Genomic DNA, 53,438 nt, shown 5'->3' with positions numbered 1-53,438 from the left:
TGAAACTGGGCTTCCGGGTCGATGCCGGTGCGGTGCTGGCCGCCGCCGACGGGAAACCGCCGACGGGCGAACTGATCGCCGAGGTGATGCTCTCCGACGCGAACTGCCATACGCCCCCGCTGCGGCCCTATATGGAGGGCGGCGAGCGGAGCGACATGCCTTACATCAACTTCTACCTCGATTATTTCGCACAGGGCCGTCCGGCGTTCGTGCCCGTGGAGTATATGGATTACCGCGATGCGGTGGAGCTGGTCCGCGACAACGGGGGCGTGCCCGTCGTGGCGCATCCGGGGCTGAATTTCCGGGGCCGGGAGGAGACCGCCGGGCGGCTGCTCGACCGCGGGGCCGCGGGACTGGAAGTCTTCAACAACTACCACACCCCCGAACAGGCTGTCTATTTCACCTCGCTGGCCCTCTCCAAAGGCGCTTCCATGACCTGCGGAAGCGATTTCCACGGCAAGACCAAGCCCCGGATCGCCGTCGGGCGATTCCCGTCGGACAGCCGTTTCGACGGCCGCCTGTCAGACTTTGTAAACCACATACATGTGATCGGCCGGCAGGGCGTATAGTCTGCGCTCGGCCTCGGTGAAGGTCGCGGCGTAGTCGATGTCCGCGACCTGGAAACCCGCCTGGCGCAGGCGGTCGGCATAGTCGGCGCCGTAGATGCGCCGGTGGTCGTACTGTCCGAAGATGCGCGTGCGCTCGTCGGGATCGGTGATCGAGTCGTCCTCGTAGGTCTGCTCGTAGTCCCTGTCCACCGGGGAGAGGACGATGCCCCAGCCGCCGGGTTTGAGGACCCGGTGCAGTTCGCGCATCGCCCGCCGGTCGTCGGCGACGTGCTCCATGATGTGGTTGCAGATCACCACGTCCACCGAGCCGTCGGCCAGCGGGATCTGCTGCACGTCGAAATGCAGGTCGGCCAGCGGGCTTTCGAGATCGGCCGTGACATACTGCCCCGGATGCGACTTGAAGTGGGGCTTGAGGTGACGCATGATACAGACCTCGGGAGCAATGTGCAGCGTGCGCGGAAAGGCCGTCAGGAGATCGGTTTCGCGCGTCAGGTAGAGCCATAGCAGGCGGTGCCGCTCCAGCGACAGACACTTGGGACACAGCGCGTTGGGCCGCGGCTGCACGTAGCCGTAGGGCAGGAACTTCCGGTATTTCGCGCCGCACACGGGGCATTCGACCCCCCCCCGGCGCCTATACTTGTAGAACAGTCCCGCCACGGGTACGGCCCATCCCGCGATGCGTTGCAGCACGGGGCGCGGGATGTGGTTGAGCGAGAATTTGATCAGTTGTTTTATCATTGCGCGACTATCTGTTTTTTGTGCCGACCCTCCGGAGCGTACGCCATCTTCCTCCCCGGGGGAGGGTCGGGGTGGGGTCGGATTTGTCAATGACGCCGCAGGCGGCAACGGCCGCATTCAGGAGCGGCTGGCGGAGGATTTTACGCATGCAGCGGGATTACTCTAAAATCTTGTTCACGTCGGCTTCGGCCTTGCGCAGCCGCGCCTTGCACGAGGCGATCAGCTCCGTGGCGCGCTTCACCTCGGCGGCGAGGCTGTCCACGTCCATCTCTTCGTTGCGCAGGCGTGCGAGAATCTTCTCGATCTCACCCATCGCCTCGGCGTAGGTCACTTCTTTTTTTGCCATATTTTTCCGGAATTTACGGTTGCGTCTATCTTGCCGTCGGAGACCTCGATTTCGACCTGCTCGCCCTCCGCGACGCTTCCGGCCGAGGTCACGGCACGGCCTCCGGCGCGCAGGACGGCGAATCCCAGCCGGAGGATGCGTTCGGGCGAGCGTCCGGCGATCAGTTCCGCGGCGTTGCCGAGCCGCACGCCCTGCCGCGCGAGGAAGTCGCGCGCCGCGTCGGGCAGCAGCCCTGTGAAATGTTCCAGACGCAGCGTCTGCCGCGTGAGGAGTTCGCCGCTCAGCCGCCTCACTTCGCCCGAGAGGCGTTCGAGACGCACCTCCGAGGCGTGCATCGCGGCCTTCGTCATGTCGTTCAGTTGCAGGGCGGCGCAGTCGAGCCACCCGTCGGTTTCGGCCATCCGTTCGACCAGCCATCCGGCCACCGCCGTCGGGGTTTTGAGCGCCGTGTGGGCCACCATGTCGGCCACGCTGGTGTCCTTGTCGTGCCCGATGCCCGTCACCACCGGCAGCGGGAACTGCGCCACGTGGGTGCAGAGGCGGTAGGCGTTGAAGCAGTTGAGGTCGCTCCTCGACCCGCCTCCGCGGATCAGCACCACGGCGTCGAATTTTTCCGGCCGGGCCGCGACGTTGCACAGGGCTTCGATGATGGATTCCTCGGCCGCTTCGCCCTGCATGAAGGCGTCGAACAGGGTCAGTTCGAAACGGTAGGCGCTTCGGGCCAGCTCCTTGCAGAAGTCCTGATAGCCGGCGGCGTTGGCGCTCGACACGATGGCCACGCGCTGCACGACGGCCGGCATCGGCGCCTCGCGGTTCATGTCCCAGACGCCCTCCTGCTGCAACTGCGCGATGGTCTGCTGCCGCTGCCGCTCCATGTCGCCCAGCGTGTAGGAGGGGTCGATGTCGGTGATCTGGAGCGAGAAGCCGTAAAGTTCGTGGTAGGTGACCAGCGCCTTGGCCAGTATTTTGATGCCCGCGGCGAGCCGCTGGCCCGTTTCGGCCTCGAAATAGCCCGCGATGCGGGGGTAGTTCGAACGCCACACGACGGCCCGGGCCTGCGCTGTCGGCACGCCGTTGTCGCCGCCCTTCTCCACAAGCTCCAGGTAGCAGTGGCCCGAGTAGTTGACCTTGATTTCCGAAATCTCGGCGCTCACCCAGAGGGGCAGCGCGAACTGCCCTTCGAGCGCCGACTTCACGCGGCGCTGCAACTCGCGCAGGGTAATGTGTTGTGATTCAGTCATCGGCCCAGCAGAATTCCGAGGGTGAACAAGGCTCCGAACAGCAGGATGTTGCGGGCAGTTTCACCCAGACAGACGTTCAGGGCGTCGCCGTGGTCGATGCGCACCATCTTGCGCCATGTGGAGATATGTGCGGCGAGGTAGGGAAGGGGAAGCAGGGCGGCCCACGTGCGGCCTGCGAAGAGCAGCGTGAGACACAGCGCGACGGCCGCGGTTCCCAGGGCGAGATAACCCCAGCGGCCGACGCCTGCGCCGAGGCAGACGACGATCGTGCGTTTGTTGCAGCGGGCGTCCTCCTCGCGGTCGCGGAAGTTGTTGATCATCAGCATCGTGTCGATCACGAGGCCGCAGGCCAGCGCGGCGACGAGAACCTCCGGGGTCCACGCGCCGGTCTGGATGTAATAGGTGAATCCCACGGGGACCAGTCCGAAAAAGAGGATGACCGCGGCGTCGCCCAGCCCGTGGTAGGCCAGCGGGTAAGGGCCTGCGGTGTAGAACCAGGCGAAGACGATGCAGGCGGCGCCTGCGGCGACGAGTTCCCAGCCTCCGTAGCGGAGCGCGCCGGCGTGGAGCGCCCAGACGAGCAGCGCGACGCCCGCGGCGCAGGCCGCAAGTGTGAATCCCGCAATGCCCGCCTTCATGGCCCCGAGGGTGATGTAGCCTTTGGCGAAGGCGCGGTCGGGACCCAGCCGGTCGGGCTGGTCGGCCCCCTTCAGGAAGTCCCAGAGATCGTTCACCAGGTTGGCCGTGCACTGCATCAGCAGGGCGAATGCGAGGCACAGCACGGCCGGAAGCCAATGGAATCCGCGGTCGGTCCAGGCCAGTGCGGAGCCGATCAGGACGAGGATGACGGAGTTGCCGAGGCTGTACGGCCTGACGGCCAGAATCCATGCGGAGAGGGAGTTGGTTTTCACGTTTCGGAGTTTTTCAGGGGCTTTTGCAGATGAGGTTTGCGGGTTTCGGGAGCGGAGTTGTCAGCGGATGACCAGCTCCGCCTGCCGCGGCATACGCCGGCCCTCGGGAAGCTGGATGCTCAATACGCCTTCGCTTTCGACCGGCGCGCCGTTCTTCTGCGCCGGATGCCAGCGCGGAGCTTCCGCCACGGCTTTCAGCACGCGCCGCTTGAGGCGGTTGTCGGTCGATTCGAGCTCCTGCTGGACGACGGTCTCGCCGTCGGGCGTGATCTTGTAGCGCAGCACCACGCGCGCCGTGGGTTCGCTCTCGTCCCAGCGCACCTGCCGGGCGATGTAGCTGCCGAAGGCGGAGTCCGCGGGAAAGGAGGCCGGCCGGTCGTAGCGCAGCGTAATGAGCATCACACCGTGTGCGGCCCGCTGGCCGTAGCGGGCGATGGTCTCCTCGTCGGCGGGGAGCATCTCGACGTTCTCGATGTCCTCGGGCGGAATCGAGCGTATCTCGGACGTCTCCTTGCCGTTGACGATGTACAGGGGCTGCGGCCTGGGCGTCGCGGCACGGACGGCTGCGGCGAGAAACAGGATGTAGAGAAGCAGTGCGTATCTTTTCATACCGTAATCTTTTTTTGCAAAACGGCCGGCAGGGCCGGGATATTGCCTGCGGACTATCCGATCTCCTCCCAGCCCGAAGCCGAAAGGTCCACGCAGCCGTTGGCCCGGAAACGGACGCCTTCGGCTGCGAGCAGCTCCCGCTGTCCGGTCCATCCGGGCGCTGTCCGGCCCTGGCTGTTGACGACCCGGTGGCAGGGCAGACCCTCCGGAGCCATCGCCAGCGCCCGTCCCGCGCGGCGCGCATGGCCGGGCATGCCGATCAGCCGGGCCAGCTGCCCGTAGGTCGCGACCCGTCCTGCGGGAATCTCTGCGACGACGCTCCAGATCTCGGCGTCGAAATCGGCGGGAATCTTCATCGCTTGTTTCGTTTATCTGAAACGGCCGGAGCCGAATCCGGGGCGCAAGTCCGGCCCCCCCCCTCCTGAAAGCCGTTTTTTAGACGGCCCGGGGCAACGGGTTTCGGCAGCGGCTCATCCCGCCCCTGCTGCCCCTGAAAAGGGTTTTTTAAGCGGCTAAAGTTCGCTCTCTTTCAGACGCTCGGCGTTCTCGGCCACGATCAGGTGGTCGATGCAATCCTGGATGTCGCCGTCCATGAAGGCCGCGAGGTTGTAGATCGTATAGTTGATGCGGTGGTCGGTGATGCGCCCCTGCGGGTAGTTGTAGGTGCGGATCTTGGCCGAACGGTCGCCCGTCGAGACCATCGTTTTGCGCTTCGAGGCGATTTCGTCGAGGTATTTCGAGTATTCGAGGTTGAAGACGCGCGTGCGCAGCTCCTCGAAAGCCTTGTCGAAGTTTTTCAGCTGCGATTTCTGGTCCTGGCACTGCACGACGATGCCCGTGGGGATGTGCGTCAGGCGGATGGCCGAATAGGTCGTGTTGACCGACTGGCCGCCGGGACCGCTCGCACAGAAGATGTCCTTGCGGATGTCGTTCATCGAGATTTCGATGTCGAACTCCTCGGCTTCGGGGAGCACGGCCACCGATGCGGCCGAGGTGTGCACGCGGCCCTGCGTCTCGGTCTGGGGCACGCGCTGCACGCGGTGCACGCCCGACTCGTATTTGAGCGTCCCGTAGACGTTCTGTCCCGATACCTTCAGCACCACCTCCTTGAAACCGCCTGCGGCGCCGTCCGACGAGGAGGTGATTTCGTAGCGCCAGCCTTTCGACTCGATGTATTTGGTGTACATGCGCAGCAGGTCGCCGGCGAAGATCGCCGCCTCGTCGCCGCCCGTTCCGCCGCGGATCTCCACGATGGCGTTTTTCGAGTCCTGCGGGTCCTTGGGGATCAGCAGCAGCTTGATCTCCTCCTCCATCTGTGCGAGCTGCGGCTCCAGCTCGGCGATCATCTCGCGGGCCATTTCGCGCATCTCCTCGTCCTTGTCCGTGGCCAGCGTGTCCTTGGCTTCGGCGAGGTTGGCGATGGCCGTGCGGTAGCGTTCCGAAGTCTCGATGATCGGCTCCAGCTCCTTGTATTCCTTGGTCAGTTGGATGAACTGCTTGACGTCGGCGATCACTTCGGGGTCGGTGAGTTTCTGCCCCGTCTCCTCGTATTTGAGTTTCAAACCGTCGAGGCGGTTCAGGATGGTGTTGTCTGCCATAAAAATGTGTCGTGTCTTTGTTTTGGGGACAAAGATACGACACATTTAATTAAGAATTGAAAATTAAGAATTAAAAAATTAAGCGAAGGCCGCAGCGGCTCTCTCTCGGGACCGGCGTTCTTTCGCAAGGAAAGATGGGAAATAACCGGCAGACGGCAATGCGCGGGCCGGAGAAACCGACGGAGGGAACCCCTCGTGCGGGATTCCCTCCGGGATGTAGTCGCCGGGCGGCCGTTCCGGTTCGTGCCGGGGTGCGGCTGCCGGGGCGCGGTTCGTGCCCGGCCTGTTTATTCGTTGATCCGGCGGAGCCAGTCCAGCACGGCGTCCTGCCACTGGGCCTTGTAGCGGAACGAGTCGCGGATGCCCCAGCCGTGGCCGCCCGAGGGGTAAATGTGCATCGAGGCTTCGATGCCGTGCGCCTTCAGGGCGTTGTAGTAGAGCGTGCTGTTGACGGGCGGAACGGTCTTGTCGTCGTCCGAGAGCAGCAGGATGGCGGGCGGGGTGTCGGCCGTCACGCGGCTCTCCAGCGAGTAGGCTGCGTCCTGCTCGGGGGTGCGCTGCTCGCTCAGCAGGTTGATGAACGATCCCTGGTGGCGTTTGCCCTGCACGGCCGTGATGACCGGGTAGAAGAGGACCGAGAAGGCCGGTTTGAAACTGCCGATCGTCGAGGCCATCGCCGCGAGGTGTCCGCCGGCCGAGAAGCCTACGATGCCCACTTTGTCCGCCGTGTAGCCCGTGGCGCCCGCTTCGAGTCCCGCCATGATGCGCAGGGCCTGTACGGCGTCCTCCAGCGGCACTTCGGGATGGTGGTTGGGCATCCGGTATTTCAGCACGGCACCCGTGATGCCGTTGGCGGCGAACCATTTCGCCATTTCGTAGCCCTCGTGGTCCATGGCCAGCATGCCGTAGCCGCCGCCCGGGCAGATGACGACGGCCTGGCCGGTGGCCTTGGCCTTGTCGGCCGGGAAGATGTAGAGAGTCGCTTCGGAGGTGTTCCGTACGCGGTTGGGTTCCTTTTCCGTTTCCGGCGTCGTGATGCCGTTGCTGTGGGGCGCGGTCGTGTTGTCCCAGATTTTGAGGGTCGCGGTCTGTCCGTAATCCTGTGCCGATGCTGTTGCGGTCATAAGCAGGAGTGTTGCGATAAGCGGTAGTGTGCGTTTCATAAATCGGTATTTTAGGCGTGACGGGGTGTCAGATCACGATGTTTATGATCTTGCCCGGCACGACGATGATCTTTTTCGGGGTTTTGCCTTCGAGCCATTTCTGCGCCTCGGGGGCCGTGACGACGTCGGCCTGAATCTCGGCGGGCGTCATCGAAGCGGCATACTCCTTCCGGAAGCGGAGCTTGCCGTTGACCGACACGGGGTATTCGAACGAGTTCCGCAGGAGGTGCGTCTCGTCGCAGACCGGATAGGAGGCCGTGCAGACCGATTCGGTGTGTCCGAGCGCGGCCCACAGCTCCTCGGCGATGTGCGGGGCGAAGGGGGCGAGCAGCACGGTCAGCGGTTCGAGCACTTCGCGCTTCGAACACTCGCCCAGCTCGTTGAGGCAGATCATAAAGGCCGCCACGGAGGTGTTGAACGAGAAGTTCTCGATGTCCTCCGAGACCTTCTTGATGGTCTTGTGGAGGGTGCGCAGCTCCTGCTCGGTCGCCTTTTCATCCGTGACGCACAGCTGCCCGTCGCGGTCGAAGAACAGGCGCCAGAAGCGGCGCAGGAATTTGTGCACGCCGTCGATGCCGTTCGTGTCCCAGGGTTTCGACTGCTCCAGCGGTCCGAGGAACATCTCGTACATGCGCAGCGTGTCGGCGCCGTAGTTGTCGACGATGTAGTCGGGGTTCACGACGTTGTAGAACGACTTCGACATTTTCTCGATGGCCCAGCCGCAGACGTACTTGCCGTCCTCGAGGATGAATTCGGCGTCCTTGTATTCGGGCATCCATGCGCGGAAGGCGTCGAGGTCGAGGATGTCGTTGCGGACGATGTTCACGTCGACGTAGAGCGCCTGCGTCTCGTACTGGTCCTTGAGGCCCAGCGACACGAACCTGTTGGTTCCCACGATGCGGTAGACGAAGTTCGAGCGCCCCTGGATCATGCCCTGGTTGACGAGTTTGCGGAACGGCTCCTCCTCGCAGACGCAGCCCAGGTCGTAGAGGAACATGTTCCAGAAGCGCGAGTACATCAGGTGGCCCGTGGCGTGCTCGATGCCGCCCACGTAGAGGTCGACGTTGCGCCAGTACTCGTCCGCCTCTTTCCCGACGAGCGCCTTGTCGTTGTGCGGGTCCATGTAGCGGAGGTAGTAGGCCGACGATCCGGCGAATCCGGGCATCGTCGACAGTTCGTAGGGGCAGCCCTCGGGCGTCGCCCATCCCTTGACGCGGGCCAGCGGCGGTTCGCCCTCGGCCGTGGGGCCGAAATTCTCGATGGGCGGCAGCTCCAGCGGCAGTTTGTCCTCCGCCAGCGGGTAGGCCGTGTCGTTCTTATAGTAGATCGGGAACGGCTCGCCCCAGTAGCGCTGGCGCGAGAAAATGGCGTCGCGCAGGCGGTAGTTGACGAGCTTTTTGCCCAGTCCGCGCTTCTCGACTTCGGCGAACATCACCTGAATCGCCTCCTTTACATCCATGCCGTTGAGGAAATCCGAGTTGATTACTTTCCCCGTTTTGGCGTCGTACGACTCTTTCTCGATGTCGCCGCCCTCGACCACCGGGACGATCTCCAGTCCGAAGTGGCGGGCGAAGGCCCAGTCGCGCGAGTCGTGCGCCGGAACGGCCATGATGGCGCCCGTTCCGTAGCCCGAGAGCACGTAGTCGGAAATGTAGATCGGAATGGCTTTGTTCGTGAAGGGGTTGATGGCGTAGGAGCCTGTCGCAACGCCGCTTACGCGCTTCGTGTCGGCGATGCGGTCGCGCTCCGAACGCTTTTTGGTCTGGCGGATGTACTCCTCGACGGCGGCCTTGTTCTCGGGCGTCGTCAGTTCGCCGACCCACTCGTGCTCGGGGGCGATGACCATGAACGTCACGCCGAAGATCGTGTCGGGACGGGTGGTGAAGATCTCCAGTTTCCGGTCGCTGTTCTCGATGTCGAAGAAGACCTGGGCGCCCTCCGAGCGGCCGATCCAGTTGCGCTGGATCTCCTTCAGCGAGTCGCTCCATTCGAGTTTGTCCAGTCCGTCGAGCATGCGCTGGGCGTAGGCCGTCACGCGCAGAAGCCATTGTTTCATGCGCTTCTGCTCGACCGGATAGCCGCCGCGGACCGAAAGTCCGTCGTGCACTTCGTCGTTGGCCAGCACGGTCCCCAGCTTCGGACACCAGTTGACCTGGGTGTCGGCGCGGAAGGCGAGGCGGTAGTTCTGAAGGATCTGTTCCTTCTCCCGCTCGCTTTTGGCGTTCCATTCGGCGGCCGTGAAGTGCATCTCGGTCGTGCAGGCGGCGTCCAGCCCCTCGGTGCCGCTCGTTTCGAAGGCGGCGGTCAGTTCCGCGACGGGGCGCGCCTGCTGTTTCGAACGGTCGTACCAATGGGAGAACATCTCGAGGAACGCCCACTGCGTCCACTTGTAGTATCCGGGGTCGCACGTGCGCACCTCGCGGTCCCAGTCGAACGAGAATCCGATCTTGTCCAGCTGTTCGCGGTAGCGGGCGATGTTCTGCTCGGTCGTGACGGCGGGATGCTGCCCCGTCTGGATCGCATACTGCTCGGCGGGAAGGCCGAAGGCGTCGTAACCCATCGGGTGGAGGACGTTGAATCCCTTGAGCCGCTTGTAGCGCGAGTAGATGTCCGAGGCGATGTAGCCCAGCGGATGGCCGACGTGCAGGCCCGCTCCCGAAGGGTAGGGGAACATGTCCAGCACGTAGAATTTGGGCCGCGAGGGGTCCGTCTCCACCTTGTAGGTTTTGTCCGCCCTCCAGCGGCTTTGCCATTTGGCCTCGATCTCCTTGAAATTGTACTCCATATGTCGTGTAATTTTGTTGCGGATTTTCCCGCAAAGATAGAAAAAAAAACGTATCTTTATCCGGGAGTGGCGCATGTCGGATTTAAATTGCGAGCTTATGGGTAAATTTAAAGTTTTTTTGCTGGGCGTTCCGCTGGCGCTGGGTGTGCTTGCCGGCTGTTCGGAGGAGGTGGAATACGAGATGCCGATCTATGATTTCGTGAATCCTTCGGTCTGCTTTTTCGTTTCCGACGCCGCGACGGGCGTGAATCTGCTCGATCCCGATGAGCCTGATGCGATTCTCGGCCGGCCCATCGCCGTGACATACGGCGGAAAACGCTACGAAGTGGCGGCGGACGCCGTTGCGGCCCCGGCGACGCGGGCCAATCTGCCGCGGCCGCTGGCGCTGCGGCTCGAAGGGGCGAATGAGTACGACAGGATCAAGGGCTATCACCTCGCTTTCGGAGAATTCGATCCGACGGATGGTCTGAAAGGGCAGTCGTTCGTGGTCGACTGGGGCGACGGGACCTCCACGAAGGTGGAGTTCGACCTCTACGTGGTCTGGAAGAAAAACCGCAAAGAGCGCATTTACGAGGCGGAGGTGCACAGCCCGATCCGTGTCGACGGCGCGGCGCGCGGCGAGGGTTATTACGACGCGTGGATCATTCGGATCACCCGGTGACGGGCGGTCTGCGTGCCGCAGTGCGGCTGCATGGGAAAAAAGGGGGCGCGGCCATTCGGGCGCGCCCCCTTTTTTTCGTTTGCGGGATGCGTCAGTCGTAGAGCGGGACGACGTACATCGAGTAGGCTTCGCTGTGACCCGTGCCGTCGGAGAGCGTGTATCGGATTTCGTCACCGTGCCATACGACGGCGGTCCGCGTCGTGCCGAAAATCGTTCCGGCGGTGAATATGTCGTCGTAGCAGACGGCGACCGAATAGGGCATCGAGCCGCTGCCCGGGCCGTCGGAGAGGTCGAACAGCTCCTGTCCCTCCTTCCAGACGACGCCCTCCTCCTCGAAGCCGTCGGTGTGGTAACCCGCCGTGTAGAGCGTGTGTCCGAACCGGCAGACGGCGGTGGCTTCGGCATAGGAACTGCCATCGGTCAGGGTGTAGAGCAGCTCCTTGTCCTTCCAGACCGCTGCGGCGCCGCCCGAGTGGCCTGCGGCGTAGAGCGTCCTGCCCGAAAGGCAGAGCGCGTTCACTCCGGCGGGGGTCTCCCCGTCGGAGAGCGTGTAGTGCGCCTTGTCGTTTTTCCAGACCACGGCGAGCGGCTTCGTGAGCCCGCTTTGCAGACTGCCTGCGGCGTAGACGTCGCCGCCCGAGACGCAGACCGACCGGGCCTGCGAGACGGCCGGGCTGACCGAATAGGCGTAGAGCGCATCGCCGTCTTTCCAGATTTTCGCCGTCAAGGCTCCGCCGCTCTCCTCGCTCCCGGCCGTGTAGAGGCTGCCGTTTGCGGCGAAGACCGAGTAGGCGTACGAGTCGGCGCCGGGAGCGCCCGGGGTGTATTTCAGCGTGCCGTTTTCCCAGACCTTCGCCACGATCCGGTCGCCCTGCCGTTCGTAGCCGGCGGCATAGACCGTGCCGTCCGAAACGCAGACCGCGTAGGCCCAGGCGTCGTTCGTGCCGTCGGTCAGGGTGTAGAGCAGCTGCCCGTTTTTCCAGACCGTTGCGACGGCCTTCGATGCGGGCGTGGTGTAGCCCGCCGTGTAGATGTCGTAGCCGGAGGGTTTCGGCGGTTCGGGGGCGTCGTCGTCCGAACTGCACGCCGCGAAGCCGGCGAATGCGGCGAGAAGCGCCGGTAAAAGCGTGTGTGTGAATCGTTTTCTGGTGATTGTCATGGTTTTGCGGTGCAGTTTGTTTTCGGGCCGTTCCTGTCGGGAAGGGCTGTCTGCACGCCGTTTGCGGGGCAAAGTCCGTGCCGGGGATCAAGGCCCGGAACATTCGGTTTATGGCGTTGATAATAAATCCGTTGTCGGTTTATATATAACCGGAATTTATTTTGCAGGAAATTCTATAAGTAAAAAGTATTACAAACGGCGTAAAATCCTGGGAAATGGCGAAAAAAGACGTGCATATATATTGTATTTCCGAAAAAATGCGTACCTTTGCAGTCCATTTTGGACAATGGAGATAGATTTTTTAACAATTAAAGGACAGTTTTAGAAATGCCAACTATTCAACAGTTAGTGAGAAACGGCCGTGTGAAGATGGAGGACAAGTCGAAGTCTCCCGCACTGGCTGCGTGTCCCCAGCGCCGAGGCGTATGTACGCGTGTGTACACGACGACCCCGAAGAAGCCGAACTCGGCAATGCGTAAGGTAGCGCGTGTAAGATTGACCAACGGCAAGGAGGTCAACGCCTACATCCCCGGAGAAGGCCACAACTTGCAGGAGCACTCCATCGTGCTCGTCCGCGGCGGTCGTGTGAAGGACCTCCCCGGTGTACGTTATCACCTGGTGCGCGGTGCGCTCGACTCGGCAGGCGTGGACGGACGTCGTCAGCGTCGTTCGAAGTACGGAGCCAAACGTCCCAAGGCAGGCAAGTAGTCAACAACAAGAGAGTTTTTAACAGATCATTTTTAAATAGCAATGAGAAAAGCTAAGCCAAAAAAGCGAATTCTACTTCCGGATCCGAAGTTCGGAGACGTGGCTGTGACCCGTTTCGTGAACAACCTTATGCTGGATGGTAAGAAGAGTATTGCCTACACGATTTTCTACGACTCGCTCGAAATCGTCGGCAAGAAGATGAAGGATGCTGATAAATCTCCGCTGGAAGTCTGGAAACAGGCTCTGGAGAACATCACACCCCAAGTCGAAGTGAAATCGAAGCGTATCGGAGGTGCGACGTTCCAGGTTCCTATGGAGGTTCGTCCGGAGCGCAAGATTTCTATTTCCATGAAAAACCTTGTCCTCTATTCCCGCAAGCGCGCCGGCAAGACGATGGCAGACAAGCTTTCAGCAGAGATACTGGATGCCTACAACCAGCAGGGCGCAGCCTTCAAGCGTAAGGAGGAGATGCACCGCATGGCCGAGGCCAACAAGGCATTCGCACACTTTAGATTCTAATAAGGAGACCGAACAGATGGCAACCAGAGATTTAAAATATACTCGCAATATCGGTATCATGGCTCACATCGATGCCGGTAAAACCACCACGTCGGAGCGAATCCTTTTCTACACGGGCAAAACCCACAAGATCGGTGAAACGCACGAAGGCGCTGCCGTCATGGACTGGATGGTTCAGGAGCAGGAGCGCGGCATCACGATCACCTCGGCTGCAACGACCGCTTTCTGGAACTACATGGGCAACCAGTACCAGATCAATCTGATCGACACCCCGGGACACGTCGACTTCACGGTCGAGGTGGAGCGTTCGCTGCGCGTGCTGGACGGCGCTATCGCCACGTTCTGCGCCGTAGGCGGCGTGGAGCCGCAGTCGGAGACCGTATGGCGTCAGGCCGACAAGTACAACGTGCCCCGTCTGGGTTACGTCAACAAGATGGACCGCACGGGCGCCGACTTCCTGTCGGTGTGCGCACAGATCAAGGAGCACTTCGGAGCTACGGCCCTTCCGGTCGTTCTGCCTATCGGCGCCGAGGACAAGTTCGAAGGTCTGGTAGACCTTATATATAATAACGCTATCTATTATTACGACGACAAGACCGTCCGCGACAACTTCGAGCTGAAGGAGATTCCCGAGTCGATGAAGGCCGAGGCCGCCGAGTGGCGCGGCAAGCTCATCGAGGAGGTGGCTTCCACCGACGATGCGCTGATGGAGAAGTTCTTCGAGGACCCCGATTCGATCACCGCCGACGAGCTGCTCGCAGCGATCCGCAAGGCGACGATCTCGATGCAGATCGTCCCGATGCTCTGCGGTTCGTCGTTCCACAACAAGGGCGTGCAGAAACTGCTCGACTACGTGATGGCTTTCCTGCCCTCGCCGCTCGACCTGCCCCCCGTTACGGGCATGAACCCCAAAACCGAGCAGGAAGAGGTTCGCCACGCTTCGGAGAGCGATCCGTTCTGCGGTCTGGCGTTCAAGATCGCTACCGACCCGTTCGTAGGCCGTCTGGCTTTCGTGCGCGTATACTCGGGTAAGCTCGATGCCGGTTCCTACATCCTGGACACCCGCAGCGGCAAGCGCGAGCGTATCAGCCGCATCTACCAGATGCACGCCAACAAGCAGAACCCGATGGAGACCGTCGGCGCCGGCGACATCTGCGCGGCCGTAGGTTTCAAGGAGATCCGCACGGGCGACACGCTCTGCGCCGAGAACGCACCCATCGTGCTGGAGCAGATGACCTTCCCCGAGCCGGTGATCGGTCTGGCCGTGGAGCCGAAGACCCAGAAGGACCTCGACAAGCTCGGCATCGCCCTGGGCAAGCTGGCTGAAGAGGACCCCACCTTCACGGTGCACACCGACGAGGATTCGGGTCAGACGGTGATCAGCGGCATGGGCGAGCTTCACCTCGACATCATCGTGGACCGTCTGCGCCGCGAGTTCGGTGTGGAGATCAACCAGGGCGCTCCCCAGGTGAACTACAAGGAGTCGCTCACCAAGACGGTTCAGCACCGCGAGGTCTTCAAGAAGCAGACCGGCGGTCGCGGTAAGTTTGCCGACATCATCTTCGAGATCGGTCCCGCCGACGACGGCGCCATGGGCCTTACGTTCGTAGACCAGGTCAAGGGCGGTAACATTCCCAAGGAGTTTATCCCCGCAGTGCAGAAGGGCTTCGCTTCGGCGATGGCGAACGGTGCGCTGGCCGGCTACAAGATGGACTCGATGAAGATCACGCTGCTCGACGGTTCGTTCCACCCCGTGGACTCCGACCAGCTGTCGTTCGAGATCGCAGCCCGCAACGGTTACCGCGCAGCGGCTCCCAAGGCCGGTTCGGTGATTATGGAGCCTATTATGAACGTGGAGGTCGTGACCCCCGAGGAGAACATGGGCGACATCATCGGCGACCTGAACAAGCGTCGCGGACAGGTTACCGGCATGGAGTCGAAAGGCACCGCCCGCGTGGTGAAGGCCAAGGTTCCCCTGTCGGAGATGTTCGGCTATGTGACCGTACTGCGTACGATTTCGTCGGGCCGCGCAACCTCGTCCATGGAGTTCTCGCACTTCGAGGAGGTCCCTGCCAACCTGGCCAAGGAGATCATCGAGAAAGCGAGTGGTAAACGTAAGGATATAGAATAAGCAAACAATATGAACCAGAAGATTAGAATCAAGTTAAAGTCATTCGATCACAATCTCGTGGACAAGTCGGCCGAGAAGATTGTGAAGACTGTGAAGAGCACGGGCGCCGTCGTGAGCGGCCCGGTGCCCCTTCCCACGCACAAGCAGATTTTTACGGTCAACCGCTCGACTTTCGTCAACAAGAAAGCCCGCGAGCAGTTCCAGCTCTGCACCTTCAAGCGTATCCTCGACATCTACTCGTCGACGCCCAAAACGATCGACGCGCTGATGAAACTGGAGCTTCCCTCGGGTGTGGAGGTAGAGATCAAGGTGTGATCGGACAGGATGTCTGCCGGTTTTCCGAGCTGTAACCCGGGTTTCTTCGAAAGAAGGAACCGGGGGCGGGTCGGCTCGGCGAGCGTTGCCCCGGGCAGGGGAACGGGAGCGGGGCAGGACGACGGGAACCGGAGGTGATTGATTATATATAGTGTACCAACCGTGCGGAGCGCACGCCATCTCCCTCCCCGAGGGAAGACCGGGATGGAGCCGGATTTGTCAATGGCGCCGCAGGCGGCAATGGCGGCTGAAAGCGACCGGTACATCGAAATATATGATAACCAGACGGCAAGACAAAAAACGTTACATCACTTTATTACTATTTATAACAAACAATTGACAACAAATGTCAGGACTTATTGGAAAGAAAATCGGAATGACTTCCGTTTACAGTGCCGAGGGTAAGAACATACCATGCACTGTCATTGAGGCTGGACCGTGCGTTGTTACGCAAATCAAGACCGTCGAGAAGGATACCTACGAGGCGGTTCAGATTGCCTATGACGAGACGAGTGAAAAGCACGCCACCAGCAGTTTGTTAGGTCACTTCAAGAAAGCCGGCACGACTCCGAAACGCAAACTTGCGGAATTCAAGGACATGCCTGAAGTGAATCTCGGCGACACGCTGACCGTAGAACTCTTCTCGGAAGAGGACTGGGTGGACGTGACCGGGATCTCGAAAGGAAAAGGCTTCCAGGGCGTAGTGAAGCGTCACGGCTTCGGCGGCGTCGGCGGCCAGACCCACGGCCAGCACAACCGTGCGCGCAAGCCGGGTTCGCTGGGCGCGTCGTCCTATCCCTCGCGCGTCTTCAAGGGCAAACGTCTGCCCGGCCAGATGGGCGGCGAGCAGGTCAAGGTTTTGAACCTGCGTGTATTGAAAGTAATCCCCGAGAGCAACCTCATCCTCGTGAAAGGTTCGATTCCGGGAGCAAAAGGTGCTTATTTAACGATTGAAAAATAGTATGGAATTAGCTGTATTAAACACACAAGGAAAAGAGACGGGTCGTAAGGTAGTCCTTTCGGACGCCGTCTTCGGCGTGGAGGCTAATGACCACGCTATTTACCTCGACGTGAAGCAGTATCTCGCTGACCAGCGTCAGGGTACGCACAAGTCGAAGCAGCGCAACGAAGTTGCCGGCTCGACGCGCAAACTCAAGCGTCAGAAAGGCACCGGCGGCGCCCGTGCGGGCAGCATCAAGTCGCCCCTGTTCCCGGGAGGCGGCCGCATCTTCGGTCCCCAGCCCCGCGATTACAGCTTCAAGCTCAACAAGAAGCTCAAGCAGCTGGCCCGCCGCAGCGCGCTGACCTACAAGGCTCAGGCCGGCGCCATCAGCATCGTCGAGACGATGTCGCTGGAGGCTCCCAAGACCAAGTCGGTCGTGGCTCTGGCCGAGGCGCTCAAGGTCGACGACAAGAAGGTGCTGCTGGTTCTCCCCGAATCGAACGTCAACCTGCAGCTGTCGTGCCGCAACCTTCCCTATGTGAAGCCCGTGCTGGCTCAGAACGTCTGCACCTACGACGTGATGAACGCATCGGCCATCGTGATGGTGGAAGGCGCCGAGAATGTATTGAATACGATGTTAGCTTAAAAACGCAAGTTACAATGGACATTATTATTAAGCCGGTTTTGACCGAGAAAATGACGATTCAGGGCGAAAAGTTGAATCGCTACGGTTTTATCGTTGACGTGAGGGCTAACAAGCTGCAGATTCGCAATGCCGTAGAGCAGATGTACAACGTCGTCGTTACGGACGTGAACACCGTGAACTACATGGGCAAACTCAAGAGCCGCTACACCAAGGCGGGCCTCTTGGAGGGTCGCGCCAATAACTTCAAGAAGGCGATCGTCACCTTGAAGGATGGAGACAAGATCGATTTTTACAGTAATATCTAACGAAGATGGCAGTAAGAAAATTTAAACCTGTAACCGCAGGTACGAGACATAAGATTATCGGCACGTTCGACGAGATCACGACGTCGAAACCGGAGAAATCGCTGCTCAGCCCCAAGAAGAGCTCGGGTGGACGTAACAACGACGGCAAGATGACGGTCCGCTACATCGGCGGCGGTCACAAGCAGATGTATCGTAACGTCGACTTCAAACGCTCGAAGGACGGCATCGCCGCAACTGTAAAAACGATCGAGTACGACCCCAATCGTACCGCGCGCATCGCACTCCTGGTATACGCCGACGGTGAGAAGAGCTACATCATCGCACCCAACGGACTCCAGGTGGGCCAGACCGTCATGAGCGGCGCAGGCGTCGCTCCCGAGGTCGGAAACACGCTCTTCCTGAGCGAGATTCCCCTGGGTACGGTCGTCCACAACATTGAACTCTACCCCGGTCAGGGGGCCGCTATGGCCCGTTCGGCCGGTTCCTACGCCCAGCTGCTGGCTCGTGAAGGCAAATTCGCCGTCATCAAGCTGCCTTCGGGCGAGACTCGTATGGTACTCGTAACTTGCCGCGCTACGGTGGGTGTCGTGTCGAACGTCGACCACAGCCTCGAAAGCTCGGGCAAGGCAGGACGCGAGCGTTGGCTCGGCCGCCGTCCGCGCAACCGCGGTGTCGTCATGAACCCGGTGGATCACCCGATGGGTGGTGGCGAAGGCCGTGCGTCGGGTGGTCACCCGCGTTCGCGCAAGGGTCTGCTTGCCAAGGGTTATAAGACTCGTAACCCGAAGAAGACGACCTCGAAGTTTATTATTTCCAAGAAGAAAAAATAATTAAATAAGAGTACATAATGAGCCGTTCATTAAAAAAAGGACCGTTTATCGACCCCAAGCTCGAAGCGAAGATCGTCGCCCAGGCGGAAGGAAATAAAAAGTCGGTAATCAAGACATGGTCGCGAGCAAGTATGATCTCGCCTGACTTCGTAGGTCAGACGGTAGCTGTCCACAACGGAAACAAATTCATTCCGGTGTATGTAACAGAGAACATGGTAGGACACAAACTCGGCGAGTTTGCTCCCACCCGCAACTTCCGCGGTCACGCAGGTAACAAGAAAAAATAGGTAGAAAATGGGTGCAAGAAAAGCAAATAAAGCCGCACAGTTAAAGGCTGAAAAGAAGCAGAAGGCTATCGCCATTATGCGTGATTGCCCGACCTCTCCCCGCAAGATGCGCCTGGTGGCCGACATCATCCGCGGCGTGGAGATCAACAAGGCTCTGGGCATCCTTCGTTACTCGAAGAAGGAGGCGTCGATCCGTATGGAGAAGCTCCTCAAGTCGGCGATCGCCAACTGGGAGGCCAAGAACGAGTCGGAGCGTCTGGAGGATGTGAAACTCTGCGTGAAAGAGGTATTCGTCGACGGCGGTCGCATGCTGAAGCGTATTCAGGCTGCGCCCCAGGGTCGCGCACACCGGATCCGCAAGCGTTCGAACCACGTAACGATCGTAGTTGACAAAATGGTAACCGTAGAAAACAAGTAATCAGATGGGACAGAAAGTTAATCCGATAGCAAATCGTCTTGGTATCATCCGGGGTTGGGATTCCAACTGGTTCGGAGGCAAGGATTTCTCCGACAAACTCGTCGAGGACGCCAAGATCCGCAAGTATCTGAATGTCCGTCTGGCGAAGGCGTCGATCTCGAAGATCATCATCGAGCGCACGCTCAAACTGGTGACGGTTACGATTTCGACCGCCCGTCCGGGCATCATCATCGGCAAGGGCGGCCAGGAGGTCGACAAGCTGAAGGAGGAGCTGAAGAAGCTCACCGGCAAGGAGATCCAGATCAACATCTTCGAGGTGAAACGCCCCGAGGTGGACGCTGTCATCGTCGGCCAGAACATCGCCCGCCAGCTGGAGGGCCGCGTATCGTTCCGCCGCGCCGTGAAGACGGCCGTGGCTTCGACCATGCGCATGGGCGCCGAGGGTATCAAGATCCAGGTTGCCGGCCGTGTCGGCGGCGCCGAGATGGCCCGTACGGAGACGATCAAGGAGGGACGCATTCCGCTGCACACGTTCCGCGCAGACATCGACTACTGCCTCACGGAGGCCCTCACGAAAGTGGGTATCCTGGGCGTGAAGGTGTGGATCTGCCAGGGCATCGTATACGGCCAGCGCGACCTGTTCGAAATCGCAGGCGCTTCGGCGCAGGCACCTTCGGGCGACCGCGGTGAGCGCGGCGACCGTCGTGGCGGACGCGGTGACCGCGGAGACCGTCGCGGTGGAGACCGTCGCGGCGGACGTCGGGGCGGAGACCGTCGCAATAACAATCAGTAAGTAGGACCTTTTTAAAGCAGAACTAACATGTTACAGCCGAAAAAGACCAAATTTAGAAGAATGCAGAAAGGCCGTATGAAGGGTATCGCTCAAAGAGGTAACCAGCTTGCATACGGATCGTTCGCAATCAAGGCACTTGAATCGACCTGGATCACGGGTCGTCAGATAGAGGCGGCACGTCAGGCCATTACGCGTTACATGAAGCGTGAGGGACAGCTGTGGATCCGCATCTTCCCCGATAAACCCATCACGAAGAAGCCCGCCGAGGTACGTATGGGTAAGGGTAAGGGTAATCCCGAAGGCTTCGTGGCGCCTGTTACGCCCGGACGCATTCTCTTCGAGGCAGAGGGTGTGCCCCTGGCGGTTGCGCAGGAAGCGCTGCGTCTGGGCGCCCAGAAACTGCCCATCACCACCAAGTTTATCGTAAGACGTGACTACGTCGAAACCACAATTTAAGGGACACAGAACATGAAAAGTGCAGAAATCAAGGATATTTCGACAAAGGACCTGCAGGAGCGCATCGAGACCGAAAAGGCCCAGCTCGCGAAGCTGAAGGTGCAGCACGCGGTGTCCCCCGTCGAGAACCCGTCGATCATTAAGAAGAACCGCAGAGATATAGCTCGCATGCTGACCGTTCTGCGTCAAAAAAACGCTAAATAACGAGAACAACTATGGAAAGAAATCTTAGAAAAGAGCGTATCGGTGTGGTTGTCAGCAACAAGATGGAGAAAACCATTGTGGTTGCAGTAGCACGTAAGGTGAAGCATCCTATCTACGGTAAGTTCGTGAACAAGACGACCAAGTTCGTGGCCGAGTCGCTCGACGAGACCTGCAGGGAGGGCGATACCGTACGCATCATGGAAACCCGCCCGCTGAGCAAAACGAAGCGTTGGAGATTAGTACAAATCATTGAAAGAGCTAAGTAGTTATGATACAACAGGAAAGTAGACTCATTGTAGCTGATAACAGCGGTGCGAAGGAGGTCCTCTGCATCCGGGTGCTCGGCGGCACGAAGCGTCGCTATGCATCCATCGGCGATAAGATCGTCGTGGCTGTCAAGAGCGCGGCTCCCTCGGGCGATGTCAAGAAGGGCGCCGTGTCGAAAGCCGTAGTCGTGAGAACCACGAAGGAAATCAGACGTGCCAACGGTTCGTACATTCGTTTCGACGACAACGCCGTGGTGCTGCTTAACAACCAGGGTGAAATGCGCGGTACTCGTATATTCGGCCCCGTAGCTCGCGAGCTGCGCGACCAGTATATGAAGATTATCTCCCTCGCACCCGAAGTATTGTAATCATAAAAACTATTTCGGATATGTCAAAATTACATATTAAGAAAGGGGATCAGGTTCAGGTTATCGCCGGTGACAGCAAAGGCCAGACGGGCAAAGTCCTGAAGGTCGAGGTTTCGAAGCAGCGCGCCATCGTCGAAGGTGTGAACCTCTGCAAGAAGGCCACGAAGCCCAATGCGCAGAACCCCCAGGGAGGCATCGTCGAGAAAGAGGCTCCGATTCACATTTCGAACCTCATGCTCATCGACCCCAAGTCGGGCAAACCCTCCAAGGTCGGCCGCAAGACGGATGCAAAAGGTAAATTAGTTCGTTTCGCTAAAAAGTCAGGGGAGGAGATCAAATAATGGCATACGTACCTACACTCAAGACAAAATATAAGGAGCAGATCAAATCTGTCCTTATGAAGGAGTTCGGTTACACGAGCATTATGCAGTGCCCGAAGCTCACGAAGATCGTAATCAACCAGGGTATGGGCCAGGCTGTCGCCGATAAGAAACTCATCGACGTGGCCGAAGCCGAACTGACGCAGATCACCGGTCAGAAGGCCGTTCAGACCCGCTCGCGCAAGGACATTTCGAACTTCAAGCTGCGTAAGGGCATGCCGATCGGCGTGCGCGTGACGCTGCGCGACACGAAGATGTACGAGTTTCTGGAGCGTCTGATCGCTGTCGCTCTTCCCCGAATCCGGGATTTCAAGGGTATCAACGAGAAGTTCGACGGCCAGGGCAACTACACCCTGGGCATCACCGAGCAGATCATCTTCCCGGAGATCGACATCGACAAGATCACCAAGATCTTCGGCATGGAGATCACGTTCGTAACGACGGCCAAAACTGACGAGGAGGCTTACGCCCTGCTCCGCGAGTTCGGTCTTCCTTTCAAAAACGCTAAAAAGAATCAATAAGCTATGGCAAAAGAATCTATGAAGGCCCGCGAGGTGAAGCGTGCGAAACTCGCAAACCGCTATGCTCACAAGCGCGAGGAGATCGCTGCCAAGGTGAAGAGCGGTGAGATGGATCACGAAGAGGCATGGCAGGCGCTTGCGAAGCTGCCCCGCAACTCGAATCCCATCCGCCAGCACAATCGCTGCAAGATCACGGGGCGTCCCAAGGGCTACATTCGCCTGTTCGGCATCAGCCGTATCCAGTTCCGCGAAATGGCCTCGAAGGGGCTGATCCCGGGCGTTACGAAAGCCAGCTGGTAGCAGCCGCAGGTGCGGGGAGGGGCGAGCGTGCGACCGCCTGAAACCCGCAGATCCTGCGATTCTGAATAAAAGTTCCGTTTTCCGGAAGGTGAGGAGCCTGTGGAGAGCGAGTCTCTCGGAAGGAAACGGGGCCGATAGGGGTGTTCAGCCCGTGTAGATACGTCACAGTGTCGGGGAAAGTGCCGCCGCAAGCGGTAACTTCCCGATATGTGGGGCGTAACGAGGGGTTGGGCGCTTGGTTACAAATTTCTCGGACCAGGGGCCGGAAGGTTGATGCCGTGGCTGCGTGAGCGGAGGGCGGATGCCGGAAGGTTTAGCCGAAGGGACAATGCGGAAGTTGTGCAACGCGGCGGAAGCGAAGACTTTCAGGCTGCCGGAACGGAGGGACGAAACGGGGCTGCGTGGCGGTCCGTGTGGCGTTCCGAAGGGCGGGAATCGGGACCAGGGTGCGGCGAATGCCGTGCCGGAGGAACCGAAAGACTGTCGCCGAAAGGGAATTTTGTGCGGATACATGTTAGCAACATCGGGTGCTAACATTGTCTGCGTTCCGGAGGCAGGGCTAAAATCGCTAAAAATCAGGCGATAACTTGGCTGTTTGGGAAATAATGCGTATATTTGCGCGCTTTAGGCCCTCGCGTGCGTAGGCGAACGAGGGGGCAAAACAAGGGCCGGAAGGGTTTGGTGAATAGCTATATCTCTGAAAGCCAAAGAAATAAACAAAAAAGGGTTGTTTGAAGATAGGTATTGCAGTTAGGTAAAAAACACGTTGAATTTATTCGACGTATTCGGAAACCTCGGGACCTTGCTATAAAGTCCCCTCCGAGGAGGGGATTTAGGGGAGGGTCAGATTTGTAAACGCCGCCAGCGGCGGCGATAACGACGATTCGGAATGCGGAAACTGCAAAAACTATTAGAGCGCCCGAAAACAAACATTCATTACTAATTTTTAACTTCTATTCGTTATGACTGATCCTATTGCGGACTTTCTGACCAGAATTAGAAACGCGGTGAAAGCCAACCACAAAGTGGTTGAAGCTCCCGGTTCAAAAATTAAGCAGGAGATGACCAAGATCCTCTATGAGCAGGGTTATATTCTCGCTTACAAATTCGACAAGGACGAGAAAGGTCATCCGTCGATCAAAATCGCTCTGAAGTGGGACCCCGCCACCAAGACCAACGCCATCAAGGACCTCAAGCGCGTAAGCCGCCCGGGTCTGCGCCGCTATGCGTCGGTTTCGGACATGCCCCGCGTTTTGAACGGCCTGGGCATCGCCATCGTTTCCACGTCGAAAGGCATCATGACCGACGCCAAGGCCCGTCAGGAGAACGTGGGCGGCGAGGTGCTGTGCTATATCTACTAATCGCAAATCATTAAAGAACAACACAATGTCAAGAATTGGTAAATTACCTGTAAACCTGCCGGCCGGCGTTACCGTGGAGGTAGCTGCCGACAACACGGTAAGCGTGAAAGGGCCACTCGGGACGCTGAGCCAGAAAGTTGACTCGGACATTAAGGTAGAGGTCGGCACGCACACGGACGTTCATACGGGCAAGGAAGTTCCCGCCGTTCTGGTGACCCGTCCCACCAACCAGCCCCGCCACCGTTCGCTGCACGGGCTGTACCGCGCGCTGATCAACAACATGGTTGTCGGCGTGTCGAAAGGCTATGAAATCAAACAGGAACTCGTCGGCGTCGGCTTCAAGGCCGAGGTCAAGGGCCAGGTGCTCGAAATGAGCCTCGGCTACTCGCACGACACGCATTTCCTGCTGCCCAAGGAGGTGACCGCCACGGCCGTTACCGAGAAAAAGGGCAACCCGATCGTAACCTTCAAGTCGATCGACAAGCAGCTCATCGGCCAGGTTGCCGCGAAGCTCCGTTCGCTGCGCAAGCCGGAGCCGTACAAGGGCAAGGGTATCAAGTTCGTCGGCGAGCAGATCCGTCGCAAGGCCGGTAAATCAGCAGGTGCTAAATAGTAAATAGTCTGAAGTTATGTCATTGAACAAGATAGAAAGAAGAGAGAGGATCAAGATGCGTATCCGCAAGATCGTGAGCGGAACGCCTTCACAGCCTCGCATGACTGTATATCGTAGCAACAAGCAGATCTACGTACAGTTTATCGACGACCTCGCAGGTGTTACCCTGGCTACGGCTTCCTCGCTGGACAAGGAGGTTGCGGAAGCAGCCGCCGGCAAGAACAAGTGCGAAGTCGCCGCCCTGGTAGGCAAGCTGGCCGCCGAGCGCGCCGTTGCCAAAGGCATCAGCGAAGTAGCCTTCGACCGCAACGGCTACCTGTATCACGGAAGAGTTAAACAGCTGGCCGAAGCAGCACGCGAAGGCGGACTTAAATTCTAAGCGATTATGTCAAATACCAACATAAAGAAAGTACGCACGAGCGATCTCGAACTCAAGGACCGTCTCGTCAGCATCCAGCGCGTTACCAAGGTTACGAAGGGTGGCCGCACGTTCAGTTTCTCGGCCATCGTCGTCGTCGGCAACGAAGACGGCGTCGTGGGCTACGGCCTGGGTAAGGCTTCGGAGGTTCAGTCGGCCATCGCCAAGGGCGTGGAGGACGCAAAGAAGAACCTGGTGAAGATTCCGGTTATCAACGGTACGATCCCCCACAAGCAGGAGTCGCGTTACAGCGGTTCGCTCGTGATGATTCGTCCGGCCGCTCCCGGTACGGGTGTCATCGCCGGCGGTGCCATGCGTGCCGTTCTGGAGTCGGTAGGCATCAAGAACGTGCTTGCCAAGAGCAAGGGCTCTTCGAATCCCCACAACCTGGTGAAAGCGACCATCGGCGCACTGTGCGAGCTGCGCGATGCCCACAGCATCGCCCGCGTGCGCGGTATCTCGATGGACAAGGTGTTTAACGGTTAATTCTCAAGAAGAACATGGCAAGATTGAAAATCACCCAGGTCAAAAGCCGCATCGGCTCCACGGAGCGTCAGTGCAAGAACCTTGACGCGCTGGGTCTGAAAAGGATCAACGCGAGCGTCGAGCACGACGACTCGGTGATCATAAAAGGTATGATTGCGCGCGTGAAGCACCTCGTGAAGGTCGAGGAAGTAGCCCCCGCCAAGAAGGCTGCCCCCAAGGCCAAGAAAGCCGAGGTCAAGGAGGAGGCTGCACAGGCCGCAGAATAAGTTTAACAGCTAACGGACTATAACAATGGAACTCAATAATCTCAAACCCGCAAAGGGTTCAACGCATCACGATAAACGGATCGGCCGCGGTGCAGGTTCGGGCCACGGCGGCACGGCCACCCGTGGACACAAGGGTGCACAGTCGCGTTCGGGTTACTCGCGCAAGCTCGGCTTCGAGGGTGGCCAGATGCCGCTGCAGCGTCGCCTCCCCAAGTTCGGTTTCACGAATCTGAAACGAGTTGAATTCAAGGCCATCAACCTCTCGACGCTCGAGGAGCTGGCAGCCAAGAAATCGCTCACGGAGGTTACGGTCGACACGCTCATCGCCGCAGGTTTCATCTCGTCGAACGACAAGGTGAAGATCCTGGGCAACGGCACGATTTCGAAGGCGCTCGCCGTCAAGGCGCATGCGTTCTCGAAGAGCGCCGAGGCGGCCATCACGGCAGCCGGGGGCAGCGTCGAAAAACTGTAAGCAACCTTAGAACCCAAAAATTATGAATCAGTATCTCGTTGTTGGTGTCGTCTTTTTGGTGGTAATCGCTCTTTTGGCGACCAACAAGAAATTGGTAGAAACGCTCAAGAATATCTACAAGATCGAGGAGCTTCGCAAGCGTGTCATTTACACGATCGGGCTTCTGCTGGTCTACCGCTTGGGTAGTTTCGTCGTGATTCCGGGCATCAACCCCAACGCCCTGGGCGAGGGTTCGGCGTATGCCAGCCAGCTGGAAGGCAACGGACTTCTGGGTCTGTTGGACGTCTTCTCCGGCGGTGCGTTCGGCAACGCCGCTATTTTCGCGCTCGGAGTCATGCCGTACATCACCGCCTCGATCATCATCCAGCTCATGGGTATGATGGTTCCGTATTTCCAGAAAATGCAGAAGGAGGGTGAGAGCGGCCGCCGCAAGATGAACCAGTGGACACGCTTCCTGACGATCGGCGTGCTGATCCTGCAAGGTCCGGCGTACATCGCCAACCTGTACCATCAGATGCCCACTGCGTTCGTTTACGGCAATTCGTTCGGCTTCGTTGCCTATGCGACGACGATCCTGATCGCCGGAACCATGTTCATCATGTGGCTGGGCGAGAAGATCACCGACAAGGGTATCGGTAACGGTATCTCGCTGATCATTATGATCGGTATCGTGGCACGTCTCCCGCACGCGCTGTTGGCCGAGGTCAACGCCCGCTTCCAGACTGCCTCGGGTAGCGCCATCATGCTGATCCTCGAGCTGGTGCTGCTGTTCCTTGTCTTCATGGCAACGATCGCTCTGGTACAGGCGGTCCGCAAGGTCCCTGTACAGTATGCAAAGCGTATCGTCGGTAACAAACAGTACGGCGGCGTACGTCAGTACATTCCGCTGAAGATGAATGCCGCGAATGTGATGCCTATCATCTTCGCGCAGGCTCTGATGTTTATTCCGGCGCTGTTCTCCGGTACGGCTTTCGCGGCTGCTTTCAGCTCGATGACCGGTTTCTGGTACAACTTCACGCTTGCAGTGCTGGTAATCGCCTTCACCTACTTCTACACGGCGATTATCATCAACCCTCAAATGATGGCCGATGACATGAAGCGAAACGGCGGATTTATCCCGGGAGTGAAACCGGGTAAGCAGACCGTGAACTACATCGACACCATCATGACGCGTATCACCCTTCCGGGTTCGTTCTTCCTGGCGATCGTGGCGATCCTGCCCGCGCTGGCGATGAAGTTCCTGGGCATCCAGCAGTCGTTCGCCTACTTCTACGGAGGTACGTCGCTGCTGATCATGGTCGGTGTGGTACTCGACACTCTGAAGCAGATCGAGAGCTACCTGCTGATGCGCCATTACGATGGTCTGATGAAGACCGGACGTATTCAGGGTCGTCATTAGGAGTTTTTCCGAAGAGTTCTTAAGCGAAGAAATGATCTATTTAAAGACAGACGAGGAGATAGAGCTGCTCCGGGAGAACAACATCCTGGTGTCGGAGACGCTGGCGGAAGTGGGTCGCCACATTCGTCCGGGCGTCACCACCAAGGAGTTGGATTCGATTGCCGAGGATTTCATCCGCGCGCACGGAGCAGTTCCCGCCTTCCTCGGGTATCAGGGATTTCCCGCTTCGTTGTGTATATCGGTAAACGAACAGGTGGTTCACGGTATCCCATCCTCGAAATGCGTTCTCAAAGAGGGCGACATCGTTTCGGTCGATTGCGGTACGTTTATGAAGGGGTTTGTTGGTGATTCGGCATATACGTTTGCCGTTGGCGAGGTTGCCGGGGAAGTTAGGCAGCTGATGGACGTCACCAAAGAGGCTCTTTATAAAGGTACGGCGCAGGCCAAAGCCGGCAACCGCGTAGGCGACGTGTCGGCAGCCGTGCAGGAGTACGCCGAAAGTTTCGGCTACGGAGTCGTGCGCGAACTGGAGGGACACGGACTGGGTCGGAAAATGCACGAAGACCCCGGTGTTCCCAATTACGGCGCACGCGGCAGAGGACCGCTCCTGAAGGAGGGCATGGTCATCTGCATCGAACCCATGATCAACATGGGGACCAAAGCGGTGGTTTTCGAACGGGATGGCTGGACGGTCCGCACGCAGGACCACAAACCGGCGGCGCACTACGAGTTCGCCGTTGCGGTCCGCAAATCGGGACCCGATGTCCTGACGGACTTCAGTATCATCGAAAAGGCAATAAACAATTAAGACTCTATGGCAAAACAAACTGCTATTGAAAGGGACGGGACGATTATCGAGGCGCTGTCCAACGCGATGTTCCGCGTCGAACTGGACAACGGCCACATTCTCACGGCCCATATCTCGGGAAAGATGCGTATGCACTACATCAAGATCCTTCCCGGAGATAAAGTAAAAGTGGAGATGACGCCCTATGACCTTACGAAGGGACGTATATCTTTCCGGTACAAATAATTAGATTGCTTGAAAATCATGAAAGTTAAAGCATCCATCAAGAAAAGAAGCGAGGATTGCAAGATTGTGAAGCGTAAAGGCAAACTTTATGTCATTTGCAAAAAGAATCCCAAGTTTAAAATGCGCCAGGGGTAATGTTTTTTAAACAAGTCAAAAAAGAAAAAGAATTTATATGGCACGTATAGTCGGTGTAGATTTACCGAAAAACAAAAGAGGCGAGATCGGCCTGACCTATATCTACGGTATCGGTCGTTCGACGGCTCGTAAGATTCTCGAGACCGCTGGCATCAGCTACGATCTCAAAGTACAGGATTGGTCGGACGACCAGATCGGTGCGATCCGTTCGACGATCGCCGACCTGGGTCTGAAAGTCGAGGGCGAATGCCGTTCGATGGTCCAGCTGAACATCAAGCGCCTGATGGACATCGGCTGCTACCGCGGCATCCGTCACCGTTTGGGTCTTCCCGTCCGCGGTCAGTCGACCAAGAACAACGCGCGTACCCGCAAGGGCCGCAAGAAGACTGTCGCAAACAAGAAAAAGGCAACGAAGTAATCTTTAGAGAATTATGGCAAAGAAAACTGGAACAGTTAAGAAAAAGGTTGTTAAGGTCGGTGCGCTGGGCAATGTCTATGTACACTCCACTTTCAACAACGTAATCATCACCATCACCAACGAGGTGGGCGATGTCATCAGCTGGTCGTCGGCCGGCAAGATGGGCTTCCGTGGTTCGAAGAAGAATACTCCGTATGCAGCACAGACCGCTTCGGCGGATTGCGCCAAGGTCGCTTACGACATGGGCCTGCGCAAGGTGAAGGTTTATGTGAAGGGTCCGGGTGCAGGCCGCGAGTCGGCCGTGCGCACGATCCACGGCGCCGGTATCGAGGTGATGGAGATCATCGACGTTACGCCGCTGCCGCACAACGGCTGCCGTGCTCCTAACCGCCGCCGCGTATAATTCAGGCACAGGTTAAGGATAATTTCAAGGTTTTAAAAAAAGACAGAACAATGGGAAAATACATAGGACCTAAATCGAAAATCGCCCGTAAATTCGGCGAAGCTATCTATGGTGCGGATAAGGTGCTCGAAAAGCGCAACTATCCTCCCGGACAGCATGGTCTGGCGCGCAAGCGCAAGAAAGTGTCGGAGTACGGCACGCAGTTGAGCGAGAAGCAGAAGGCGAAGTACACGTACGGCCTGCTGGAGAAGCAGTTCTCGCGCACCTACGAGCAGGCTGCCCGCATGGGCGGTATCACGGGTGAGAACCTGCTGAAGCTGCTGGAGTGCCGCCTGGACAACGTCGTTTACCGCTTGGGTATCGCCCCGACGCGTGCGGCTGCCCGCCAGCTCGTTTCGCACTGCCACATCTGCGTGAACGGCAGCGTCGTGAACATCCCCTCGTACTCGCTGCGCGCGGGTGACGTGGTGTCGGTTCGCGAGAAGTCGAAGAGTCTGGAAGTGATCTCGGCATCCCTGGCCGGCTCGTCGAAGAGCCGCTACGCCTGGTTGGAGTGGGACAACGCCTCGATGAGCGGCCGTTTCCTGCAGAAACCCGAGCGTGAGGAGATCCCCGAGAACATCAAGGAGCAGCTCATCGTCGAGTTGTACTCGAAGTAGTAATCAAAACAAATTCACCTATTATGGCAATATTAGCATTCCAGAAACCTGAGAAGGTTATTATGCTTGAATCCACTTCGTCGTTCGGGAAGTTCGAATTCCGACCGCTGGAGCCCGGATTCGGTATGACTGTCGGTAACGCTTTGCGTCGTATTCTGCTCTCTTCGCTGGAGGGTTACGCAATCACGACTGTCAAGGTAGCCGGTGTCGATCACGAGTTTGCCGCTATCCCCGGTGTGATGGAGGATATGTTGAACATCATCCTCAATCTGAAGCAGGTTCGTTTTATCCGCACAGTCGATAATCAGGATGCCGAAAAAGTATCCATTAACGTTGCGGGTGTTACGGAGCTGACTGCCGGATATATCTCGAATTACCTGTCGTTCTTCAAGGTCCTCAATCCCGACCTGGTGATCTGTCACCTGGCCCCGGGAACGAAGATGCAGATGACGCTCACGATCGGCAAAGGCCGCGGCTACGTGCCTGCCGAGGAGAACGCTCCCGCTGAAAGCGAGTTCGGAACGCTTCCGATCGACTCGATCTTCACGCCCATCAAGAACGTGAAGTACTCGATCGAAAACTACCGCGTCGAGCAGAAGACCGACTACGAGAAGCTGAATTTGGAAATTACCACCGACGGGTCGATTCACCCCAAAGAGGCTCTGAAAGAGGCCGCAAAAATTCTCATCCAGCACTTCATGCTCTTCTCCGACGAGAAGATCACCGTCAACATGGAAGACACGAACGGTGCCGAGGAGTTCGATGAGGATGTACTCCACATGCGTCAGCTGCTGAAGACGAAGCTCTCGGATCAGGACCTTTCGGTCCGCGCCCTGAACTGCCTGAAGGCCGCCGATGTCGATACGGTGGGGGATCTCGTGAAGCTGAACCGCAACGACCTGCTGAAGTTCCGCAACTTCGGCAAGAAGTCGCTGACGGAGCTGGACGAGTTGCTGACCTCGCTCAACCTGAAGTTCGGTATGGACGTATCAATCTACAAACTTGACAAAGATTAATTATGAGACACAATAAGAATTTCAACCACCTGGGCCGTCAGGCAGGCCACCGCAAGGCCATGCTGTCGAACATGGCCACGTCGCTGATCCTGCACAAACGCATCGAAACGACGGTTGCCAAGGCCAAGGCCGTTCAGCGTTTCGTGGAGCCTCTGGTCACCAAGTCGAAGGAGGACACGACGCACTCGCGCCGTATCGTATTCTCGTACCTGAAACAGAAAGAGGCCGTTACGGAGCTGTTCCGTACGATCGCGCCGAAGATTTCGGAGCGTCCGGGCGGTTACACCCGCATCCTGAAGACCGGTTTCCGTCTGGGCGATGCTGCCGACATGTGCATCATCGAGTTCGTTGACTTCAACGAGCCTTACACGCTGGGTATCGCTCCCGCAGCCGCTTCGGAGGCAAAACCGAAGACGCGCCGTTCGCGCAAGTCGGCCGCCAAGGCTACCGACGCCGTCGAGGAGGCTACCGTCGTCGAGGGCGAGGCTAAAAAGGCCGCACCCAAGAAGGCTGCCGCCCCGAAGAAGCCCGCAGCGCCGAAGGCCGCTTCGGCCAAGGCTGCGGCTCCGAAGGTTGCGAAGAAGACCAATGTGGGCAAAAAAATGTAGCCTTTTGGATTTGTAAGCGGATATTCCCGCACATCCTAAACAAAACCCGAATGGGACGTCCGTCAGGACTACCCATCCGGGTTTTTTATTACGATGCACGAAAAATCGGTTTCGGCTTATGTCGTGCTTGAAGCCTTTCGCCTGCAATCGAAAATCGCCGCAACAAAAACAGGGACTGTGTAAACAGCCCCTGTTTAATTTACGATCCGTTTGGCGCTATTGGAAATGATAGAGAAACACGACCGTCGCATCGAGGGCCGTTTTGGGGCTGTCCTTGATTTCGAGCGACACCTTGATCTCCGCCTTGGCGATGCCGCGGAGGTTTGCGAGCGACACCAGCGAGGCGCGCAGCCGGACTGCGTCGCCTGCCAGCACAGGCCGGTTGAAGCGCAGTTTCTCGATGCCGTAGTTGACCAGCATCTTCACGTTGTTGACCTCCAGAATTTGTCCCCAGAGGTAGGGGAGCACCGAAAGGTTCAGGTAGCCGTGCGCAATGGTCGATTTATAAGGGCTTTCCGTCCGGGCGCGCTCCGTGTCCACGTGAATCCACTGGTGGTCGAGCGTGGCGTCGGCGAAAAGGTCGATCTGCTCCTGCGTGATCGTCAGGTAGTCGGAAACACCCAGCTCCTGACCTATGTGCTGGGCGAATTCGTTGAAATTGTTGATGATTAACCGGCTCATGTCGTTTTGTTATGTGCTGTAAATATACGAAAAAAGTTTGTTCCGGCCGCATTCGGCCCGTTTTTGAACATCTTTGCGGAGGGCATGGAAATCCCCGGCCGTCGACGGGCCGGGGATTTTTTAACGGGTGCGGGATTACAGATTGATCTCGATCCGGGGATGATCCTTCTCGGAGTACCACATGTTTTCGACGGTGACGTCGAGCGGCTTGTCACGTCCTACGGTGGTCATCAGCGTCGAGAACGGCTTGAGCACGACGGGATTCTGCCCCGGGAAGCGGAGGACGTACTCCACCGAACTGCCGTTCGTGAGGCTTACCGTGCGGCGGCCGTTGCTCGGGTCGGTGTGGAGCACCTTTGTCCGGACCGATGCCGTGAAGAGGTCCTTCAGCAGCTGTTCGTCGCCCGCTATCGTGCCGAACGAATAGGCCAGCGTGCGGCGCGCTTCGAGCGCCTCGCGCAGCGCTTCGAGCGAGTTGTTCCGGGCGAAGATCAGCGTCATGTTGCGGCTGTGGCCCTGAAGCCGGTAGGTCTCGGCCGTCGCATCGTGGATGTCGGTATTCGCCGACACGAACAGTTTGCGGGCGTGGGCGCGTGCGATGGCTTTGGGGTAGAACTCTGCGCCGTTCATAATTTCGATGCCGTCGATCAGCCCTTCGCCGTAGGCTTTGACTTCGAACTCGGGGTGTTCGAGGCTCTTGCGCCGCCAGCCCGGATGGTTGTGCATCACCAGCGCCCCCTGCGCCTTGGCGTTGCGGAGCGATTGCAGGGCGTCGGTGGCGTAGAGGGAGTTGTTGTCCGTGGTGAAAAGGGCGTTGTAGTGGCCGTAGGCGATCGGTTCGCGGGTGATCTCGGCGCCGGGAATGATCGTCAGACCGTATTTTCGGGCGGTCTCCCGGGCCAGTTTCACCGGGAGGTTCAGATCCGACTGGATGCCCCGTTCGTCGGCGCTCCTCCGGATGATGTTGTTGTTTATGGCCTCCGTACCTTCGGGAACGTAGCCTTTGAGGAAGTTCAGCATCTTGCCTTCGTGGCGGCGGTATTCCACGTGTTCGGTGATCGCCAGCACGTCCAGGCCGTCGTACCACGCTTCGCGGACGCGGAATTCGGGCGTGCAGTCGCCGTCGGAGTAGACCGAGTGGGTGTGCAGGTCGGCTTTGTAGACGTTGTAGCCGTTCACCTCGGGCAGTATGAATTCCGCGCGCTGTGCGGCGATGCGCCCGGTGTGGCGCGTGATGTCGGGATTGTAGGCGTCGGTGTAGTAGCCTTGCGCGCTTGCGGCGCATGCCGCCGAGAGTGCGGCGGCGAGAAACAGCAGTTTTTTCATGGTGTCGTAGTTATGGTTGGGAAATCCGGGTCGGATAAAGAGACAGAGGCCCCTTGCAGGGGGCTCTGTCCGTAATTGTACGCTGTCGCGGTATTACTTCGAGAACCCCTTGCCGATGGCGAGGAAGTCCTCTGCCTTGAGGGCTGCGCCGCCGATCAGGCCGCCGTCCACGTCCTCCTTGGCGAAGATTTCGGCGGCGTTCGAGGGCTTGCACGAACCGCCGTAGAGGATCGCCGTCTCCTGTGCCGCTGCGCCGAACTTGGCGGTGAGCACCTGGCGGATGTAGGCGTGGATCTCCTGTGCCTGCTCTGCCGAAGCGGTCTTGCCCGTACCGATGGCCCAAACCGGTTCGTAAGCGATCACGAGGTTCTTGTACTGCTCCTCGGTGAGGTTGTAAACCACCTCTTCGATCTGGGCCTTCACCACGTCGAAGTGTTTGCCGGCCTCGCGCTCGTCGAGGTTCTCGCCGACGCAGTAGATGGGGATCAGCCCGTTTGCATAGGCCTGCGCCATCTTCTTGTTGAGCGTCGCGGAGGTCTCGCCGTAGTACTGGCGGCGCTCCGAGTGGCCGAGGATCACGTATTTGCATCCCAGCGCCGCGATCATCGAGGCAGCGATCTCACCCGTGTAGGCGCCTTTGGCTTCGGTGGCGCAGTCCTGCGCGCCGAGTGCGACGTCCGAACCCTTCAGGGCCTCGGCAACCATCGCCAGATGGGTGAACGGCGGGCAGACGATGAAGTTCACGCACGAGCAAACCTCTCCGCGGCCTGCCACGACGCCTTTGGCCAGTTCGACACCTTCGGCGGGAAGCGTGTTCATCTTCCAGTTGCCGGCAACAATTTTCTTTCTCATAGTTGTAATTCTTTTTTATGTTAATAAGTCTACCTTTTGTATAGCAAGAATCCCGGTTTCGCATGCGCGGCGTTCCGCCGCGTTTGCAATTCTACCCTCCCCTAAATCCCCTCCTCGGAGGGGACTTTATCGCGATGTTTCCGGTTTTTGGGCCGAAGCCGCGGTCTGCCGATCCGCTTCGGGTAAATCGAAAATTTTCTGACCGGGTCGTTCCGTAATTTTTAATTCAGCCACGCCTTGACCTCGTCGATCGAGGGGGCTTTCAGTCCGAGCTTGTTCTTCTTGTTGAATCCGCACAGGTCGTTGAAGAACTTGCCGGGGGCGAGTTTGCGGAGCGACTCGACGGTGAGGTACCCCATCTTCTGAATCACCGGAACCCACTCTTCGGGAACGCCGATGGCGGTGTAGGCCTCCGCGGGATCGTTCACGACCTTCTTCTCGGGGCGCATCTGCGGGAAGAACAGCACGTCCTGGATCGAGGACTGGTCGGTCATAAACATCGTCAGCCGGTCGATGCCGATGCCCATTCCCGAGCAGGTCGGCATGCCGTATTCCAGCGCGCGCACGAAGTCCATGTCGATGAACATGGCCTCGTCGTCGCCCTTCTCCGAGAGACGCAACTGCTCCTGGAAACGCTCCAGCTGGTCGATCGGGTCGTTCAGCTCCGAATAGGCGTTGCACAGCTCCTTGCCGTTGACGAACAGTTCGAAACGCTCCGTCAGGTCGGGGTTCGAGCGGTGACGCTTGCACAGCGGCGACATCTCGCGCGGGTAGTCCGTGATGAAGGTGGGCTGGATCAGCTCCTCCTCGCAGTACTGCCCGAAGATGGCGTCGATCAGCTTGCCCTTGCCAAAGGTCTCGTCGACCTCGACGTTCAACTGCTTGCACGCTTCGCGCAGCTCCTCCTCCGAGCGGCCCGTGATGTCGTAGCCGGTCTTTTCGCGGATGGCGTCGGTCATCGTCAGACGGCGGAACGGGGCCTTGAACGAGATCGGCTTGCCGTCGATCGTCAGCTCCGTCGTGCCGTTCACGGCCATGGCCACCCGTTCGAGCATCTGCTCGGTGAACTCCATCATCCAGAGGTAGTCCTTGTAGGCCACGTAAATCTCCATGCACGTGAACTCGGGGTTGTGCGTGCGGTCCATGCCCTCGTTGCGGAAGTTCTTGCCGAACTCGTAGACGCCGTCGAATCCGCCGACGATCAGTTTCTTGAGGTAAAGTTCCGTGGCGATGCGCAGGTAGAGGTCGATGTCGAGCGAGTTGTGGTGGGTGATGAACGGACGCGCCGATGCGCCGCCGGGGATGGGCTGGAGGATCGGGGTCTCGACCTCGATGTAGCCCCGTTCGTTGAAGAACTCGCGCATCGTGGCCATGATCCTGGCGCGGCGGACGAAGGTCTCCTTCACCTGCGGGTTGACGATCAGGTCCAAATACCGCTGGCGGTAGCGCACCTCCGGGTCGGTGAAGGCATCGAACGTCTTGCCGTCCTTCTCCTTGACGACGGGCAGCGGGCGGATCGACTTCGACAGCACGGTGAACTTACGGCAGTGCACCGACAGTTCTCCGGTGTTGGTATGGAAGACGAATCCCTCCACGCCGATGAAGTCGCCGATGTCGAGCAGTTTCTTGAAAACCGTGTTGTAGAGCGTCGGATCGCCTTCGGGGCAGATGTCGTCGCGGCGGATGTAGACCTGAATGCGGCCCGTGTGGTCCTGTAGCTCGAAGAACGAGGCGCTGCCCATGATGCGGCGCGACATGATGCGGCCGGCGATGCGGACGTCCTGGAAATTCTTCTTCGCGTCGTCGTAGTTATCGGCGATTTCGCGCGCCGTGGCCGTCACTTCGTAACGGGCGGCGGGGTAGGGTTCGATGCCCAGGTTGCGCAACGCCGTGAGCGACTGCCTGCGAAGCTGTTCCTGTTCGCTGAGTTCGATTGCCATATCGTGTGTTTTTGATGTATCGTTTTATATCCGTGCAAAATTAGTGAAAAAAGGGCAAAGTAGCAACTCTTTCCGCAATCGGCTGCAACCGCGGCGCGGCGGCCCGGGAAAACCGGGCGCGGGCGGTTGTTGTTTATTTGGTTTTTATCGCTATATTTGTGTGTCTGACTAAAACCTGAATTATGAAACAACTCTCCATTCTCTTTCGCGGCACGCTGGGTTTCCCCTTCCCGGTTTCAGGGGCGTTCGCCCTGTGCCTGCTGCTGCTCGCCTCGTGCGGCGGCGACGACTCTTCGGACGAGGGCTATGCCGCCATTGAATCCGCATCGTTCACCTTCGACGAAACGACTCCGGCGAACAATGCGGTCCGTGTGATCGCCAACACCGGGTGGCAGGTTTTCTGGACGCCCGAGTCGGCTGCCGTCCGGGTGGAACCCGTCTCGGGTTCCGGTAACGGAGTGTTCTACGTGCGGGACATGCCCAAGGGCGCTTCCGTTCAGGTGGGCGTGCGCGCCGCCTCGGGCAAGACCTCGGGCAAGCCGGTCACCGTGACCCGCGCCGCCGATGCCGTCGGGGTGACGCTCTCGGTCGCTCCCGGCAACTTGGATTTCAACCCCGCGGGGGAGAATCGCATTACGGTAACTTCCAATGCTGCGTGGCAGGCTTCGTGTCCCGATGCGGCGCTCAAATTCTCGCCCGCCTCGGGTACGGGCGACGGGGTGATCACCGTCAGCGACGTTCCTGCGGGCAAGCGTTGCGTGCTTACCGTCACTGCCGGAACGGGTTCGGACGCCAAGTCGGAAACCGTGGAGATCGTTCGCCGGGCGGATGTTCAGGACGATCCTTTCTTCACGCTCGATTTCGGCGACGGAGCCGGCGGGGTCTGGGCCGATGGCAATCAGGAGTGGAAAACCCAGACCGGGGCGGGAGCCTCGACGGTGAGCTATGAGGTCTACAACATGCGCATCAACAACGACAATTTCGGTTCGGCGGGCAAGTACGCCGGTGCTTCCGGGAAGGCCTATGCCAAGTTGTTCTACGACCCGGCGAAGACCTATTTCACGATCGCGCATATCGCGTTGCCGGTCGCCGAGACCGACTACACGCTTTCGTTCGGGGCGATTTTCGAGGCGGGCGACATGACCCTTGCGATCAGCGCCGACGGCAAGAGCTGGAAACCGCTGACCTATACGGCTGCTCCGACCTACAACACCTGGACGTTGACCAGGGTGGGCTTCACGCTGAAGGAGCCGGTCGGCGAGCTGTACATCCGCTTCTCGCCGACGGGTACGGAGCGCGCCTACGGACTGAATTTCGACGACATCCGGCTCTCGGCAGGCGGCGGCGGTCAGCAGGTCGACCTCGGGACGACTGTCGCCGGCTACCGCTGGGCGGAACTTCCCGCGACGCCCGCCGATATGACCCATAAGAAAATCCACACTTTCTGGGCCTCGACCGTCACTTCGAAGCAGTATTTGCGCAACTACACCTACTGCTACGACACGCGCCGCCACAGTCCGCTGTGGATCGCCCATCCGCAGCACGCCTGTTATCAGGAGGGCGGCTGGACGCGTCCGGCCACCGATCCCTGGGCGCAGGACCCGAACATGACCGTCGGGGAGCAGGCCGTGATGTGGCCGATTGACGGAAGGGCCAAGTCTCTCGTCTCGGATACGCCCGAGGGGCCTTATCAATGGCAGCGCGGCCATCTGCTGGCATCGAGCTACCGCGGATGCGGCGATAAGAACAATCCGGCGGAGATCAACAAGCAGACATTCCTCGCCTGCAATATTTCGGCTCAGCGGATGGATAACAGCAAGGCGTTCCAGACCCTCTGGGCGGCGGCCGAGCGGCGGTTTACCGATCAGTATGTCTGCGCCGATACGCTCTATTGCGTTTCGGGCGCCTATTTTGCCGACGAGAATACCCGGGCCTACGATTACAGCTGGATTTCGGGCGATGTGAGGTGTTCGCCCGTGGGGTATTCGAAAGAGTGCATCGTGCCGACCCATTACTACAAGCTGCTGCTGCGTACCCGTAGCGGCAACCTCCGCAAGCCGATTCAGGAGTGCTCGGCCGGCGAGTTGAAGGCCGTGGGGTTCTGGTTCGAGAATGCCGACGTGATCAAGGGGTCGACGGCGCCGACGCTGGGGGCCGAATTCATGGTGTCGGTCGAGGAGATCGAAAAAATCACGGGCTTCACCTTCTTCCCCGACGTTCCCGCCGAAGTCAAGCGGCAATGCGTCCCCTCGGATTGGGGATTCTGATCCGTGTGATGCGACAAAACGGAAAAGGAGCTGCTATTGCAGCTCCTTTTTTGGGCGGGACAGTCTCCGGTAGGTCCAGAAGGCCGCCAGTCCCAGCGCGATGCCGACCGCCGTACCCCACACGAGGTCCATCGGGTAGTGTTTGCCCAGATAGATGCGTGAGTAGCAGATCAGGAGGGTGGAGAGAACCATCAGTCCCGTGAACCACCGCCGGCGGATGACCGAGGCCGACAGCACGGCCAGCGTGACAATGACCGCCGCATGGGCCGAGACGGTCCCGAAGCGGCCGCTCACGGCCTCGACGGGGACGTGTACGACCCAGTCGTGTGTGATGCCCGCGGCGGCGAGCGAGTCGGGCGTCAGCCAGCGCAGTTTGCGCAGCGAGTCGGGAGCGATCTCCAGCCCTTCGAGCGCGGGGGTGAACATCGGCCGCCAGCGCGGTTCGAAGTCGGGCAGCAGCCCGCCCAGCACGCCGTTGTGCTTGAAGATTCCCGAAATCATGTCCGAGAGGACCAGCGCGGCGATCATCAGCGCCGTGAAGAGGATGACGTTGCGCCATCCGTCGCGGCGCCACACGAGCCAGAGGATCAGCGCGTAGAGCGGCAGCCACATCGTCGTGCCCGAGACGGTCAGCATCAGGCGGTCCATGAAGGGGCCGCCGTCGAAATTCAGGGCTAAAAAGAGGTTATGGTCGCAATTCATAGGCTAAAAGTCGAAGGTGAAAGTTCGGGCAGATAATCCGGTTGCCGGATTGTCCGCATTCCGGTTGCGTCGCGACAAGCCCCCGGCAAGGCGGAGGTTTGGGGGTGGGTCCAATTTGTAAACGCCGCTGCAAGCGGCGAAAACGACATTCCGGGATGCATGAGCGGGTCCATATACGTATCAGAACTGGAAATAGATAAACGGCTGTATGTCGCTGGATTTGATCTGCATGACGCACCAGATCATCGCCGCGGCCATCAGGACCTGCAGAACCAGCGGCGCATGGACCACGATCCGCTGCGCGACGGCGTCGACGGCCGACGGCAGCAGGTGCAGGATGTAACCCGCGGCGATCAGCGCGAAGACGGCGGCGTAGCCCGTCACGACCTGCGGGATCATCGCGGCGTTGAAGTTTTCGAAAATCTGGTGCAGCATCAGCGAGACGGTCTGCATCGACTCGGCGCGGAACATCAGCCACCCCAGGCAGACGATGTTGAACGTCAGGAGCATGCCCGCCGCGCGGCTCCACCAGTGCATCTGCGCTCCGGTGGCCTTGGCGCCCGGAACGAGGGCCATCCAGAGTTTGTGCAGCGCCAGGGCCGCGCCGTGCAGTCCGCCCCAGAGGATGAAACGCACCGCTGCGCCGTGCCACAGTCCGCCCAGCAGCATCGTCAGGAGCAGGTTGCCGTAGGTCCGGATGCGGCCCTTGCGGTTGCCGCCCAGCGAAATGTAGAGGTAGTCGCGCAGCCACGTCGAGAGCGAGATGTGCCACCGCCGCCAGAACTCGGTGATCGTCGCCGACTTGTAGGGTGCGTCGAAGTTCTTCGGGAAGCGGAAGCCCAGCAGCAGGGCGATGCCGATGGCCATGTCCGAATAGCCCGAGAAGTCGCAGTAGATTTGCAGCGCATAGCCGTAGATGCCCATCAGGCACTCGAATCCCGAGTAGAGCAGCGGTTCGTCGAAGATGCGGTCGACGAAGTTGAGCGAGATGTAGTCCGAAATGATCGCCTTTTTGAACAGGCCCGTGAGGATCAGGAAGACGCCCGTGCCGAACATCTCGCGCGTGACCACGACCGGGTTCTGCCGGATCTGCGGGATGAAGTCCCGGGCGCGGACGATCGGGCCGGCCACCAGCTGCGGAAAGAACGACAGGTAAAAGAGATAGTCGAGCCAGTTGGACAAAGGCTTCAGCTGGCCGCGGTAAATGTCTATGGTGTAGCTCATCGACTGGAAAACGAAGAACGAGATGCCGACCGGGAGGAAGATGTTCTGGAATTGCAGGAAGCCTTGTCCGAACAGCTGGTTGGAGATGTCGATGAGGAAGTTCGTGTACTTGAAATACCCCAGCATGCCGAGGTTCACCGCGACGCTCAATACCACCAGCCAGCGTTTCGTCCACCGGAAGCGCGCCCGGTAGATGCCCCGGGCGATCAGGAAGTCGCTCGCCGCGGCGAAGACGAGCAGCAGGAAATAGATGCCGCTCGACTTGTAGTAGAAATAGAGCGAGAAGGCGATGACGTAGACGATGCGGGCCATCGGTGCGCGGCGGAAGACGCTGTAAACGAGCAGGAATCCCGCGAAGAGGAACAGGAACAGCCCGCTGCTGAAAATCAGCGGCGAGGAGGCGTCGTAGGCAAACAGCGCCTGGAGCCTGTCGGTGATGCCGTCCGTTGCGGGAAAGGTCATTGCGCGCGCGGGTTAAGGGGTGCGGAGGACGGGAGGATGCTGCGGTCGACGGCGGCCCTGCGCGCCGAGTCGAGGACGGCCTGCGCCGCCGTGCGGCGCAGGCTGGCGATCCGCTGCTCGGTGTAGACTTCCGAGACTCCGGCGTTGATGGCGTCGAACAGCGCCCATGCCACGCGGCGCCCTCCGGCGTAGTTGATGTGGGTGTAGTCCTTGCCCGCCCAGCCGTTCTTGACGAACTGTTCCATGCCGCCCAGGGCGCGCATGGCGTCGCACGTGGGCCAGAAGGCCGCGCCCGTGTTCCGAGCCGCACGGCGCTGGCAGTCGAGCATGTGGGGGATGGCGTCCATCGGTTCGAATCCGGCGTCGGTCTTCACCGAACGGTCGCTGACGCCCAGCACGAGCACCGCCGCCCCCGGGAAGCACTGGCGGACATAGGCGATCATCTTCTCGATCTGTCCGGCGTAGTTGGTGTAGTTCTTCACGCCCGGCTGCATGATGTTCAGCCCGTACTGGAGCACCACCAGATCGTAGCCCAGCATGGCGTTGATCTGGGCGTTGACCGACGGGTTGGTCCAGAACATCGCCTGCCCGTTGTTGCTGCGCACGGAGTAGTTGTCGACCACGACGCCCCGGCCTTCGAAAACCGCTCCGTAGCCGACGAAGTCCTCCGCGCCGGAGAGCACCTTGAAGGCGAGCGAGCGGACACGGGGGGCCGAAACGGCGATCTGCCGCACGGCGTCATCGCCCGCGATGTCGAATTCGCGGCGCTGGGCGTCGTTGAGCGTCACCTCGACGCGGCTGTCGCGGGGCGAGAGGAAGAAGACGCGCGCCGTGGTGCACGAATCGAGGCGTTTGCGGTAGTCGGTGCTCTCCCAGCGGGTCGAAGCCCCGGCCGCAGGCTGGCTCACCCAGCCCGAGACGTAGAAATTCTCGCGCAGGCGCGCGGGTGCGGCTTTGCGCTGCATGATGTTGTAGGTCGTCCAGCCCTTCGACTGGGTTTTGACCGTGCGCCGGAACGCCGTCAGCGGCGAGGCCATCGGGGCGAATCCCGCGCCGCCGCCCGAGTAGGCCGACTGGAGCCGTTCGCGCAGGTCGGCCGTGAGGATGTCGCCCTCGACGAACGAGTCGCCCAGGAAGGCGATGCGCACCGGGCGCGGAGCGTTGAGCAGCGTGTCGCAGAAGGCTCGGATGCGTCCGCTGTCGCTGAAATCCTCGATCGGGGTCAGCGTCGCGACGAAGCGCGCCGAGTCGGGCACGGCGCGTTCGCGGCGGGCCGTGTCCTGCGCGAGGAGCCATTCGTAGGTGATCTGCACCTCGCGCGGGGTGGTGTCGGCCTCGATGCGTTCGGCGACGGCGGCCATGTCGATATGGAACTCCTCTTCGTCGAAGAGCGCCGGCTCGGCGGCGGGTTCGGCCGCTTCGGCGTCGTCGAACGAAAGGAGGTCCGAGAGGATGTTGGCACGGCGGAGTTTCACGCCCCCGACGCTTTGCGGAGGGATGAAACTTACGGCCACGAGCACTGCGATGAGCGCTGCGGCCGCCAGCCAGCTGTGGTGGGTGTAATCTTTTCCGGGGGTGTTCATCGGTGGGTCAGTCGCGCCGTCCGAGGATCAGGAAGACGTAGTAAAGCACCGACGCGATGGCGCTCAACGCCGCTACGAGGTAAGTGCGGGCCGCCCACGAGAGGGCCTCTTTGGCCTGCGCGAGCTGTGCTCCCTGCATCGTGCGGCTGGTCTGGAGCCACTCCACGGCGCGGGCCGAGGCGTTGTACTCGACGGGCAGCGTGATGAGCGAGAAGAGGGCCGACATGGCAATCATGCCCACGCCGATCCAGCACAGCAGTTCGTTCTGCGTCGAGGCGAGGATGACGAGACCCAGGATGATGACCCACGTGGCGGCCGTCGAGGCGAACTGCACGACGGGAACCAGCTGCGAACGCAGCGTCAGCGGGGCGTAACCGCGGGCGTGCTGCACGGCGTGGCCGCACTCGTGGGCCGCCACGGCCGCGGCGGCGACGCTCGACGACGAGTAGACCGAGTCGCTCAGGTTGACGGTCATCGTCTGCGGGTTGAAATGGTCGGTGAGGTGTCCGCCCACGTGCGTCACCTTCACGTTGTGGATGTTGTTGTCGCGCAGCATCTTCTCGGCGACCTCGGCGCCGGTCAGCCCGCCGGGGAACTGCACCTTCGAATACTTCTTGAACACCGATTGCAGGCGCGCCTGCACGATGAACCCGATGACGCCGATGGCGATGATCAGGACGAACATGCCCATCGTCGCGGCGTCGTAGCGCGCGGCGTGCGGCTCTGCATAGTAACCTGCCTGGAGCAGGGCAATCATAGGAAATGTCATAGCGTTGTCTGTTTTGTTTTCCGGTGCGTGTAATACGCTCCCGCCTGCTGCGAGGGCATCAGCACCATATCATTAACGTTCATATGGGCGGGTAATTGTGCCGCCCATGCGATTGCTTCCGCAATGTCGGCGCCGGTGAGCGGTTCGACGCCGTCGTAAACCGCGTCGGCGCGCTTCTTGTCGCCGTGGAAACGCACTTCGGAAAATTCGGTCTCGACCATTCCCGGGCGGATCTCCGTCACCTTGATCCCGGCCGAAAGTAGGTCGGCGCGCATCGACTGCGAAATGGCGTGCACGGCGTGTTTCGAGGCGCAGTAGACCGCGCCGTTCTCGTAGGCCTCGGTCCCGGCGATCGAGCCGATGTTGAAGATGTGCCCGCGGCCCGCGGCGACCATCTTGGGCGCGATGACGCGCGTGACGTAGAGAAGCCCCTTGACGTTGGTGTCGATCATGGCGTCCCAGTCGCGCGTGTCGCCCAGGTCGATGTGCTCCAGTCCGGCGGCGAGACCCGCGTTGTTGACCAGCAGGTCGATGTTTTCGAGCGGAGAGAGGTTGCGGCGCACCTCCTCCTCGGAGCGCACGTCGAAGGCGAGCGTCGTGCAGCGGCCGCCCGCCGCTTCGATCTCCGCGCGCAGCGTCGCGAGCCGGTCGGCCCGGCGGCCCGTGGCGATGACGGCGTATCCTTCCTTTGCCAGCCGGAGCGCCGTGGCGCGTCCGATGCCCGAAGTGGCTCCCGTAATCAATGCCTGTTTTTGCATACGAAAAACGTTTGTTTTCCGCAAAGATACAAAAAAGTAGGATGGCTGCAAAACAGAATTGCGGGCGCGTTTGTAAAACCTTCCGGCTGATAAAAAGTGTCGTTACGATACCGGAAATACGAAATTTATATGTTACTTTGTACAAATTTTCGACAAGACAGCGCACCGTGAATCTCGCCTTTTTCATCGCACGCCGCATGGCGCAGCCCGCGCCCGGGAACAAGCCCGGGGTGATGGAGCGTATCGCCGTGGTGTCGGTGGCGCTGGGGATGGCGGTGATGATCCTCGCGATGGCCGTCATCATGGGCTTCAAACGCGAGGTGGCGCGCAAGATGACGGGGTTTGCGGCTCACGTCGCGGTGACCGACATAAGGGGCGTGAACGCGCTCGATGCGCAGCCCGTGCGCCGCAGCGCGCATGTCGAGGAGCTGATCCGCCGGACCGACGGGTTCGTGGCGATGGCTCCCTATGCCGTCAAGGGGGGCATCGTCCGCACGGCCGACGCCGTGGGCGAGGTGATGCTCAAGGGTGTCGAGGCGGATTACGACTGGTCGTATTTCCGCGAATGGCTCGTCGCGGGGGAGCTGCCCCGTGTGGGCGGCGAGGTCCGCACGAAGGACATCCTGCTGTCGCGCACGCTGGCCGACAAACTGCTGCTGGGCGTGGGCGACAAGGTCGAGATGCTGTTCGTCGAGCCGGGCGAAATGCCGCGCCGCGACCGTTTCAAGGTGGCGGGCGTCTACGAGTCGGGGATGGAGGAGATGGACGGCGTGGTGGTCGTGACGGACATCCGCAACGTGCAGCGGCTCTCGGAGTGGGGACCGGACGAGATTTCGGGCTACGAGATCCTGACGCGCTCGCTGGCTGGCGCCGACACGTTCGCCCGGACGCTGGGCCGGACGCTGTTGTACGATGATGCCGAAGATTCCGAAAACCTCGCCGTGACGAGCGTCCGGGAGCGGTACGCCAATATTTTCGACTGGCTGAAGGCCCACGATGTGAACGCCGCGGTGGTGATCGTCATCATGCTCGTGGTGGCCTTCTTCAACATGACCTCGGCGCTGCTGATCCTCGTGCTGGAGCGGACGCGGATGATCGGCCTGCTGAAAGCCCTCGGGATGCGCAACGGCTGCCTGCGGCGCATCTTCCTCTGGCGGGCGGCGCTGGTGACCCTGCGGGGGCTGGCGTGGGGCAATGCCGCCGGACTGGGGTTGTGCCTCGTGCAGAAATGGACGCATCTGGTGAAGCTCAGCTCCGAGGGATACCTGCTCTCGGAGGTGCCCGTGTCGCTGGGCTGGGGCTGGTGGCTGGCGCTCAACGCGGGGTTCGTCGCCGCGATCGTCGCCCTGCTGGTGATCCCGACGGCCGTGGTCTCCACCGTGAAGCCCGAAGAAACGATTAGATACGAATGAAACCATACAATACAGATCAGACCAAAAAGGAGGAGGTGCGCGAGATGTTCGACAACATCGCGCCGAAGTACGACCTGCTGAACCATACGCTTTCGATGAGCATCGACCGCGTGTGGCGCCGCCGCGTGGTCGGCGAGGTGCGCCGCGCAAAGCCCGGCCGCATCCTGGACGTGGCGACCGGAACGGGCGACCTGGCGATTGCCATGGCCCGCCGCATCCGCGACGTGCAGGTGCTCGGGGTGGACCTTTCGGAGCAGATGCTCGCCGTGGCACGCCGCAAGATCGAGGCCCGGGGGTTGGACGGGCGCATCGTCCTCGACCGGGGCGATGCCGAGCGTCTCGCTGTGGCCGATGCGTCGGTCGATGTGGCGACCGTGGCGTTCGGGGTGCGCAACTTCGGAGACCTCGGGGCCGGGCTGCGCGAACTGGCCCGCACAATAAAACCCGGGGGCAAAGTCGTTATCCTGGAGTTTTCGCGTCCCCGCAACCGGGTGTTCCGGGCGTTGTACGAATTTTATTCCTACAAAATCCTGCCCCGCATCGGCGGGCTGGTGTCGCGCGACAAACGGGCCTACGAGTATCTTCCGGCCTCGGTCGGGGAGTTTCCCGCGCCGGAGGAGTTCATGGCGATGATGGCCCGGGCGGGATTTCGCAACTGCCGGGCGCGGAGCCAGAGTTTCGGTATCGCACAAATATATATAGGAGAAAGATGAAGATGATACAACGTTATTCGGTGTACGTATTGCTGCTGGCGGTCGCGGTGTCGCTCTCTTCGTGCCGCCGCGCCGTGGAGAAGGCCCGGCGCAACATCCGCTTCGAGGGCATTGAAAGGGTCGAGCGTCAGGGACTGACGGGCGCCGAGGTGGTCGTGCGGGTGATGAACGATACGGGTTACAAGCTGGTGCTCGATGCCGCGGAAATGGGCGTTTACTATGCCGGCGGCCGTGTGGGGACGGTCGTCCTGCGCGAGGCGGTCGAAGTGCCCCGCCGTACGACGGACAGCTTCCGGACCTTGTGGCAACTGAAAATCTCCGACCCGCTGGCGCTCTACGTGCTGGCCCGGAAGGTGAAGTCGGGCGATCTGTCGCAGGTCGAGGTGTCGTATGCCGTGGAAGGGCGCGGAGGCCCGGCTCCCGTGAAAATTTCGCGCGAACGGATGCCGTTGTCGGATTTTTTGAATACCTTTGGCCTTACGATCGAGGACGTTAAAAAACAGTTGAAATAATGCGCAGATTGCTTTTCCTCATGCCGATTCTCCTGTGCGCGGCCGTTTCCGCGCACGCGCAGTCGCTCGACGCCTTTAAGCAGCGTCTGGCGGAACCCACGCCCGGGGCGACGCTTTTCAACCGGGCGCAGGTCACCGTCACCGAGCATGACGACGCCGCACGCGCCGTGGCCGACGCCGCGCGCGCCGGGCAGCGGCTCTATTTCGAGGGTTTTCACCGGGTCTGCGTCTTTTCGGACAACGGGCCTGCGGCGCGCGACGGGGCTTTTGCCGCCAAGGCGCTGTTCGAGGAGACTTATCCCGACGTGAAGGTTTACGTGGATTACGAGATTCCCTATTTCATCGTTTCGGCGGGCAACTGCCTGACCAAGGAGGAGGCCATCATGCTCAAGGGGCGTGTGTCGGCGACCTTCCCGAAGGCTTTTCTCAAGCAGCTGAAGAGGGAGAAATCCCCGATTTCCAACCTTTTGGACCAATAAAAGTCCGGTTTCGAAAAATAATTCTTTTTTCTTTGCTTTTCCCGGGCGAATATTTAACTTTGCGGCGTTACGGAACAATTAACAATTAAATGTTTAACGCCATGAAAAAGATTGTCTCTTTTGTCATCGTCCTGGCTGCCGTCGCAATGGTAGGCTGCTGTGGAAATTCGAACAAGAAGGCTGCCGAGGGCGCTGCCGCCGCTGCCGCTACCGAAGCTTCGGCTTGCGCAAACTGCGCCGAGAAGTGCGATTCGACGGCTGCATGCTGCGCCGAGAAGGCCGATTCGACCAAGGCCTGCTGCGAGAAATCGTGCTGCGAGAAGGCCGAGGCAAACAAGTAGTCGCCGGTTAGGTTTGAGAGTGAGGGAGATTCTTCGGAATCCCCCTTTTTTGTTGCCGCACGGAATTGCCGTGCGGTTTTAGATTCGGCGCGGAATGTGTACGGGGAGTGGAAAAAATGAGGCGTATAGGTCATTTCGGGTGCTAAAATCGTTGTAATACTGGTGTCTGTCAGTATGATATGACCATTCAAAACTTTTGAACACATATTTGATGCGAGCGCTTTCGCTCTATAGGTCAAAACGGGTGCTGAAAATGGCACCCGTTTTTGGTGGATTCATCTGTATTTTGTTATTTTGCATTGCGGCTTAAAGCGTAACGGAGCTCTGCTGGGGAGCACCTCCGCCAGGAATAAAGCCGTCCAATATGCATAATGCGATTCAGGAGATGGCCTTAGCGGTTGTCTCCTTTTTCATTATGCAATTTGGCATATGCCAAGAAAAACCCGTTCATCATCCGCTTGCGGTTTTCCTCAATCATTCCCGGATGATTCCGCAAGGCTTTCTTCATGTCGGTGAATGTGCCTTCGATCATATTGTTTGTGTTGGGCATACCTCTGACTTTCTCGTATGTAAACAAAAAAGGAAGGTAGGTCGATATGCTGACCATGGCAGATCTGAGCCGTTGATGGGTATATATCGTGCGTCCGGTAATCTCGTTGACCGTCTTTTCTTTCAGGAAGTCATGCCATTTCCTCTTCCATTTCTCAAATGCACTGACGAATGCACTTTCATTCATGTCTTTTAGACGGTATGCAAGATCCAATAACTCCTTTCCTGCCTCAAGTTGCGGATTCTTGGTCAGTTTTCTTCTTATTATCGCCACCATGTGGAACTGGCACATCTGTATTCTGTATTCCGAAAGGACGGTAAACAGCTTTTGAAAACCATCAATGACAATCCCCTGAATGGCATACCCGCATCCTACTATATGTTTCACAGCGTCCTCGTAATCACTGATGTGCTCGTGGGCGATATGCTTCATGTAAAGAAGTCTGCCGCTTCCGCTTTCCAGAGCCAGCAGCACTCCTGTATTGCGCCCAAAATACGTGGCGTCGAGATGTATCACACCGCTTCCTTTGATCCTAGGCTGTTCCCAGCTGAACGAAATGGAGGCAAGCCGACGTGTCACGGTCGAAGCACTGAGACCTGTAGTTTCACTGATCTGGGCTATTGTCTGCTTGCCGTGCAGGTACATCTCCCAGATGTCTTCTTTTGTAAAATCACGCCCGCCGCTGAAGCGGCGTCCACAAACCATGCACTTGTATCGTTGGACGCTTTTGCGTTTTCCGTCCTTCTTTACAATGGGGGAATTGCATGTCGGGCATTTTTTTGTTCATAATGCAATTTCTATATTTTCAAATGCCAAAATATACTGAAAATCAAATAGAATGCCACGCTATCGGCACCCGTTTTGACCTATAGCGTGGCGTTTTCCTGTTTTTGAGGCGTTTCAGCACCCGTTTTGACTAATAAGTCAAAAATGATTGTTTTTGCATGAAATACCCGCAATTATGAAAGTACTGCTTATCAACGGAAGTCCCCGCCGCGAGGGGAACACCTTCATCGCGCTTTCCGAAGCGGCCCGCGCGCTCGAAGCCGAGGGCGTCGGGGCGGAGATCGTCTCGATCGGAACCAAGGCCGTGCAGGGATGCATCGCCTGCGGAAAGTGCGCCGAACTGGGGCGCTGCGTCTTCAACGACGCGCTTTACAACGAGGTTCGCGAGAAACTCGTCGGGGCCGACGCCCTGGTGGTCGGTTCGCTGGTCTACTATGCCGGGCCGAACGGGTCGCTGTGCGCCCTGCTGGACCGGCTGTTCTACTCCTGTTCCGACCGCCTGGCCTACAAGCCTGCCGCGGCGGTGGCCGTATGCCGCCGGGGCGGGGCGAGCGCGACGTTCGACCGGCTGAACAAGTATTTCACGATTTCAAACATGCCCGTCGTGTCGTCGCAATACTGGAACAGCGTCCACGGGAGGCTGCCGGGCGAGGCGGCGCAGGACGCCGAAGGGTTGCAGACGATGCGCGTGCTGGCCCGCAACATGGCGCGGATGCTCCGGGCCGGACTGCTGGCTTCGGAAGGCCGTCCCGAACCGGAAGAGCGGGTCGTGACGAGTTTTATCCGCTGAAAGGCCCGTCCGCAGGGCGGATGAACGGAAAAAGAGCGCCGCTATTTGCAGAATCGGGAAATATTGTGTACTTTTGGGGCACCTTTCGGAAAGATGCAGGAGTGGTTGAACTGGCCCGCCTGGAAAGCGAGTAAACCCCTAAAGGGTTTCAGGGGTTCGAATCCCCTTCTTTCCGCAGCATGCGAAAACCGGGTTGCAAGCGATCTTGCAGCCCGGTTTCTTTTGCGGTTCAGGGTCAGTCGACGCGGGTTTTCCGGCCGGGGTGCTCCGTCTCTTTCTCGCGCACGACGGCGAGCACTTCCTCGACGATTGCGGTCAGCGTCCACGAGGCGTTCGGCCTGCGGGCATGCAGGCGGTCGCACGCGAGCCGGATGGCGTCGAGCAGTTTCAGCGCGATCAGGATGTACGGCGGCAGTTTGAGTTTCGAGATGTCGTACTTCTCCTTGTTGAGGTAGTTCAGGAACGTGTCGTAGGTCGTGCCTAACAGATACTTGCCGAAGGTCTCGAAGACCAGTTTGAGGTTACGGTTGGCATTTTCGCGCTCGAAGTGGAACGATTTGAGGGCTTGCGCAATCAGAATGCGCCATTTCAGGTGTTCGGAAACGTACATATTAAGCGGATTTTGATGGTTGATGGGAAGCCAACAGAATCTACCCGGACTTACTGAAACAGCGATGACGGATGGGATGATGAACGTGTGTTTACAGAGGCATTCGGAGTTTCGGGAGGAGTCGTAGTCATATTGGCTGTTTTTGTTCTTTCAAAGGGGTAATCTGAACAAAAATGCAGATCGGAATTTGTGCGGGCAACTACAACCTTAACCCTTGGGTTTGTTTTCGTATTGAAAATTGTATTCTCGTAAATTCGGTATTATATGGCAGCTGCAAGCTGTCTCTTCTCCGTGCATTTGATGCTTGCGGAATGGCCGGATAACCCGGGCGCTCCGCCGCGTTCCGGACCGGATGGTCGGAATGGTATGCGCAGATGTCCGGACGGGACCGGTTCGTCCGGAACAGCCGCTGTCCGGGGACGAAGGGGCATGGCGCAGGTGCGGCAGCGATGCGGCATGCCGCCGGGAATGGCGAAAGGGATTTCTGCGAACGGGAAGTGACGGCCGCGATTTCTGCGGACCGGAAAGGATCGAAGGGACGGATGCGGACGCCGAAGGGCGGCGCGTCCGGAGGCCTTTGGCGCGGGTATGGCGGCGGGCGTCCTGCCTTGCCGGAGCGGACGTTTAGAACGGATACCCGATGGCCAGGTGGAATCCGAGACCGTCCTTGAAACTGGAAATGTTGTAGTAGCCCTTCTTGTCCGGGTTCGGATAGGGGGTGTGCAGGCCGATGCCGAGGTCGGCGCGGATGACCAGGTAACTGATGTCGTAGCGCAGTCCGAAGCCTGTTCCCAGCGCGATGTCGTTCAGGAAGCCTTTCCATTTGAGTTCGGCTCCGGGACGTTTGGGGTCTTTCTTCAGCAGCCAGATGTTTCCGGCGTCGAGGAAGACGGCTCCGTTGAGCCGCCCCATGATGCCGAAGCGGTATTCGATGTTGGCTTCCAGTTTGAAGTCGCCCGTCTGGTCGAGGTAGCCGTTGCGGTCGTCCGCGGGCGGGCGGTAGCTGCCCGGGCCGAGCGACCGGATGGTGAAGGCGCGGATGCTGTTGGCACCGCCGATGTAGAACTGTTCGCTGTAAGGCATCACCTCCGAATTGCCGTAGGCGTAGCCCGCGCCGACGAGGAGACGCGTCGCCAGCCAGTTGTTGCGGCGGCCGATGCGGTGGTAGAACTTCACTTCGCTGACCTCCTTGACGAACTGCGAAAAACGGTTGCCGAAGAGGGTCTGGGGCTGCCGCTCGCCGAAGGCCCGCAGGATGCCCGAAAGCAGGTTGCCGGCCGACGTGACGCTGTTCTGCCAGTAGAAGCGCCGGTTGCCCGTGGCGCCGTAGGTTCGCTCGAAGGTGTAGGTGTAGTTGATCGAGGGCACGAACTGGTTGCGGAAACTCATGGCGATGGCCGGATTTTCGTCCATCGTCCGGTCGAAGGAGTCGGTCGTGTGGAGCAGTTTGTTGTAGGTGAGCTTGAAGACCGTCAGCGAATGGCGGCTGTACGGGGAGGTCTGGAAGTTGTAGCCCGCCGAACCGCTGAAGGCGATCAGCCGGAAGAAGCTGGGACGGTTCATCAGGTCGACGCCCAGCTGGAACGACGTGCTCCCCGGGTATTTCTGCCGGCGCGTCATGCTCCGGGGCAGCAGCAGCCTCGGGATGTCGAGGTTGGCGTTCAGCCCCAGTTCGTAGGAGTTGAGCCGCGAGGAGCGTCCCCCGGAATTCTTGTTGCCCGTCTGCCATTCGTAGGAGCCGTTCAGCTTCACGGAGAGGACCTCGCCGCCGTGGAAGAGGTTGTTGTTGCTGACCCGGAAGGTGACGCCCGGGCCGATGAAGCTGTTCGACTTCGAGGTGACGTCGGTCTCCAGGGCCGCCTCCAGCGGGTAGTCGAACCGGGCGTCGATCTCCACGTCGAGCGTGTCGGAGCCGCGCAGCGAGTCGAGCGGCGTGACGCTCAAGTTGACGGAGCGGAAGATCCCCAGTTTGTTGAGGTCGGTCTGCGTCCGGTTCTGGGCGTCGACGGTGAAGAGCTGCCCGGGCCGGAGCGTCAGGGCGCGGGACAGGACCCGGGGGCGGATTTTCAGCGGCCGCTGGGCGATGACGGTCGCGTCCGGCAGGCGCAGCGTATCCGCAGGGCCGGGTTTGATGTTGGTCAGGCGGACCGTGACGTCGCCCACGCGGTAGGGCATGAGGGCCGCCTGCGGAACGTTCGGCCGGAGGTTCAGGCGCAGGGCGACCTGCCGTCGGCCGGCGGTCGTGTCGGCCAGGTACTCCATGTATTCGGGACGGAAATAGTAGTAGCCCCGGTTGCGGAGCAGCTGGGAGATGCGTTTGCGCTCGAGCGTGAGCGAGTCGAGGTTGTACTGCGCCCCGACGCGCAGCAGGGAGGTGGCTTGCAGGCTGTCGATCAGCTGTTTCAGACCCCCGCCGACCTGCGGATAGGCGATGGACGAATAGTGCCATGCGGGTGCGATGCCGAGCGTGTACCGGACTTTCGCCTTGCGGCCGCGCTTGCGGTAGAGCAGGGAGTCGGCGGCGCGGGAGCCGAAGTACCCGTAATTTTCGAGGACCTGCTCGGCGACCTTCGTGCGCAGCTGCGGCTGTACCTTGGAGATCAGCACCGGCTGTTTGGCCAGCCGCTTGTAGAACCAGTATTTGAATCCTTTCTCCTTCGGCGTATAGAGGTAGTTGTAGGCCCACAGCCCGACGGGCAGCGGGGTGCGGAGGTAGGGGCTGTAAAGCGGATTGTTCGGTGCGACCGACAGCGGTTCCTTCACCGCCGACTCGGCCGCCGGAGTGAGCACGACGCCCGAATCCGGCTCGATGAGGATCTTTTTCACGCCCGTATACAGCACCTCGTCGCTCCCCAGCCGCCGGGTGGTGGAGCAGGAGGCCGCCAGCAGCACGGCGCAGAGGGGCAGAACGATGTTTCGGATGCGCTGCGGACTCATTTTCTCGGTTTTTTGGTTTTGGGACGCATCGGCTTGAACAGGTCGCCCAGCCGCGACAGTTTCTTGCGGATGACGAAACCCACGCCCGTTTCGGTGATCTCGCCTTCGAGGATGCTCTCGTAGCCCGTGTGGCGGAAGACTTTCAGGTACATGTTGTCGCGTTTGGTGAGCATGTATTCCAGCGAAATGTCGTCGATCAGGTTCTCCTTGAGGTTCTGCGACGGGTCGGCGTCGGTGCTGAACTTGCCGCCGATGACCGCCCGCACGCGGTTGTTGAAGAGGTTTTT

Annotated in this window: 64 protein-coding genes, 1 tRNA gene and 1 pseudogene (2 of these 66 only partly in view); 43 read left to right on the top strand and 23 right to left on the bottom strand. The window is 59.5% G+C overall.

Features of this window, described 5'->3' with window-relative positions:
• Positions 1 to 569: the 3' portion of a PHP domain-containing protein gene (locus tag NQ492_RS06785; protein ID WP_015547038.1), read on the top strand. It extends 334 nt beyond the left edge of the window; only the last 569 of its 903 coding nucleotides appear in the window; its start codon lies beyond the left edge, outside the window; it ends in the stop codon at positions 567 to 569.
• On the opposite strand, the gene NQ492_RS06780 is transcribed toward NQ492_RS06785, so the two are convergent.
• The 9 genes from NQ492_RS06780 to leuS all read right to left on the bottom strand — a co-directional run bounded on the left by NQ492_RS06780 (position 522) and on the right by leuS (position 9,960).
• Complete coding sequence (locus tag NQ492_RS06780) at positions 522 to 1,304, bottom strand: class I SAM-dependent methyltransferase (RefSeq protein ID WP_044054769.1); 783 nt, start codon at positions 1,302 to 1,304, stop codon at positions 522 to 524. The genes NQ492_RS06785 and NQ492_RS06780 overlap by 48 nt on opposite strands.
• Before the next feature lie 160 nt (positions 1,305 to 1,464).
• Positions 1,465 to 1,653, bottom strand: a complete 189-nt coding sequence (gene xseB / locus NQ492_RS06775) for an exodeoxyribonuclease VII small subunit (RefSeq protein ID WP_015547040.1) — start codon at positions 1,651 to 1,653, stop codon at positions 1,465 to 1,467.
• A complete protein-coding gene (gene xseA, locus NQ492_RS06770; RefSeq protein ID WP_044054300.1) occupies positions 1,635 to 2,894 on the bottom strand; it encodes an exodeoxyribonuclease VII large subunit in 1,260 nt (419 codons plus the stop codon). Before xseA ends, xseB begins: the two co-directional genes overlap by 19 nt.
• Positions 2,891 to 3,805 (bottom strand): 1,4-dihydroxy-2-naphthoate octaprenyltransferase, encoded by a 915-nt coding sequence (gene menA, locus NQ492_RS06765; RefSeq protein WP_022062685.1) that lies wholly within the window; start codon positions 3,803 to 3,805, stop codon positions 2,891 to 2,893. Before menA ends, xseA begins: the two co-directional genes overlap by 4 nt.
• Before the next feature lie 60 nt (positions 3,806 to 3,865).
• A complete protein-coding gene (locus NQ492_RS06760; protein ID WP_015547041.1) occupies positions 3,866 to 4,414 on the bottom strand; it encodes an energy transducer TonB in 549 nt (182 codons plus the stop codon).
• A 53-nt stretch (positions 4,415 to 4,467) separates the two neighbouring features.
• The gene (locus NQ492_RS06755; protein WP_015547042.1) at positions 4,468 to 4,770 is read right to left on the bottom strand and encodes an MGMT family protein; all 303 of its coding nucleotides are present in this window, start codon (positions 4,768 to 4,770) and stop codon (positions 4,468 to 4,470) included.
• Between the two features lie 156 nt (positions 4,771 to 4,926).
• Positions 4,927 to 6,012 (bottom strand): peptide chain release factor 1, encoded by a 1,086-nt coding sequence (gene prfA / locus NQ492_RS06750; RefSeq protein ID WP_015547043.1) that lies wholly within the window; start codon positions 6,010 to 6,012, stop codon positions 4,927 to 4,929.
• 287 nt (positions 6,013 to 6,299) lie between these two features.
• Positions 6,300 to 7,175 (bottom strand): alpha/beta hydrolase, encoded by an 876-nt coding sequence (locus NQ492_RS06745; protein ID WP_044054302.1) that lies wholly within the window; start codon positions 7,173 to 7,175, stop codon positions 6,300 to 6,302.
• A gap of 28 nt (positions 7,176 to 7,203) precedes the next feature.
• Positions 7,204 to 9,960 (bottom strand): leucine--tRNA ligase, encoded by a 2,757-nt coding sequence (gene leuS / locus NQ492_RS06740; RefSeq protein ID WP_015547045.1) that lies wholly within the window; start codon positions 9,958 to 9,960, stop codon positions 7,204 to 7,206.
• A gap of 97 nt (positions 9,961 to 10,057) precedes the next feature.
• On the opposite strand from leuS, the gene NQ492_RS06735 reads away from it, so the two are divergent.
• Positions 10,058 to 10,621 carry a hypothetical protein gene (locus NQ492_RS06735; RefSeq protein WP_157359468.1) on the top strand — a complete coding sequence of 188 codons (564 nt, stop codon included), beginning with the start codon at positions 10,058 to 10,060 and terminating at the stop codon, positions 10,619 to 10,621.
• A 91-nt stretch (positions 10,622 to 10,712) separates the two neighbouring features.
• Here the strand turns inward: NQ492_RS06735 and NQ492_RS06730 are convergent, their stop codons facing one another.
• The gene (locus tag NQ492_RS06730; protein ID WP_044054303.1) at positions 10,713 to 11,780 is read right to left on the bottom strand and encodes a hypothetical protein; all 1,068 of its coding nucleotides are present in this window, start codon (positions 11,778 to 11,780) and stop codon (positions 10,713 to 10,715) included.
• A gap of 327 nt (positions 11,781 to 12,107) precedes the next feature.
• Between NQ492_RS06730 and rpsL the strand changes: the two genes are divergently transcribed.
• The 33 genes from rpsL (at position 12,108) to rplQ (ending at position 31,457) form a co-directional block, all read left to right on the top strand.
• Positions 12,108 to 12,488: a 30S ribosomal protein S12 gene (rpsL, locus tag NQ492_RS06725; RefSeq protein ID WP_022061192.1), complete on the top strand. Its 381-nt coding sequence runs from the start codon at positions 12,108 to 12,110 to the stop codon at positions 12,486 to 12,488.
• A 42-nt stretch (positions 12,489 to 12,530) separates the two neighbouring features.
• Positions 12,531 to 13,007 carry a 30S ribosomal protein S7 gene (gene rpsG / locus NQ492_RS06720; RefSeq protein ID WP_015547046.1) on the top strand — a complete coding sequence of 159 codons (477 nt, stop codon included), beginning with the start codon at positions 12,531 to 12,533 and terminating at the stop codon, positions 13,005 to 13,007.
• Between the two features lie 16 nt (positions 13,008 to 13,023).
• Entirely contained in the window at positions 13,024 to 15,138 is a 2,115-nt protein-coding gene (fusA, locus tag NQ492_RS06715) for an elongation factor G (protein ID WP_044054305.1), read from the top strand.
• Between the two features lie 9 nt (positions 15,139 to 15,147).
• The gene (gene rpsJ / locus NQ492_RS06710) at positions 15,148 to 15,453 is read left to right on the top strand and encodes a 30S ribosomal protein S10 (protein ID WP_004329464.1); all 306 of its coding nucleotides are present in this window, start codon (positions 15,148 to 15,150) and stop codon (positions 15,451 to 15,453) included.
• 346 nt (positions 15,454 to 15,799) lie between these two features.
• Positions 15,800 to 16,414: a 50S ribosomal protein L3 gene (gene rplC / locus NQ492_RS06705; RefSeq protein WP_044054309.1), complete on the top strand. Its 615-nt coding sequence runs from the start codon at positions 15,800 to 15,802 to the stop codon at positions 16,412 to 16,414.
• A gap of 1 nt (position 16,415) precedes the next feature.
• On the top strand, positions 16,416 to 17,042 hold the full coding sequence (rplD, locus tag NQ492_RS06700) for a 50S ribosomal protein L4 (protein ID WP_044054311.1): 627 nt from the start codon (positions 16,416 to 16,418) through the stop codon (positions 17,040 to 17,042).
• A gap of 14 nt (positions 17,043 to 17,056) precedes the next feature.
• Entirely contained in the window at positions 17,057 to 17,347 is a 291-nt protein-coding gene (gene rplW, locus NQ492_RS06695; protein ID WP_015547048.1) for a 50S ribosomal protein L23, read from the top strand.
• A 5-nt stretch (positions 17,348 to 17,352) separates the two neighbouring features.
• Positions 17,353 to 18,177, top strand: a complete 825-nt coding sequence (rplB, locus tag NQ492_RS06690; protein WP_015547049.1) for a 50S ribosomal protein L2 — start codon at positions 17,353 to 17,355, stop codon at positions 18,175 to 18,177.
• 17 nt (positions 18,178 to 18,194) lie between these two features.
• Complete coding sequence (gene rpsS / locus NQ492_RS06685) at positions 18,195 to 18,464, top strand: 30S ribosomal protein S19 (RefSeq protein WP_015547050.1); 270 nt, start codon at positions 18,195 to 18,197, stop codon at positions 18,462 to 18,464.
• A 7-nt stretch (positions 18,465 to 18,471) separates the two neighbouring features.
• A complete protein-coding gene (rplV, locus tag NQ492_RS06680; RefSeq protein WP_044054314.1) occupies positions 18,472 to 18,882 on the top strand; it encodes a 50S ribosomal protein L22 in 411 nt (136 codons plus the stop codon).
• Positions 18,883 to 18,886: 4 nt separating this feature from the next.
• Entirely contained in the window at positions 18,887 to 19,675 is a 789-nt protein-coding gene (gene rpsC, locus NQ492_RS06675; RefSeq protein WP_015547052.1) for a 30S ribosomal protein S3, read from the top strand.
• 27 nt (positions 19,676 to 19,702) lie between these two features.
• Entirely contained in the window at positions 19,703 to 20,131 is a 429-nt protein-coding gene (gene rplP, locus NQ492_RS06670) for a 50S ribosomal protein L16 (RefSeq protein WP_015547053.1), read from the top strand.
• 12 nt (positions 20,132 to 20,143) lie between these two features.
• Positions 20,144 to 20,335 (top strand): 50S ribosomal protein L29, encoded by a 192-nt coding sequence (rpmC, locus tag NQ492_RS06665; RefSeq protein ID WP_015547054.1) that lies wholly within the window; start codon positions 20,144 to 20,146, stop codon positions 20,333 to 20,335.
• A gap of 11 nt (positions 20,336 to 20,346) precedes the next feature.
• Positions 20,347 to 20,601 carry a 30S ribosomal protein S17 gene (gene rpsQ, locus NQ492_RS06660; RefSeq protein ID WP_015547055.1) on the top strand — a complete coding sequence of 85 codons (255 nt, stop codon included), beginning with the start codon at positions 20,347 to 20,349 and terminating at the stop codon, positions 20,599 to 20,601.
• Positions 20,602 to 20,603: 2 nt separating this feature from the next.
• Entirely contained in the window at positions 20,604 to 20,969 is a 366-nt protein-coding gene (rplN, locus tag NQ492_RS06655; RefSeq protein WP_015547056.1) for a 50S ribosomal protein L14, read from the top strand.
• Positions 20,970 to 20,989: 20 nt separating this feature from the next.
• A complete protein-coding gene (gene rplX, locus NQ492_RS06650) occupies positions 20,990 to 21,310 on the top strand; it encodes a 50S ribosomal protein L24 (RefSeq protein ID WP_015547057.1) in 321 nt (106 codons plus the stop codon).
• Positions 21,310 to 21,870 (top strand): 50S ribosomal protein L5, encoded by a 561-nt coding sequence (gene rplE, locus NQ492_RS06645; RefSeq protein WP_044054316.1) that lies wholly within the window; start codon positions 21,310 to 21,312, stop codon positions 21,868 to 21,870. The genes rplX and rplE overlap by 1 nt, the downstream gene beginning before the upstream one ends.
• Positions 21,871 to 21,873: 3 nt before the next feature.
• On the top strand, positions 21,874 to 22,170 hold the full coding sequence (gene rpsN, locus NQ492_RS06640) for a 30S ribosomal protein S14 (protein ID WP_044054318.1): 297 nt from the start codon (positions 21,874 to 21,876) through the stop codon (positions 22,168 to 22,170).
• Positions 22,171 to 23,132: 962 nt separating this feature from the next.
• Entirely contained in the window at positions 23,133 to 23,531 is a 399-nt protein-coding gene (gene rpsH / locus NQ492_RS06635) for a 30S ribosomal protein S8 (RefSeq protein ID WP_044054319.1), read from the top strand.
• A 25-nt stretch (positions 23,532 to 23,556) separates the two neighbouring features.
• Positions 23,557 to 24,144, top strand: coding sequence for a 50S ribosomal protein L6 (gene rplF / locus NQ492_RS06630; RefSeq protein WP_044054321.1), 588 nt, complete (start codon positions 23,557 to 23,559; stop codon positions 24,142 to 24,144).
• Between the two features lie 16 nt (positions 24,145 to 24,160).
• On the top strand, positions 24,161 to 24,523 hold the full coding sequence (rplR, locus tag NQ492_RS06625) for a 50S ribosomal protein L18 (RefSeq protein WP_044054323.1): 363 nt from the start codon (positions 24,161 to 24,163) through the stop codon (positions 24,521 to 24,523).
• Positions 24,524 to 24,529: 6 nt separating this feature from the next.
• A complete protein-coding gene (gene rpsE / locus NQ492_RS06620) occupies positions 24,530 to 25,048 on the top strand; it encodes a 30S ribosomal protein S5 (protein ID WP_015547063.1) in 519 nt (172 codons plus the stop codon).
• 14 nt (positions 25,049 to 25,062) lie between these two features.
• Positions 25,063 to 25,314 carry a 50S ribosomal protein L30 gene (rpmD, locus tag NQ492_RS06615; protein WP_022061021.1) on the top strand — a complete coding sequence of 84 codons (252 nt, stop codon included), beginning with the start codon at positions 25,063 to 25,065 and terminating at the stop codon, positions 25,312 to 25,314.
• Between the two features lie 25 nt (positions 25,315 to 25,339).
• Positions 25,340 to 25,786, top strand: coding sequence for a 50S ribosomal protein L15 (rplO, locus tag NQ492_RS06610; protein ID WP_015547064.1), 447 nt, complete (start codon positions 25,340 to 25,342; stop codon positions 25,784 to 25,786).
• A 22-nt stretch (positions 25,787 to 25,808) separates the two neighbouring features.
• On the top strand, positions 25,809 to 27,185 hold the full coding sequence (gene secY, locus NQ492_RS06605) for a preprotein translocase subunit SecY (protein ID WP_044054326.1): 1,377 nt from the start codon (positions 25,809 to 25,811) through the stop codon (positions 27,183 to 27,185).
• A gap of 31 nt (positions 27,186 to 27,216) precedes the next feature.
• Entirely contained in the window at positions 27,217 to 27,993 is a 777-nt protein-coding gene (map, locus tag NQ492_RS06600) for a type I methionyl aminopeptidase (RefSeq protein WP_015547065.1), read from the top strand.
• Positions 27,994 to 27,999: 6 nt separating this feature from the next.
• The gene (infA, locus tag NQ492_RS06595; RefSeq protein ID WP_015547066.1) at positions 28,000 to 28,218 is read left to right on the top strand and encodes a translation initiation factor IF-1; all 219 of its coding nucleotides are present in this window, start codon (positions 28,000 to 28,002) and stop codon (positions 28,216 to 28,218) included.
• An 18-nt stretch (positions 28,219 to 28,236) separates the two neighbouring features.
• Positions 28,237 to 28,353: a type B 50S ribosomal protein L36 gene (gene ykgO, locus NQ492_RS06590; protein WP_010262443.1), complete on the top strand. Its 117-nt coding sequence runs from the start codon at positions 28,237 to 28,239 to the stop codon at positions 28,351 to 28,353.
• Between the two features lie 37 nt (positions 28,354 to 28,390).
• The gene (gene rpsM, locus NQ492_RS06585) at positions 28,391 to 28,771 is read left to right on the top strand and encodes a 30S ribosomal protein S13 (protein WP_015547067.1); all 381 of its coding nucleotides are present in this window, start codon (positions 28,391 to 28,393) and stop codon (positions 28,769 to 28,771) included.
• A 13-nt stretch (positions 28,772 to 28,784) separates the two neighbouring features.
• The gene (rpsK, locus tag NQ492_RS06580; RefSeq protein ID WP_015547068.1) at positions 28,785 to 29,174 is read left to right on the top strand and encodes a 30S ribosomal protein S11; all 390 of its coding nucleotides are present in this window, start codon (positions 28,785 to 28,787) and stop codon (positions 29,172 to 29,174) included.
• 50 nt (positions 29,175 to 29,224) lie between these two features.
• Positions 29,225 to 29,833: a 30S ribosomal protein S4 gene (rpsD, locus tag NQ492_RS06575; protein WP_015547069.1), complete on the top strand. Its 609-nt coding sequence runs from the start codon at positions 29,225 to 29,227 to the stop codon at positions 29,831 to 29,833.
• A 23-nt stretch (positions 29,834 to 29,856) separates the two neighbouring features.
• Positions 29,857 to 30,849, top strand: coding sequence for a DNA-directed RNA polymerase subunit alpha (locus NQ492_RS06570; RefSeq protein ID WP_044054329.1), 993 nt, complete (start codon positions 29,857 to 29,859; stop codon positions 30,847 to 30,849).
• Between the two features lie 2 nt (positions 30,850 to 30,851).
• A complete protein-coding gene (rplQ, locus tag NQ492_RS06565; protein ID WP_015547071.1) occupies positions 30,852 to 31,457 on the top strand; it encodes a 50S ribosomal protein L17 in 606 nt (201 codons plus the stop codon).
• Positions 31,458 to 31,673: 216 nt separating this feature from the next.
• On the opposite strand, the gene NQ492_RS06560 is transcribed toward rplQ, so the two are convergent.
• The 4 genes from NQ492_RS06560 to lysS all read right to left on the bottom strand — a co-directional run bounded on the left by NQ492_RS06560 (position 31,674) and on the right by lysS (position 36,256).
• Complete coding sequence (locus NQ492_RS06560) at positions 31,674 to 32,138, bottom strand: MaoC family dehydratase (protein ID WP_015547072.1); 465 nt, start codon at positions 32,136 to 32,138, stop codon at positions 31,674 to 31,676.
• 135 nt (positions 32,139 to 32,273) lie between these two features.
• Positions 32,274 to 33,464 (bottom strand): PHP domain-containing protein, encoded by a 1,191-nt coding sequence (locus NQ492_RS06555; RefSeq protein WP_015547073.1) that lies wholly within the window; start codon positions 33,462 to 33,464, stop codon positions 32,274 to 32,276.
• Between the two features lie 93 nt (positions 33,465 to 33,557).
• Complete coding sequence (gene tpiA / locus NQ492_RS06550) at positions 33,558 to 34,316, bottom strand: triose-phosphate isomerase (protein ID WP_015547074.1); 759 nt, start codon at positions 34,314 to 34,316, stop codon at positions 33,558 to 33,560.
• 221 nt (positions 34,317 to 34,537) lie between these two features.
• Positions 34,538 to 36,256, bottom strand: a complete 1,719-nt coding sequence (gene lysS / locus NQ492_RS06545) for a lysine--tRNA ligase (protein ID WP_015547075.1) — start codon at positions 36,254 to 36,256, stop codon at positions 34,538 to 34,540.
• 182 nt (positions 36,257 to 36,438) lie between these two features.
• Here lysS and NQ492_RS06540 point away from each other — a divergent pair, with 182 nt between their 5' ends.
• The gene (locus tag NQ492_RS06540) at positions 36,439 to 38,523 is read left to right on the top strand and encodes a DNA/RNA non-specific endonuclease (protein WP_015547076.1); all 2,085 of its coding nucleotides are present in this window, start codon (positions 36,439 to 36,441) and stop codon (positions 38,521 to 38,523) included.
• Between the two features lie 33 nt (positions 38,524 to 38,556).
• Here the strand turns inward: NQ492_RS06540 and NQ492_RS06535 are convergent, their stop codons facing one another.
• The 5 genes from NQ492_RS06535 to NQ492_RS06515 form a co-directional block, all read right to left on the bottom strand.
• Positions 38,557 to 39,225 (bottom strand): phosphatase PAP2 family protein, encoded by a 669-nt coding sequence (locus tag NQ492_RS06535; RefSeq protein WP_015547077.1) that lies wholly within the window; start codon positions 39,223 to 39,225, stop codon positions 38,557 to 38,559.
• Between the two features lie 180 nt (positions 39,226 to 39,405).
• On the bottom strand, positions 39,406 to 40,911 hold the full coding sequence (locus tag NQ492_RS06530) for an MBOAT family O-acyltransferase (RefSeq protein ID WP_015547078.1): 1,506 nt from the start codon (positions 40,909 to 40,911) through the stop codon (positions 39,406 to 39,408).
• Entirely contained in the window at positions 40,908 to 42,494 is a 1,587-nt protein-coding gene (locus NQ492_RS06525; RefSeq protein WP_015547079.1) for an SGNH/GDSL hydrolase family protein, read from the bottom strand. The genes NQ492_RS06530 and NQ492_RS06525 overlap by 4 nt, the downstream gene beginning before the upstream one ends.
• A gap of 7 nt (positions 42,495 to 42,501) precedes the next feature.
• Entirely contained in the window at positions 42,502 to 43,251 is a 750-nt protein-coding gene (locus NQ492_RS06520; RefSeq protein ID WP_015547080.1) for a zinc metallopeptidase, read from the bottom strand.
• 8 nt (positions 43,252 to 43,259) lie between these two features.
• Positions 43,260 to 44,021, bottom strand: a complete 762-nt coding sequence (locus NQ492_RS06515; RefSeq protein ID WP_015547081.1) for an SDR family NAD(P)-dependent oxidoreductase — start codon at positions 44,019 to 44,021, stop codon at positions 43,260 to 43,262.
• 167 nt (positions 44,022 to 44,188) lie between these two features.
• Here NQ492_RS06515 and NQ492_RS06510 point away from each other — a divergent pair, with 167 nt between their 5' ends.
• The 5 genes from NQ492_RS06510 (at position 44,189) to NQ492_RS06490 (ending at position 47,478) form a co-directional block, all read left to right on the top strand.
• Positions 44,189 to 45,433 (top strand): ABC transporter permease, encoded by a 1,245-nt coding sequence (locus NQ492_RS06510; protein WP_044054771.1) that lies wholly within the window; start codon positions 44,189 to 44,191, stop codon positions 45,431 to 45,433.
• Positions 45,430 to 46,146 (top strand): bifunctional demethylmenaquinone methyltransferase/2-methoxy-6-polyprenyl-1,4-benzoquinol methylase UbiE, encoded by a 717-nt coding sequence (gene ubiE / locus NQ492_RS06505; RefSeq protein ID WP_015547082.1) that lies wholly within the window; start codon positions 45,430 to 45,432, stop codon positions 46,144 to 46,146. The genes NQ492_RS06510 and ubiE overlap by 4 nt, the downstream gene beginning before the upstream one ends.
• Complete coding sequence (locus tag NQ492_RS06500; RefSeq protein WP_015547083.1) at positions 46,143 to 46,658, top strand: hypothetical protein; 516 nt, start codon at positions 46,143 to 46,145, stop codon at positions 46,656 to 46,658. The genes ubiE and NQ492_RS06500 overlap by 4 nt, the downstream gene beginning before the upstream one ends.
• Positions 46,658 to 47,137, top strand: coding sequence for a hypothetical protein (locus NQ492_RS06495; RefSeq protein ID WP_015547084.1), 480 nt, complete (start codon positions 46,658 to 46,660; stop codon positions 47,135 to 47,137). Before NQ492_RS06500 ends, NQ492_RS06495 begins: the two co-directional genes overlap by 1 nt.
• A 101-nt stretch (positions 47,138 to 47,238) precedes the next feature.
• The gene (locus tag NQ492_RS06490) at positions 47,239 to 47,478 is read left to right on the top strand and encodes a hypothetical protein (RefSeq protein ID WP_015547085.1); all 240 of its coding nucleotides are present in this window, start codon (positions 47,239 to 47,241) and stop codon (positions 47,476 to 47,478) included.
• A gap of 391 nt (positions 47,479 to 47,869) precedes the next feature.
• Here NQ492_RS06490 and NQ492_RS06485 read toward each other — a convergent pair.
• A pseudogene (locus NQ492_RS06485) lies at positions 47,870 to 48,808 on the bottom strand (IS256 family transposase, variant Zn-binding type); the annotation flags it as partial.
• 181 nt (positions 48,809 to 48,989) lie between these two features.
• Here NQ492_RS06485 and NQ492_RS06480 point away from each other — a divergent pair.
• Both NQ492_RS06480 and NQ492_RS06475 read left to right on the top strand, forming a co-directional pair.
• A complete protein-coding gene (locus tag NQ492_RS06480) occupies positions 48,990 to 49,604 on the top strand; it encodes a flavodoxin family protein (protein WP_015547086.1) in 615 nt (204 codons plus the stop codon).
• A gap of 87 nt (positions 49,605 to 49,691) precedes the next feature.
• Positions 49,692 to 49,779, top strand: a tRNA-Ser gene (locus NQ492_RS06475).
• A gap of 60 nt (positions 49,780 to 49,839) precedes the next feature.
• Here NQ492_RS06475 and NQ492_RS06470 read toward each other — a convergent pair.
• The 3 genes from NQ492_RS06470 to NQ492_RS06460 form a co-directional block, all read right to left on the bottom strand.
• Entirely contained in the window at positions 49,840 to 50,214 is a 375-nt protein-coding gene (locus NQ492_RS06470) for a hypothetical protein (RefSeq protein WP_015547087.1), read from the bottom strand.
• Between the two features lie 624 nt (positions 50,215 to 50,838).
• Positions 50,839 to 53,151 carry a translocation and assembly module lipoprotein TamL gene (gene tamL, locus NQ492_RS06465; RefSeq protein WP_015547088.1) on the bottom strand — a complete coding sequence of 771 codons (2,313 nt, stop codon included), beginning with the start codon at positions 53,149 to 53,151 and terminating at the stop codon, positions 50,839 to 50,841.
• Positions 53,148 to 53,438, bottom strand: the end of a protein-coding gene (locus NQ492_RS06460; protein WP_015547089.1) for a translocation/assembly module TamB domain-containing protein. The gene runs 4,395 nt beyond the window's last position; only the last 291 of its 4,686 coding nucleotides appear in the window; its start codon lies beyond the right edge, outside the window; it ends in the stop codon at positions 53,148 to 53,150. The genes tamL and NQ492_RS06460 overlap by 4 nt, the downstream gene beginning before the upstream one ends.

It is taken from the genome of Alistipes shahii WAL 8301 (assembly GCF_025145845.1).
GTDB lineage: Bacteria > Bacteroidota > Bacteroidia > Bacteroidales > Rikenellaceae > Alistipes > Alistipes shahii.
Note: the sequence above shows the minus strand (reverse complement) of the source record. Positions and strands in the feature narration are given on the sequence as shown.

Excerpts from the sequence above, each read along its gene's own strand:
- rplP (WP_015547053.1), top strand. The coding sequence starts at position 19,703 with ATGTTACAGCCGAAAAAGACCAAATTTAGAAGAATGCAGAAAGGCCGT.
- rpmC (WP_015547054.1), top strand. The coding sequence starts at position 20,144 with ATGAAAAGTGCAGAAATCAAGGATATTTCGACAAAGGACCTGCAGGAG.
- NQ492_RS06495 (WP_015547084.1), top strand. The coding sequence starts at position 46,658 with ATGCGCAGATTGCTTTTCCTCATGCCGATTCTCCTGTGCGCGGCCGTT.
- NQ492_RS06530 (WP_015547078.1), bottom strand. The coding sequence starts at position 40,911 with ATGACCTTTCCCGCAACGGACGGCATCACCGACAGGCTCCAGGCGCTG.
- rplC (WP_044054309.1), top strand. The coding sequence starts at position 15,800 with ATGTCAGGACTTATTGGAAAGAAAATCGGAATGACTTCCGTTTACAGT.
- NQ492_RS06745 (WP_044054302.1), bottom strand. The coding sequence starts at position 7,175 with ATGAAACGCACACTACCGCTTATCGCAACACTCCTGCTTATGACCGCA.
- rplD (WP_044054311.1), top strand. The coding sequence starts at position 16,416 with ATGGAATTAGCTGTATTAAACACACAAGGAAAAGAGACGGGTCGTAAG.
- rpsH (WP_044054319.1), top strand. The coding sequence starts at position 23,133 with ATGACTGATCCTATTGCGGACTTTCTGACCAGAATTAGAAACGCGGTG.
- tpiA (WP_015547074.1), bottom strand. The coding sequence starts at position 34,316 with ATGAGAAAGAAAATTGTTGCCGGCAACTGGAAGATGAACACGCTTCCC.
- fusA (WP_044054305.1), top strand. The coding sequence starts at position 13,024 with ATGGCAACCAGAGATTTAAAATATACTCGCAATATCGGTATCATGGCT.
- rplE (WP_044054316.1), top strand. The coding sequence starts at position 21,310 with ATGGCATACGTACCTACACTCAAGACAAAATATAAGGAGCAGATCAAA.
- NQ492_RS06490 (WP_015547085.1), top strand. The coding sequence starts at position 47,239 with ATGAAAAAGATTGTCTCTTTTGTCATCGTCCTGGCTGCCGTCGCAATG.
- rpsL (WP_022061192.1), top strand. The coding sequence starts at position 12,108 with ATGCCAACTATTCAACAGTTAGTGAGAAACGGCCGTGTGAAGATGGAG.
- lysS (WP_015547075.1), bottom strand. The coding sequence starts at position 36,256 with ATGGCAATCGAACTCAGCGAACAGGAACAGCTTCGCAGGCAGTCGCTC.
- rplN (WP_015547056.1), top strand. The coding sequence starts at position 20,604 with ATGATACAACAGGAAAGTAGACTCATTGTAGCTGATAACAGCGGTGCG.
- rpsC (WP_015547052.1), top strand. The coding sequence starts at position 18,887 with ATGGGACAGAAAGTTAATCCGATAGCAAATCGTCTTGGTATCATCCGG.
- NQ492_RS06525 (WP_015547079.1), bottom strand. The coding sequence starts at position 42,494 with ATGAACACCCCCGGAAAAGATTACACCCACCACAGCTGGCTGGCGGCC.
- rplW (WP_015547048.1), top strand. The coding sequence starts at position 17,057 with ATGGACATTATTATTAAGCCGGTTTTGACCGAGAAAATGACGATTCAG.
- NQ492_RS06755 (WP_015547042.1), bottom strand. The coding sequence starts at position 4,770 with ATGAAGATTCCCGCCGATTTCGACGCCGAGATCTGGAGCGTCGTCGCA.
- rplQ (WP_015547071.1), top strand. The coding sequence starts at position 30,852 with ATGAGACACAATAAGAATTTCAACCACCTGGGCCGTCAGGCAGGCCAC.
- rpmD (WP_022061021.1), top strand. The coding sequence starts at position 25,063 with ATGGCAAGATTGAAAATCACCCAGGTCAAAAGCCGCATCGGCTCCACG.
- NQ492_RS06500 (WP_015547083.1), top strand. The coding sequence starts at position 46,143 with ATGAAGATGATACAACGTTATTCGGTGTACGTATTGCTGCTGGCGGTC.
- rpsJ (WP_004329464.1), top strand. The coding sequence starts at position 15,148 with ATGAACCAGAAGATTAGAATCAAGTTAAAGTCATTCGATCACAATCTC.
- rplO (WP_015547064.1), top strand. The coding sequence starts at position 25,340 with ATGGAACTCAATAATCTCAAACCCGCAAAGGGTTCAACGCATCACGAT.
- infA (WP_015547066.1), top strand. The coding sequence starts at position 28,000 with ATGGCAAAACAAACTGCTATTGAAAGGGACGGGACGATTATCGAGGCG.
- rplR (WP_044054323.1), top strand. The coding sequence starts at position 24,161 with ATGTCATTGAACAAGATAGAAAGAAGAGAGAGGATCAAGATGCGTATC.
- NQ492_RS06520 (WP_015547080.1), bottom strand. The coding sequence starts at position 43,251 with ATGATTGCCCTGCTCCAGGCAGGTTACTATGCAGAGCCGCACGCCGCG.
- NQ492_RS06535 (WP_015547077.1), bottom strand. The coding sequence starts at position 39,225 with ATGAATTGCGACCATAACCTCTTTTTAGCCCTGAATTTCGACGGCGGC.
- NQ492_RS06760 (WP_015547041.1), bottom strand. The coding sequence starts at position 4,414 with ATGAAAAGATACGCACTGCTTCTCTACATCCTGTTTCTCGCCGCAGCC.
- tamL (WP_015547088.1), bottom strand. The coding sequence starts at position 53,151 with ATGAGTCCGCAGCGCATCCGAAACATCGTTCTGCCCCTCTGCGCCGTG.
- leuS (WP_015547045.1), bottom strand. The coding sequence starts at position 9,960 with ATGGAGTACAATTTCAAGGAGATCGAGGCCAAATGGCAAAGCCGCTGG.
- xseA (WP_044054300.1), bottom strand. The coding sequence starts at position 2,894 with ATGACTGAATCACAACACATTACCCTGCGCGAGTTGCAGCGCCGCGTG.
- rplF (WP_044054321.1), top strand. The coding sequence starts at position 23,557 with ATGTCAAGAATTGGTAAATTACCTGTAAACCTGCCGGCCGGCGTTACC.
- rplB (WP_015547049.1), top strand. The coding sequence starts at position 17,353 with ATGGCAGTAAGAAAATTTAAACCTGTAACCGCAGGTACGAGACATAAG.
- rpsS (WP_015547050.1), top strand. The coding sequence starts at position 18,195 with ATGAGCCGTTCATTAAAAAAAGGACCGTTTATCGACCCCAAGCTCGAA.
- ubiE (WP_015547082.1), top strand. The coding sequence starts at position 45,430 with ATGAAACCATACAATACAGATCAGACCAAAAAGGAGGAGGTGCGCGAG.
- NQ492_RS06555 (WP_015547073.1), bottom strand. The coding sequence starts at position 33,464 with ATGAAAAAACTGCTGTTTCTCGCCGCCGCACTCTCGGCGGCATGCGCC.
- xseB (WP_015547040.1), bottom strand. The coding sequence starts at position 1,653 with ATGGCAAAAAAAGAAGTGACCTACGCCGAGGCGATGGGTGAGATCGAG.
- rpsK (WP_015547068.1), top strand. The coding sequence starts at position 28,785 with ATGGCAAAGAAAACTGGAACAGTTAAGAAAAAGGTTGTTAAGGTCGGT.
- NQ492_RS06560 (WP_015547072.1), bottom strand. The coding sequence starts at position 32,138 with ATGAGCCGGTTAATCATCAACAATTTCAACGAATTCGCCCAGCACATA.
- rpsG (WP_015547046.1), top strand. The coding sequence starts at position 12,531 with ATGAGAAAAGCTAAGCCAAAAAAGCGAATTCTACTTCCGGATCCGAAG.
- rpsQ (WP_015547055.1), top strand. The coding sequence starts at position 20,347 with ATGGAAAGAAATCTTAGAAAAGAGCGTATCGGTGTGGTTGTCAGCAAC.
- NQ492_RS06480 (WP_015547086.1), top strand. The coding sequence starts at position 48,990 with ATGAAAGTACTGCTTATCAACGGAAGTCCCCGCCGCGAGGGGAACACC.
- NQ492_RS06540 (WP_015547076.1), top strand. The coding sequence starts at position 36,439 with ATGAAACAACTCTCCATTCTCTTTCGCGGCACGCTGGGTTTCCCCTTC.
- ykgO (WP_010262443.1), top strand. The coding sequence starts at position 28,237 with ATGAAAGTTAAAGCATCCATCAAGAAAAGAAGCGAGGATTGCAAGATT.
- rpsM (WP_015547067.1), top strand. The coding sequence starts at position 28,391 with ATGGCACGTATAGTCGGTGTAGATTTACCGAAAAACAAAAGAGGCGAG.
- rplV (WP_044054314.1), top strand. The coding sequence starts at position 18,472 with ATGGGTGCAAGAAAAGCAAATAAAGCCGCACAGTTAAAGGCTGAAAAG.
- NQ492_RS06570 (WP_044054329.1), top strand. The coding sequence starts at position 29,857 with ATGGCAATATTAGCATTCCAGAAACCTGAGAAGGTTATTATGCTTGAA.
- NQ492_RS06470 (WP_015547087.1), bottom strand. The coding sequence starts at position 50,214 with ATGTACGTTTCCGAACACCTGAAATGGCGCATTCTGATTGCGCAAGCC.
- prfA (WP_015547043.1), bottom strand. The coding sequence starts at position 6,012 with ATGGCAGACAACACCATCCTGAACCGCCTCGACGGTTTGAAACTCAAA.
- NQ492_RS06730 (WP_044054303.1), bottom strand. The coding sequence starts at position 11,780 with ATGACAATCACCAGAAAACGATTCACACACACGCTTTTACCGGCGCTT.
- NQ492_RS06515 (WP_015547081.1), bottom strand. The coding sequence starts at position 44,021 with ATGCAAAAACAGGCATTGATTACGGGAGCCACTTCGGGCATCGGACGC.
- NQ492_RS06735 (WP_157359468.1), top strand. The coding sequence starts at position 10,058 with ATGGGTAAATTTAAAGTTTTTTTGCTGGGCGTTCCGCTGGCGCTGGGT.
- map (WP_015547065.1), top strand. The coding sequence starts at position 27,217 with ATGATCTATTTAAAGACAGACGAGGAGATAGAGCTGCTCCGGGAGAAC.
- secY (WP_044054326.1), top strand. The coding sequence starts at position 25,809 with ATGAATCAGTATCTCGTTGTTGGTGTCGTCTTTTTGGTGGTAATCGCT.
- rpsN (WP_044054318.1), top strand. The coding sequence starts at position 21,874 with ATGGCAAAAGAATCTATGAAGGCCCGCGAGGTGAAGCGTGCGAAACTC.
- rpsD (WP_015547069.1), top strand. The coding sequence starts at position 29,225 with ATGGGAAAATACATAGGACCTAAATCGAAAATCGCCCGTAAATTCGGC.
- rplX (WP_015547057.1), top strand. The coding sequence starts at position 20,990 with ATGTCAAAATTACATATTAAGAAAGGGGATCAGGTTCAGGTTATCGCC.
- rpsE (WP_015547063.1), top strand. The coding sequence starts at position 24,530 with ATGTCAAATACCAACATAAAGAAAGTACGCACGAGCGATCTCGAACTC.